At 62.6% G+C, this 54,331-nt stretch carries 51 protein-coding genes, 1 tRNA gene and 1 riboswitch; of the genes, 16 read left to right on the forward strand and 36 right to left on the reverse strand.

Features of this window, described 5'->3' with window-relative positions:
- From QM609_RS25770 to QM609_RS25780, 3 genes are all read left to right on the forward strand, one after another.
- Positions 1-818, forward strand: an 818-nt coding sequence (locus QM609_RS25770; RefSeq protein WP_502942725.1) for an aldolase/citrate lyase/malate synthase family protein, incomplete at its 5' end; no start/stop codon positions are given.
- Between the two features lie 159 nt (positions 819-977).
- Positions 978-2,672 carry a VWA domain-containing protein gene (locus QM609_RS25775; protein ID WP_007732001.1) on the forward strand — a complete coding sequence of 565 codons (1,695 nt, stop codon included), beginning with the start codon at positions 978-980 and terminating at the stop codon, positions 2,670-2,672.
- Entirely contained in the window at positions 2,672-3,820 is a 1,149-nt protein-coding gene (locus QM609_RS25780) for a metallophosphoesterase (protein ID WP_050656172.1), read from the forward strand. The genes QM609_RS25775 and QM609_RS25780 overlap by 1 nt, the downstream gene beginning before the upstream one ends.
- Positions 3,821-3,842: 22 nt before the next feature.
- Here QM609_RS25780 and gcvP read toward each other — a convergent pair whose 3' ends face one another.
- The 11 genes from gcvP to QM609_RS25835 all read right to left on the reverse strand — a co-directional run bounded on the left by gcvP (position 3,843) and on the right by QM609_RS25835 (position 13,787).
- Positions 3,843-6,701: an aminomethyl-transferring glycine dehydrogenase gene (gene gcvP / locus QM609_RS25785; RefSeq protein ID WP_050656171.1), complete on the reverse strand. Its 2,859-nt coding sequence runs from the start codon at positions 6,699-6,701 to the stop codon at positions 3,843-3,845.
- A gap of 53 nt (positions 6,702-6,754) precedes the next feature.
- A riboswitch (glycine riboswitch) is annotated at positions 6,755-6,883 on the reverse strand.
- 220 nt (positions 6,884-7,103) lie between these two features.
- Positions 7,104-7,658: a MerR family transcriptional regulator gene (locus QM609_RS25790; RefSeq protein ID WP_021344354.1), complete on the reverse strand. Its 555-nt coding sequence runs from the start codon at positions 7,656-7,658 to the stop codon at positions 7,104-7,106.
- A 332-nt stretch (positions 7,659-7,990) separates the two neighbouring features.
- Positions 7,991-8,464, reverse strand: a complete 474-nt coding sequence (locus QM609_RS25795) for a bifunctional nuclease family protein (RefSeq protein WP_003946194.1) — start codon at positions 8,462-8,464, stop codon at positions 7,991-7,993.
- 93 nt (positions 8,465-8,557) lie between these two features.
- Positions 8,558-9,295 (reverse strand): transcriptional regulator FtsR, encoded by a 738-nt coding sequence (gene ftsR, locus QM609_RS25800; protein ID WP_003946161.1) that lies wholly within the window; start codon positions 9,293-9,295, stop codon positions 8,558-8,560.
- A complete protein-coding gene (gene garA, locus QM609_RS25805) occupies positions 9,295-9,789 on the reverse strand; it encodes a glycogen accumulation regulator GarA (protein WP_003946166.1) in 495 nt (164 codons plus the stop codon). The genes ftsR and garA overlap by 1 nt, the downstream gene beginning before the upstream one ends.
- 211 nt (positions 9,790-10,000) lie before the next feature.
- Positions 10,001-10,405: a glycine cleavage system protein GcvH gene (gene gcvH / locus QM609_RS25810; protein ID WP_003946160.1), complete on the reverse strand. Its 405-nt coding sequence runs from the start codon at positions 10,403-10,405 to the stop codon at positions 10,001-10,003.
- 45 nt (positions 10,406-10,450) lie between these two features.
- Positions 10,451-11,233, reverse strand: coding sequence for a DUF881 domain-containing protein (locus QM609_RS25815; RefSeq protein ID WP_007731994.1), 783 nt, complete (start codon positions 11,231-11,233; stop codon positions 10,451-10,453).
- 3 nt (positions 11,234-11,236) lie between these two features.
- Entirely contained in the window at positions 11,237-11,587 is a 351-nt protein-coding gene (locus QM609_RS25820) for a small basic family protein (RefSeq protein ID WP_003946178.1), read from the reverse strand.
- Positions 11,588-11,600: 13 nt separating this feature from the next.
- A complete protein-coding gene (locus QM609_RS25825) occupies positions 11,601-12,467 on the reverse strand; it encodes a DUF881 domain-containing protein (protein WP_003946177.1) in 867 nt (288 codons plus the stop codon).
- Positions 12,464-13,063: a CDP-alcohol phosphatidyltransferase family protein gene (locus QM609_RS25830; RefSeq protein WP_050656170.1), complete on the reverse strand. Its 600-nt coding sequence runs from the start codon at positions 13,061-13,063 to the stop codon at positions 12,464-12,466. Before QM609_RS25830 ends, QM609_RS25825 begins: the two co-directional genes overlap by 4 nt.
- 109 nt (positions 13,064-13,172) lie before the next feature.
- A complete protein-coding gene (locus QM609_RS25835; protein ID WP_003946186.1) occupies positions 13,173-13,787 on the reverse strand; it encodes an NUDIX hydrolase in 615 nt (204 codons plus the stop codon).
- Positions 13,788-13,926: 139 nt separating this feature from the next.
- Here QM609_RS25835 and QM609_RS25840 point away from each other — a divergent pair, with 139 nt between their 5' ends.
- Together QM609_RS25840 and QM609_RS25845 are read left to right on the forward strand one after the other, a co-directional pair.
- Complete coding sequence (locus QM609_RS25840; protein ID WP_030537517.1) at positions 13,927-16,062, forward strand: bifunctional lysylphosphatidylglycerol flippase/synthetase MprF; 2,136 nt, start codon at positions 13,927-13,929, stop codon at positions 16,060-16,062.
- 4 nt (positions 16,063-16,066) lie between these two features.
- Complete coding sequence (locus tag QM609_RS25845) at positions 16,067-18,334, forward strand: DUF2254 family protein (protein ID WP_050656168.1); 2,268 nt, start codon at positions 16,067-16,069, stop codon at positions 18,332-18,334.
- Here the strand turns inward: QM609_RS25845 and QM609_RS25850 are convergent.
- From QM609_RS25850 to QM609_RS25870, 5 genes are all read right to left on the reverse strand, one after another.
- Positions 18,296-19,585 (reverse strand): alpha/beta hydrolase, encoded by a 1,290-nt coding sequence (locus QM609_RS25850; protein ID WP_050656167.1) that lies wholly within the window; start codon positions 19,583-19,585, stop codon positions 18,296-18,298. The two genes, QM609_RS25845 and QM609_RS25850, sit on opposite strands and share 39 nt — an antisense overlap.
- Before the next feature lie 65 nt (positions 19,586-19,650).
- Complete coding sequence (gene pepN / locus QM609_RS25855; protein ID WP_050656166.1) at positions 19,651-22,134, reverse strand: aminopeptidase N; 2,484 nt, start codon at positions 22,132-22,134, stop codon at positions 19,651-19,653.
- A gap of 48 nt (positions 22,135-22,182) precedes the next feature.
- Positions 22,183-22,983 (reverse strand): bifunctional hydroxymethylpyrimidine kinase/phosphomethylpyrimidine kinase, encoded by an 801-nt coding sequence (thiD, locus tag QM609_RS25860; protein ID WP_003946192.1) that lies wholly within the window; start codon positions 22,981-22,983, stop codon positions 22,183-22,185.
- 93 nt (positions 22,984-23,076) lie between these two features.
- Entirely contained in the window at positions 23,077-23,691 is a 615-nt protein-coding gene (locus tag QM609_RS25865; protein ID WP_228232696.1) for a class F sortase, read from the reverse strand.
- A complete protein-coding gene (locus tag QM609_RS25870) occupies positions 23,688-24,416 on the reverse strand; it encodes a hypothetical protein (protein WP_050656165.1) in 729 nt (242 codons plus the stop codon). Before QM609_RS25870 ends, QM609_RS25865 begins: the two co-directional genes overlap by 4 nt.
- A 343-nt stretch (positions 24,417-24,759) precedes the next feature.
- Between QM609_RS25870 and QM609_RS25875 the strand changes: the two genes are divergently transcribed.
- On the forward strand, positions 24,760-25,203 hold the full coding sequence (locus QM609_RS25875; protein ID WP_042451026.1) for a DUF7144 family membrane protein: 444 nt from the start codon (positions 24,760-24,762) through the stop codon (positions 25,201-25,203).
- Between the two features lie 21 nt (positions 25,204-25,224).
- Positions 25,225-26,046 (forward strand): class II glutamine amidotransferase, encoded by an 822-nt coding sequence (locus QM609_RS25880; protein WP_050656164.1) that lies wholly within the window; start codon positions 25,225-25,227, stop codon positions 26,044-26,046.
- A gap of 85 nt (positions 26,047-26,131) precedes the next feature.
- Here the strand turns inward: QM609_RS25880 and QM609_RS25885 are convergent, their stop codons facing one another.
- Complete coding sequence (locus QM609_RS25885) at positions 26,132-26,689, reverse strand: QsdR family transcriptional regulator (RefSeq protein WP_021333511.1); 558 nt, start codon at positions 26,687-26,689, stop codon at positions 26,132-26,134.
- Between the two features lie 275 nt (positions 26,690-26,964).
- Between QM609_RS25885 and QM609_RS25890 the strand changes: the two genes are divergently transcribed.
- From QM609_RS25890 to QM609_RS25925, 8 genes are all read left to right on the forward strand, one after another.
- The gene (locus QM609_RS25890) at positions 26,965-27,876 is read left to right on the forward strand and encodes an ABC transporter ATP-binding protein (RefSeq protein ID WP_054828049.1); all 912 of its coding nucleotides are present in this window, start codon (positions 26,965-26,967) and stop codon (positions 27,874-27,876) included.
- A complete protein-coding gene (locus tag QM609_RS25895) occupies positions 27,876-28,850 on the forward strand; it encodes an oligopeptide/dipeptide ABC transporter ATP-binding protein (RefSeq protein ID WP_021333513.1) in 975 nt (324 codons plus the stop codon). Before QM609_RS25890 ends, QM609_RS25895 begins: the two co-directional genes overlap by 1 nt.
- A 130-nt stretch (positions 28,851-28,980) precedes the next feature.
- Positions 28,981-30,513 (forward strand): ABC transporter substrate-binding protein, encoded by a 1,533-nt coding sequence (locus tag QM609_RS25900; RefSeq protein WP_064074346.1) that lies wholly within the window; start codon positions 28,981-28,983, stop codon positions 30,511-30,513.
- An 80-nt stretch (positions 30,514-30,593) separates the two neighbouring features.
- Entirely contained in the window at positions 30,594-31,556 is a 963-nt protein-coding gene (locus QM609_RS25905; protein WP_158656594.1) for an ABC transporter permease, read from the forward strand.
- A complete protein-coding gene (locus QM609_RS25910; protein WP_020969703.1) occupies positions 31,553-32,413 on the forward strand; it encodes an ABC transporter permease in 861 nt (286 codons plus the stop codon). The genes QM609_RS25905 and QM609_RS25910 overlap by 4 nt, the downstream gene beginning before the upstream one ends.
- Before the next feature lie 64 nt (positions 32,414-32,477).
- Entirely contained in the window at positions 32,478-33,362 is an 885-nt protein-coding gene (locus QM609_RS25915) for an SCO6745 family protein (RefSeq protein WP_063316365.1), read from the forward strand.
- Between the two features lie 175 nt (positions 33,363-33,537).
- Positions 33,538-34,218, forward strand: a complete 681-nt coding sequence (locus QM609_RS25920; protein WP_050656160.1) for a hypothetical protein — start codon at positions 33,538-33,540, stop codon at positions 34,216-34,218.
- Positions 34,219-34,253: 35 nt separating this feature from the next.
- A complete protein-coding gene (locus QM609_RS25925) occupies positions 34,254-34,595 on the forward strand; it encodes a hypothetical protein (RefSeq protein ID WP_042451032.1) in 342 nt (113 codons plus the stop codon).
- On the opposite strand, the gene QM609_RS25930 is transcribed toward QM609_RS25925, so the two are convergent.
- Entirely contained in the window at positions 34,596-35,051 is a 456-nt protein-coding gene (locus tag QM609_RS25930) for a hypothetical protein (protein ID WP_050656159.1), read from the reverse strand.
- Positions 35,052-35,518: 467 nt separating this feature from the next.
- On the opposite strand from QM609_RS25930, the gene QM609_RS25935 reads away from it, so the two are divergent.
- Positions 35,519-35,944, forward strand: coding sequence for a hypothetical protein (locus QM609_RS25935; protein WP_030537502.1), 426 nt, complete (start codon positions 35,519-35,521; stop codon positions 35,942-35,944).
- Positions 35,945-36,211: 267 nt separating this feature from the next.
- Here the strand turns inward: QM609_RS25935 and QM609_RS25940 are convergent.
- The 18 genes from QM609_RS25940 to QM609_RS26025 all read right to left on the reverse strand — a co-directional run bounded on the left by QM609_RS25940 (position 36,212) and on the right by QM609_RS26025 (position 54,217).
- Positions 36,212-36,285, reverse strand: a tRNA-Pro gene (locus tag QM609_RS25940).
- Between the two features lie 102 nt (positions 36,286-36,387).
- Positions 36,388-37,815 (reverse strand): ribosome biogenesis GTPase Der, encoded by a 1,428-nt coding sequence (der, locus tag QM609_RS25945; RefSeq protein WP_003946199.1) that lies wholly within the window; start codon positions 37,813-37,815, stop codon positions 36,388-36,390.
- A complete protein-coding gene (gene cmk / locus QM609_RS25950; RefSeq protein WP_179090808.1) occupies positions 37,812-38,492 on the reverse strand; it encodes a (d)CMP kinase in 681 nt (226 codons plus the stop codon). The genes der and cmk overlap by 4 nt, the downstream gene beginning before the upstream one ends.
- 11 nt (positions 38,493-38,503) lie before the next feature.
- The gene (locus tag QM609_RS25955) at positions 38,504-39,877 is read right to left on the reverse strand and encodes a pseudouridine synthase (protein WP_076949020.1); all 1,374 of its coding nucleotides are present in this window, start codon (positions 39,875-39,877) and stop codon (positions 38,504-38,506) included.
- A gap of 77 nt (positions 39,878-39,954) precedes the next feature.
- The gene (scpB, locus tag QM609_RS25960) at positions 39,955-40,638 is read right to left on the reverse strand and encodes an SMC-Scp complex subunit ScpB (RefSeq protein ID WP_037127047.1); all 684 of its coding nucleotides are present in this window, start codon (positions 40,636-40,638) and stop codon (positions 39,955-39,957) included.
- A 41-nt stretch (positions 40,639-40,679) separates the two neighbouring features.
- Positions 40,680-41,501, reverse strand: a complete 822-nt coding sequence (locus QM609_RS25965; protein ID WP_046379919.1) for a segregation and condensation protein A — start codon at positions 41,499-41,501, stop codon at positions 40,680-40,682.
- 50 nt (positions 41,502-41,551) lie between these two features.
- A complete protein-coding gene (locus tag QM609_RS25970; protein WP_003946138.1) occupies positions 41,552-42,565 on the reverse strand; it encodes a ParA family protein in 1,014 nt (337 codons plus the stop codon).
- A 143-nt stretch (positions 42,566-42,708) separates the two neighbouring features.
- A complete protein-coding gene (xerD, locus tag QM609_RS25975) occupies positions 42,709-43,632 on the reverse strand; it encodes a site-specific tyrosine recombinase XerD (RefSeq protein ID WP_050656157.1) in 924 nt (307 codons plus the stop codon).
- A 1-nt stretch (position 43,633) separates the two neighbouring features.
- Positions 43,634-44,266, reverse strand: a complete 633-nt coding sequence (locus tag QM609_RS25980; RefSeq protein ID WP_042924674.1) for an NUDIX domain-containing protein — start codon at positions 44,264-44,266, stop codon at positions 43,634-43,636.
- Between the two features lie 6 nt (positions 44,267-44,272).
- Positions 44,273-46,033, reverse strand: a complete 1,761-nt coding sequence (pyrG, locus tag QM609_RS25985; protein ID WP_003946139.1) for a CTP synthase — start codon at positions 46,031-46,033, stop codon at positions 44,273-44,275.
- Positions 46,034-46,189: 156 nt separating this feature from the next.
- Complete coding sequence (locus tag QM609_RS25990) at positions 46,190-47,143, reverse strand: copper transporter (RefSeq protein ID WP_019748590.1); 954 nt, start codon at positions 47,141-47,143, stop codon at positions 46,190-46,192.
- Complete coding sequence (gene steA, locus QM609_RS25995) at positions 47,140-48,324, reverse strand: putative cytokinetic ring protein SteA (RefSeq protein ID WP_007731902.1); 1,185 nt, start codon at positions 48,322-48,324, stop codon at positions 47,140-47,142. The genes QM609_RS25990 and steA overlap by 4 nt, the downstream gene beginning before the upstream one ends.
- Positions 48,325-48,410: 86 nt before the next feature.
- A complete protein-coding gene (recN, locus tag QM609_RS26000) occupies positions 48,411-50,189 on the reverse strand; it encodes a DNA repair protein RecN (protein WP_003946143.1) in 1,779 nt (592 codons plus the stop codon).
- Between the two features lie 2 nt (positions 50,190-50,191).
- A complete protein-coding gene (locus tag QM609_RS26005; protein ID WP_003946132.1) occupies positions 50,192-51,139 on the reverse strand; it encodes an NAD kinase in 948 nt (315 codons plus the stop codon).
- The gene (locus QM609_RS26010) at positions 51,136-51,975 is read right to left on the reverse strand and encodes a TlyA family RNA methyltransferase (protein ID WP_003946142.1); all 840 of its coding nucleotides are present in this window, start codon (positions 51,973-51,975) and stop codon (positions 51,136-51,138) included. The genes QM609_RS26005 and QM609_RS26010 overlap by 4 nt, the downstream gene beginning before the upstream one ends.
- Position 51,976: 1 nt before the next feature.
- Positions 51,977-52,219, reverse strand: a complete 243-nt coding sequence (locus QM609_RS26015) for a hypothetical protein (protein ID WP_050656156.1) — start codon at positions 52,217-52,219, stop codon at positions 51,977-51,979.
- Positions 52,220-52,295: 76 nt separating this feature from the next.
- On the reverse strand, positions 52,296-53,279 hold the full coding sequence (locus QM609_RS26020; protein WP_007731903.1) for an HAD-IIA family hydrolase: 984 nt from the start codon (positions 53,277-53,279) through the stop codon (positions 52,296-52,298).
- Positions 53,276-54,217 (reverse strand): tetratricopeptide repeat protein, encoded by a 942-nt coding sequence (locus QM609_RS26025; protein WP_073513327.1) that lies wholly within the window; start codon positions 54,215-54,217, stop codon positions 53,276-53,278. The genes QM609_RS26020 and QM609_RS26025 overlap by 4 nt, the downstream gene beginning before the upstream one ends.
- Between the last annotated feature and the right edge of the window lie 114 nt (positions 54,218-54,331).

A 54,331-nucleotide genomic window follows, 5' to 3' on the forward strand; every position in this document is an offset into this window, starting at 1 on the left:
TCATCAACACCGGCTTCCTCGACCGCACCGGCGACGAGATCCACACCTCCATGGAAGCCGGCGCGATGGTGCGCAAGGCCGAGATGAAGAAGCAGAAGTGGATCGGCGCCTACGAGGACTGGAACGTCGACACCGGTCTGGCCTGCGGTCTGCAGGGCAAGGCTCAGATCGGCAAGGGCATGTGGGCCATGACCGAGTTGATGGCGGACATGCTCGAGCAGAAGATCGGTCACCCCAAGGCCGGCGCCAACACCGCGTGGGTACCTTCGCCGACCGGCGCAACGCTGCACGCGACGCACTACCACCGCGTCGACGTGTTCGCTGTTCAGGACAGCCTGAAGGGAAAGCCGCGTGCGAGCGTCGACGACATCCTGACCATCCCGCTCGCTCCCAGCACCGACTGGACGGACGCGGAGAAGAAGGAAGAGCTCGACAACAACTGCCAGTCCATCCTCGGCTACGTGGTCCGTTGGATCGACGCGGGCGTCGGCTGCTCCAAGGTTCCCGACATCCACGATGTCGCGCTCATGGAGGATCGCGCCACGCTGCGCATCTCGAGCCAGCTACTCGCCAACTGGCTGCGTCACGGCATCGTCAGCGAGAGCGACGTTGTCAGTGCACTCGAGCGCATGGCCCCGGTTGTCGACCGTCAGAACGAGGGCGACGCCGAGTACCGCAACATGGCACCTGATTTCGATTCCAACATCGCGTTCCAGGCTGCCAAGGAACTCATCCTCGAAGGCGCGAAGCAGCCCAGCGGATACACGGAGCCGATCCTGCATCGCCGCCGCCGCGAGTACAAGGCCGCCAACGCCTGATTTCACCTTCTTCGAACTCGAAGCTGAACCCGAACAGCCTCGGCACCGCTCCCGGTGTCGAGGCTGTTCGCGTAGGCCCCGAAGTTTCGTCACTAGACTGGCCGAGGACACAGTCCGTTCAACAGACATTCTTCGAGTGACCAAGGTAGGGCAAGGTACGTGGGCGAACATCGCGGCGGGTCAGGCGCCAGAGGTATCAGTAAGGGGCCGATTCTCGTCGTCGTGCTGATCGTCTTGATCGTGGCAGGCTTCTTCGGATGGAAGGCCCTCAGCAACCGGATCGACGATCAGGGACAGCAGGCAGCCGGTACGTGCGTCGAGGGCAACAAGACACTCGACGTCACCGCGGATCCGTCCATAGCCCCACAGGTCGAGGAACTGGCGAAGCGGTACACCCAGACCTCGCCGGTGGTGCGTGATCACTGCATCGCCGTCGTGGTGCACGGTGCGCCGTCCGCGTCGGTCTCGACGGCACTCGAAGCCGGTCCGGCGGCCCCCTGGGACGACGCAGCATTGGGACCGCGTCCCTCCCTGTGGATCCCGACGAGTTCGTTCGAACTCGCGCCACTGTCGGGCAAGGCCGTGATCAACGGTGATCCTCGCTCGCTCGCGAGTTCCCCGATCGTTCTGGCAGCCGGTCCCGAGACCGCGGCAGCATTGGCCGGCGCAGCATCGAGTTGGAAGTCTTTGCCTTCCGATCTGACGGTCGCCCTGCCGGTCGGAAGTACCGAAACCTCGATGGCTGCACAGGCGATCGCTGCCGACGTCGCCGATGCGGGTGCCGGTCCGGTCACGACGGATCAGGCGAAGTCCGCTCAGGTCAACGCTGCGCTCAGTGCACGGGCGTTGCAGTTCCAATCCTTGCCGACTCCCCCCTCGTCCACCGCCGAAGCCCTCGGAGCACTGAGCGCCGGAACACCGGATTCGGTGAAAGCCGTTCCGGCCACGGAACAGTCGATAGCGCAGAGCGCGAACGCGGCGATGACGACGTACTCCCCCGCCGGCGCAACGCCAGTCGCGGACTATCCGGCGGTCATCGTCTCGGGCAGCGGGATCGACGAAACCGCGTCGCGCGCAGCGGCACAGTTTGCCGATTTCATGCGTGAGCCGAATCAGTCACAGTTGTTCGTCGGCGCCGGTTTCCGGGTCGAGGGCCAAGACCTTCCCGATCTCGGGGCGGTGTCCCCGGCCAAGATCTCGTCCACGTTGAAACCGGCTTCGGCGGAGACCGCAGCGGCGCTCGGTGACATAGTCGCCAACCCGGTCTCGCCGCGTAGTGCCACCATCCTGATGGACACGTCGGCGTCGATGGGTACCGACGACGGTGGCACTACCCGCTTGGCGAACGTTGCCTCGGCGGTGAATACCCAATTGGGTCGCAGCCCTGACGCTTCGGACATCGGCCTTCGCGAGTTCAGCACGGGCACCGACGGAAAACCGTCCGAGCGCATCCTGGTTCCGGGCGGTTCACTGTCCGAGCCGAATCGGCGTGCCACGATCACCGATTTCCTCAACGGGCTTCGGGCCGGCGGAAAGACCTCCAAATACCCGGCGCTTGCCAGCTCCTACAAAGCCGCCGTGGACGGTTTCGACGCGGGGCGAGTCAACTCGGTGCTGCTGATCACCTCGAGTACGCCTGACGAATCCACCACGACGCGAGCCGAACTGCTCAGCGCGATCGCCGCTGCGGGCAATCCGTCGCGTCCGGTACAGGTCGACGTGATCGTCGTCGGTGCGGGCGACGACGTCTCCACACTCCAAGACGTCTCGGATCGGACGGGCGGCACATTGGTTCGGGTCGATTCGACGTCCGACCCCGCTCTCGCGGCCGCAGTGACCAAGATGCTGTCCTGATGGGGCGCGTCGCGGTTTTTGCAGTCCTTCTCGCCCTTCTGACCTGGTTCCTGCATCGCCGACTCGTTCGCGCCACCGGCATCCCGAGGCGATGGGCTCGTCTCGCCGACACTGCGCTTGTCGTCTTGGCGGTCTCGACGCTCATCGGGGTCGGCAGCGGCGAAGTCTTTCCGACATCGTGGGCGCGACCGATCGGATTTGTCGGATGGGTCTGGCTGGCTTCGTGGCTGTATCTGATTCCCGGACTGCTCGTGATCGGCCTGTTCGCCGGGATCGGTCGACTACGTGCACGCCACACGGATACCACGACCGAAGTCGACCCAGCCAAGCGTCGTACGTTGCAGTTGGCTACGGCAGCAGTCACTCTCGCGGCGATCGGCACCGCCGGCTACGGCGTCTACGAGGCGTCGGGCCCCAAGATTTCCCGCGTCCGCGTGCCGCTCGCTCGCCTACCTGAGGGCTTCAACGGATACCGGATCGCCTTCATCACCGACCTGCACGTGGGACCGGCCCGCGGGGTCGACTTCACCCGCAAGGTGGTCGATATCGTGAACTCGCAGAATGTCGATCTGATCGCGATCGGCGGCGACCTCGTGGACGGAACCGTCGCGAAAGTTGCTCCCGATCTTGCTCCGCTCGCCGATCTTCGGGCGCCCGACGGAATCTTCGGAGTCAGCGGAAACCACGAGTTCTACGCCGACGACGGCGGCAAATGGCTCGACGTGTGGGAGACATTGGGGATCACCACACTTCGCAACAGCCGCACCTCGATCCAGCATGGCGGCGATACCATCGACATCGTGGGCATCCACGACTACACGTCGCCGGACCCGTACGAGCCGAACCTGACTGCCGCGCTCGCAGGTCGCGATCCGAATACTTTCGCCTTGCTTCTCGCGCACGAACCGCGTCAAGCGATCGAGGCATCCGAGATGGGTATCGATCTGCAACTGTCCGGGCACACTCACGGCGGTCAGATGTGGCCGCTGCGGTATCTCGTTCCGCTGCAGCAGCCTTCGGTGCAAGGCTTGGACAGGGTCGGAAACACAGTGCTGTACACGACGCGTGGCGCCGGGGCTTGGGGTCCGCCGGTACGCGTCGGCGCCCCGCCGGAGATCACTGTTCTCGAACTCGTACGCGAGAGGTGATGATCTCCGGCGGGCACACGCCTTAGTTGCCTGCGAACGCTTCGATCGGCGGGCAGGAGCAGACCAGGTTGCGGTCGCCATGTGCACCGTCGATACGACGCACGGACGGCCACACCTTCGGGCGAGCCTTGCCACGCGGGAAGACGGCGATCTCACGCGAGTACGGGTGATCCCACTGCGCTGCAATGCTTCCCGCAGTGTGGGGAGCACCGCGTAGCGGGTTGTCCTCCACCGTCCACTCGCCCGCTCCGACGCGATCGATTTCGCCGCGAATGGCGATCATCGCCTCGCAGAACTCGTCGATCTCTTCGAGGTTCTCGCTCTCGGTGGGCTCGACCATCAGTGTGCCGACCACGGGGAAGCTCATGGTCGGAGCATGGAAACCGTAGTCGGCCAGACGCTTTGCGACGTCGTCGACGGTGACGCCGGTGTCCTTGGTCAACCCCCGGAGGTCGAGGATGCACTCGTGCGCGACCATGCCGTTCTCGCCGGTGTAGAGAACCGGGAAGTACTCGTCGAGTCGACGCGCGATGTAGTTGGCCGACGCGATGGCGGTCAGGCTGGCGCGGCGCAGGCCCGCAGCACCCATCATCCGGATGTAGGTCCAGGTGATGGGCAGAATGGACGCACTGCCGTACGGCGCCGCCGAGATCGTTCCTCCACCACCGAGTTCGGGGGCCATCGGGTGTCCGGGCAAAAACGGCGTCAAGTGTGAGCGCACACCGATCGGGCCGACGCCGGGTCCGCCGCCGCCGTGCGGGATGCAGAAGGTCTTGTGCAGATTCAGGTGGCTGACGTCGCCGCCGAATCGGCCCGGACGGGCAAGGCCGACAAGCGCATTGAGGTTGGCGCCGTCGACGTACACCTGGCCACCGGCGTCGTGTACCGCTGCACAGATGTCGGAGATCTCGTGCTCGTAGACACCGTGTGTTGAAGGGTAGGTGATCATGATCGCGGCGAGACGCTCGGCGTGATCGGTGATCTTCGCGCGCAGATCGTCGACGTCGACGTCACCGTTGGGACGGCAGGCGACAACCTCGACGCGCATCCCGGCCATGACGGCAGAAGCCGCGTTGGTGCCGTGAGCACTCGACGGAATGAGGCAGGTGTCGCGGTGGTCGTCGCCCCGGCTGAGGTGGTAGTTGCGGATCGCGAGCAGGCCCGCGTATTCCCCCTGGCTGCCGGCGTTGGGTTGCAGGCTGACGTTGTCGTAGCCGGTGACCGCGACCAGCCAGTCTTCGAGATCCTTGATGATCTTCAGCAGACCGGGCGCATCCGATGTCGGCGCGAACGGATGGATCGCGTTGAACGCGGGCCAGGTGATGGATTCCATCTCGGCGGTCGCATTGAGCTTCATGGTGCACGAACCCAGCGGGATCATGCTGCGATCGAGGGCGATGTCCTTGTCGGACAGCGCGCGCAGGTAGCGAAGCATTGCCGTTTCCGTACGGTAACGGGTGAAGGCTTCGTGCTGCAGGTAGTCGGAGGTGCGCTCCTGAGCAGCCGGAACCGAATTGCCCTCGGCTTCGATGGCGACAACAGCATCCTCGATCCCGAACGCGTCGAGCACGGCAAGGACGTGGTCGGCGGTCGTGGCCTCGTCGCAGGAGATACCGACATGATCGGCATCGACCAGACGCAGGTTGATCCCGGATTCCTTGGCCGCAGCGACGACGTCGGCCGCCTTGCCCGGAACCTGAGCGAGCACGGTGTCGAAGAACGAATCGTGGACGACGGTCACGCCGCCTTCGCGCAGGCCGTTTGCCAACGCGTGTGCGCGGGCAGCGACGCGCAACGCAATCGCCTTGAGTCCCTCGGCGCCGTGGTAGCTCGCGTACATCGCAGCGAGGATGGCGAGGAGCACCTGAGCGGTACAGATGTTGGACGTCGCCTTCTCGCGGCGAATGTGCTGCTCACGTGTCTGCAGCGCCAGGCGGTACGCCTTGTCTCCGTCTGCGTCGATGGAGACGCCGACCAAGCGGCCGGGCAGCTGACGCGCATGCTTGGAGTGCACGGCCAGGTAACCGGCGTGCGGTCCGCCGTATCCCATGGGAACACCGAAACGCTGGGTGGTTCCGAAGCACGCATCCGCGCCGAGCTCACCGGGTGAGGTGATGAGCGTCATCGCGAGGAGGTCGGCGCCGACGGCAACCAGTGCGCCGCGCTCGTGAGCTTCCGCGATGATCGAGGTGTAATCGACGACTCGTCCCGAGGCACCTGGGATCTGGGCGATGACGCCGAAGAAGTCACCTTCCGGAAGACCAGCGGTGAGGTCCGCGGAGACGATCTCGATGCCGAGCGGCTCGGCGCGAGTCTCGATGACGGCGAGGGTCTGCGGGTAGAGATCGGCGTCGACGACAAATCGTGGGGACTTGCTGCGGTTCGCGCGGCGCAGGAGCGTCATGGCTTCGGCAGCGGCGGTGGCCTCGTCGAGCATCGACGAGTTTGCCAGTTCCATGCCGGAGAGATCGGCGACCATGGTCTGGAAGTTGAGGAGGGCTTCGAGACGGCCCTGGCTGATCTCCGGCTGATACGGGGTGTACGCGGTGTACCAGGCCGGGTTCTCGATGATGTTGCGCAACAACACCGGCGGCGTCAACGTGTCGAAGTAGCCGAGGCCGATCATCGACGTCGCGACGGTGTTCTGGGCTGCGAGTGCAGTCAGTTCGGCAAGTGCCTCGTGCTCTCCGACCGGAAGCGGCAGAGCGTCGAGTCCGGCAGCGATGCCGTTCGGGGCAGCGTCGAGGATGACGGAGGGAACGGCCTTGGTTGCCAGTTCGTCGAGTGAATCGACCCCGACGAGTTCGAGGATGCGCGCGAGTTCCGCGGCGTTCGGACCGACATGGCGGTCGGCAAATATACGGCTTGCAGCGTCGATCACGACAACTCCCAGACAGATCGGAGGATCAGGACACACACCGAACTGCGGTGTGTTCCTCCCCCTCTGTCGCATGCTCGATTCCCGAGCGCCTGAGAGATTCGGTAGTGATCCGCCGAAGGCGGAAGCCACAGCCTTTCCCCGTCGGCGGGTGGGTTGTCCCACCGCTTTCCAGAGGCGTCGGAGCCCGTACGGTCCTTGGTGCCTGAGAGATTGACGGGGAGGTATTGCTCCTTCGGCGCCCTGATCCCGCTCACGACTGACCTTTGAGACAAAGACTGAAACAAAGACAAGTTCGGTGAATCGGTATCCGAGGCTCTCCCGTACGCCGGCGACGCAGGCTCAGTCTAGTTGACCGAAACGCCTACCTGCACCGTGGCATCCTCCAAAGAGATGTGACGTACGTTATCCGGTTTTGCGGCTGGCGCGATTCTTGCGTCGCGAAGCCAACTCGTCTTCCGGGTTGGGATCACTTTCGCCGCCGTCGGCCCGCTCGGCGGGGAAGTCGGCGATCGTTCCGGTGAGTTCACGCATCGCGCCACTGACTGCGATGCCGAATACGCCCTGCCCACCCTGGAGGAGGTCGACGACCTCTTCGGGGGACGTGCATTCGTACACGGTGGTGCCGTCGGAGAACAGAGTGATGTTGGCAAGATCGCGGACGCCACGCTTACGGAGGTGATCGACGGCAACGCGGATGTTCTGCAGTGAGATGCCGGTATCGAGCAGACGCTTCACGATCTTCAGAACGAGAATGTCCTTGAAGGAGTACAGACGTTGGCTTCCGGATCCGGCAGCGCCACGGATCGACGGAACAACCAACGACGTCCGTGCCCAGTAGTCGAGTTGGCGGTACGTGATCCCGGCGATCTGGCACGCACTGGGTACTCGATATCCGACGAGGTCGTCGGGGATGGAATCGTCCGGGAACAAGCCCGGCTGCAGCTCTTCGGAAGACATTTCTGCAGTCGCGGCACTACCGGCTATGCCCGTCCCGCGCTCATTCGACTGTTCTTCCACTGCCGTCTCCCTCTCGCTTCGCCATCATGTAACCAACCTGTGCTATCAGCAGTCACGAGAATCCCGTGCCGACCGAACTTTCAGATGTGAATCCAAGGCAGGTAATTCCATGAGTGGACTTACCCAGAGTACGCCTCGATCGACAAGGCGAGAAGATCTCCACCGCACGCAACGGTAAGTCCAGGAGGGTGCATGGTCAACGCAACACGCCGACCGAGACTCAACCTCTACTTGAGAGTTGAAGACTAAAGTCCGCAACCAGTCAATTCAGGCTAACCATCAGTGGCTTTGAAATCGTCCGGCGAGATGGTGTCGAGGAATTCCTTGAACTTCTCGACCTCGTCTTCGCGCTCGTCGGGAATGACCAGACCGGCCTCGGCGAGAACAGCCTCCGACGCGAAGATCGGAACGCCGATGCGCAGGGCCAATGCAATCGAGTCCGACGGACGTGCCGAGACAGTGGTCTGCTCGTCGAAGACGAGATCCGCGTAGAAAGTGCCCTCTTGCAGGTCCACGATCCGAACTTCCTTGAGGCTCCGACCGAAAGATTCGATCAAGATCTTGATCAGGTCGTGAGTCAGCGGCCGCGCCGGCTCGACTCCCTGTTGTTCGAGAACAATCGCGGTAGCTTCGGTTTGCCCGATCCAGATCGGCAGGTACCGATCGCCGTCGGACTCTCGCAGCAACAGGACCGGCTGATTCTGAGGCTGCTCGACACGAACTCCGATCACACGCATTTCGCCCATCGAGCTTGCCTCCAACCTGACGTGATCCAGCCGACCGACTCCGATGCGGTCGTACTGAAATTCTATTCGAGTGTGCCCCGCTGATCGAGGAACTCAGCGATCGAGACTTCCCCGAACTGCCGATTTGACCAGACACGTGTGCAAAGTCAGTGACAGAGCGGCCAGCTCCCGCACCATTTCCTCGGCACGATCACGTGCTCCGGCGTCACGACCCTTGGCAACCGGTCCGGCGATCTGAGTCACCAGTCCCGCTTCGCGATCAGCAGCCAACTTGAACGCGCGCAGATGGCGAACCTCCAAGCCGTACTCGGACATCGCCTTAGCGGTGCGCGCCAACGTCACGGCATCCTCGTCGAAGAAGCCCGCCGCGCCGGGAACGACCAAACCGGTGCGGATCAGATCGGTCAGAAACCGATCGTCGATGTCAGCGCGCGCGAGAAGATCCTGACGACCGACTCGAACTTCGCGATCGACCCGGAACGCCTCGGGTGAGACATCGCCCGTAGCGATCGACAGGACGCGAGCACGACGAGGCGCAGGAACTTCTGCACTCACCGTCGCTGCGCCACTGTCGATCGCTTCGAGTTGTTCTTTGATCACTTTGAGCGGCAGGTACTGATCGCGTTGAGCGGTCAGCACGAAGCGAAGACGCTCGCAGTCCTCGACAGAGAATCTGCGGTATCCCGACGGTGTCCGTTGCGGGCTGATCAAGCCCTCGGACTCGAGGAAACGGATCTTCGAAATCGTCACGTCGGGAAAATCTGGACGCAACCGATCCAGCACGGAACCAATCGACATTCCGGGCTGGCTCTGCTGCCGCACTGCCGTCATTAGCTACCCGCACCTGCTGACGACTCGCCGACCTGCGAACCGCCGGCACGAGGGCCGGTGAGGAACACCAGACGGAACTTGCCGATCTGAACCTCGTCACCATTCGCGAGAACTGCCGAATCGACAGGCTCACGGTTGACGTAGGTGCCGTTGAGGCTTCCGACGTCGACGACGTGGAAATCTGCATCTTCCTGACGGAACTCGGCGTGACGACGGCTGACGGTCACGTCGTCCAGGAAGATGTCGCTGTCCGGGTGCCGACCTGCCGACGTCGTCGGCTGATCGAGCAAGAAGCGGGATCCTGCATTCGGTCCCCGCTTGACCACCAGAAGTGCGGCTCCGGCGGGAAGGCCTTCCACGCCCGAAACCGGCTGCTCGGCGGCCGGTGCTGCAGAGGAGGTGTTGTCGAGCTCATTGAGGAAGTCCGCGCGGAAAACCGAAGTGGTCTCCGCCGGCGACTCCCCATAGCCCGCGTCGTTACCGTTCTCGCTCACTGTTTCTCCTCCTGGGTCAATCATCCAGATCATGAATCACTGGACTACGCAGTGCACTTTCTTCACGAGCATCTTTCACAGTCACGTTCGATACGGCCCTGCGCCCCGACTCGGCACATGCGTACCTAACGACCGTACCCTGCGCAGACCGCCGTGTGCAGCGAGACAGGCCGCGACACAACACGAGTTGGCCGGTCCACGCGCAGGTTTTCTACTCGGACGTGAGTCCCTTGTATGCCTCCGCGTCCAGAGTTGCCGCGAGTGCGGCGTCGAGTGTGGCCTCGTCGGCAACCTCGAGTTCGACCAACCAACCCGTGTCGTACGGGTCGGTGTTGACGAGGTCGGGCTGTCCGTCCAATTCACCGTTCGCTGCAAGAACTTTCGCAGTGAACGGAGCAAAGATGTCGGAGACGCTCTTGGTCGACTCGACCTCACCGAGCGATTCACCGGCGGTCACGTCTTCGTCGACAGCGGGAAGCTGGACGAACACGACGTCACCGAGCTGCGACTGAGCAAAGTCGGTGATACCGACTCGAACTGAGGTCGGGCCGGTTCGCTTCACCCACTCGTGCTCCGCGGTGTAGCGCAGATCGGTAGGTGTATCGAGCTCACTCACAGTGGCTTCCTTTCACAGGCCGTCCGAAAGTCGGACGCAAAAAGATCAATTTCCGGGTTGAGCGTATTGGCGCGGATTCAATTGTCGCAAGACGGAGATCGTGACCTGCTGCGATTGCTCGACGGACGACGTTCCGCCATTGCGTGCGACATTGTCGAAGACGCCTCCGGGAATGTTCAACGCTGCCGCCAATGTCGGCGGATCTCCGATCGCGGTCACAGTGTACGGCTGCTCGATCCGGGTTCCGTCCAATTCGATCTCGCCGCCGCGCCCACTCACCCACGAGTTCACGCCGATACGAATGGGTTCGCCGTTCGCACCTGCGATCGAGATGGCTTCGGCACCGGCAGCACGCAGTTCCTGGATGAGATCGAGAATCACTTCCGATCCGACGCCGCCCGCCGGATCTGTCAGGGTCATCGTCACACCCGGTCCAGTGGCCGGAGCGGTCCCCACTTGAATGGAGAGTGAGGTCAGCCGCGCCCGCGCCTCGTCCAGCGCTGCTCCCGTGTTGCCACCGGCTTCCAAAGTGGCAAGCGATTCCTGAAGATTCGCGACTTCCTGCCTCAGCGCGGCTTCGCGCCGATTCAAATTGTCGAGAACCACCAGGAGGTCGGCAGGGCGCGCGGCGTCGAGTGAATCTCCGGCCACTGTGCTGCGTACCTGTGTGGCAATCGCAACGCCGAGCACGCCCAACAGCACAGCAGCGAGGATTGCGAAGACGACGTTGGTGCGGTGTTTGGACGGTGAACGCAACTCGTGACGACCTTCACCCGCAGTGGTGACGGGAGGTTCTTCTTCCGGTTCGGTCGTGGAATGTTCCGCCATGACTCACGCTCCGAACAGTCGGCGTCGCAATGCCGCTGCGTTGCCGAAGATCCGGATACCCAACACGACGACGATCGCCGTCGAGAGTTGAGTACCGACACCCAACTGATCACCGAGCCAGACGATCAACGACGCGACAAGCACGTTGAAGACGAAGGAAACCACGAACACCTTCGCGTCGAAGATTTCGTCCAGATACGCGCGTAGTCCACCGAAGACGGCGTCGAGCGCCGCAACGACAGCGATCGGAAGATAGGGCTGGATCACGTCGGGCACCTGCGGGCTGAAAACTACGCCCAGGACGATGCCGACGACCAGTGCTGCGAGTCCGTACAGGGCGGAACCGGCCTTCATCGAACTCCTTCTGTCACTTGGGTTCTGTGGGTTCTGTTGCCACTCGGACGGCGCGAGGCGCCGCAGGCGGCAGAGTCAACGAATCGTCTTCGGCCACCGCGAAACCGACTCCGTACAGTTGCGAGACGCTAGACATTCTCACGTAGGCGTCGCTGACGACGAATTTCCGCTGCAGTGCTCGCGTGTCTCCGATCGCCTCGACGAGGTACGGGGAGAAAACAGGTTGGTTGTCGACGAGCATCGCGCCGCCCGCCTGACGAATGGTCACCGTCGGCCCGATTCGCACGCCGCCGACGGCGATCGCCTCCGCTCCCCCAGCCCACAGGGCGTTTACGACGGTCTGCAGATCGCGATCGAGGACAACTGTCTTACCGCCGACACTCCGTTGCGACGCATCCGAGAGGTTCGGGCGTCCGGCCGGGTCGGTCAACGTCACCACCAGTCCCTCTCCGTGAACAGCTTCGGCTCCTGCGCCGGATTCGACCGCTCGCAGTTGGTCGAGGACGGCGCTGCCGCGTGCATCGCCTTCGAGCGCCACGCCGCGCGCGGCGTCGACGGCGCCGCCGAGTGAATCGCGGGACGCGGCCAGTGAATCGATTCGATCCTCCGCATCACGGACCTTCGCCACCAACTCGCTTCGAACCTCTTCGGTGCCGGTCACCTGCTTCGTCGCCTGAACAGCCGAGACCGTGACGATGAACCCGATCAACAGTGCGCCGAGGGCCAGCCACGGCCCCGTCTTCGAGGATCTGTTCTTGGTGTGCTCGTGCTGGCGTTCGAATGCAGTTGCCTCGTAGCCCGGGTCGAGATGTTCGGTCATGAGTGACCGAAGCAGCGACGGTACCGGGTTACGACGGACGTCCTCCCCGGTCGACTTCATCGGGGCACGACCTCGTGGGTTCGCGCAACGTCAACGGCCTTGAGCACGTAGATCGCGGCAGTCCACACGTACAGGACGGTTCCCCAGATCAGGAAAGCGAAACCGAAGGCATGGGTGAACGGTCCGATGGCCCAGTCTCCGTGCCCGGCAAGAATCAACGGCAGCGCGAACATCAGTAGGAAGGTCGCAGCCTTGCCGAGATAAACCACCTCGGGCGGTGGCAGGCCACGCCTGCGGTAGATCGGCAGCGTCAACGCAAGCAGAAGATCACGGCCGATGAGTATCCCTGCGACCCACCAGGGAATGAAATCGCGGGCGACGAAGGTGACCAGTGTCGTCACGACGTACAGACGATCGACCAGCGGGTCGAGAAGCGCTCCCAGACGCGAGGTCTGTCCGAGCACTCTGGCCAGCTTGCCGTCGAGCCAGTCGGTGAACCCGCTGAGCATCAGCAGCGCCAATGCCCAGCCGTCCGAGTGCGTGACGAGCAGCAGGTAGGCGAACAGTGGCAGAGCGAGTAGACGCACGATACTGAGCACGTTGGGAACAGTGAGAATCCGATCCGTGGGGATCGGTTCTTGTTCGCCAGAGTTCACTGCACACACCTCGCGTCGTTCGATTGCCGTGCGGCCAGCTTTCCACAGCACGACGGACTATTCGCCGAGGCGCCGTAGCCTGAACTGTCCCGAGCGTGTCGAGCTGCCCCTATCTCCAGGCGAACACCGGCTGCTCGAGCTTGTCGATGCGCGTGTGCCGTCCGTTCAGCACTTCGCGGAACTGATAGATGACGGCTCCGGTCGGCGCATGGATCAGGCTCGTTCGGAACGGCCATTGGATCACCGGGTTCGGTGACTCCTCGATGGTGACGAAGCGCGAGTCCACGTCGAGCTCCTCCGACGTGACGGCATACACCTGGGCCACCTCGTCGGGATTGGGTACCAGTCCCCCGATGTCCTCGCCCGACCACATGACGAACGGCCGGATCACGAATCCCGAACGAGTGACGTAGTCGTCGAGCCGGCCGATGATCTTCGACTCGGGAACGTCGACACCCAGCTCCTCGGAAAGTTCCCGAACCGCTGCCTGTTCGGACGACTCGCCCGGGTCGACGCTTCCGCCCGGCAACGCGAATTGACCGGGGTGGGCGCGCATCTTGCTTGGCCGCTTCGTCACCGGGAACACTGGTGTTCCGTCCGCAGTCCGCATGACGACGATGACCACCGACGCCGAGCGCCTTCCGTCCAATTCGACCGACCGAGGTTCGAAAGCGGCAAGTGAGGCGACCACGTGGTCCCGATTCAGTAAATCTCCGTTCACCATGGCTCGACAGTAGCGCCACGAGACTGAGACCCTCAGCCAGTCTGGTCCATTTTGGCCGCTTCGCCTGATTATCGGTCTGTATTCCTGTCATGCTGAACAGGCAGAATCCACCGTGCGGCATGGCGAGAAGAGAACCTCGATGGCTGAGCAGTCCCAGACCCCCACCCCGCAGACCGACCAGAGCGCGCCGGGCGCGTCGAATCGGGCCTCTCGCTTTGCCTCCGACACGCTGAGCGTCCTGCGGCGTGTGCCGTTCACCGCGAGCGTCGTGCTCACCATCACCGTCGTCGGGATCGCGACCGGCGCCCTGTGGAATCACGTCCGTACCTACTCGTGGTTCAACGACATCGCCTACGGAGTTCCTGCCTTGCAGGAAGGCAAGTGGTGGACTCTCGTCACGGGGTGGTTCTTCGGATTGACGCCGGGTCAGTATGTTTCGATCATCGTCGTTTTTGCCTTCGCGGTCGGCTGGTGCGAATGGCGCCTGGGAACCAAGAACGCGGCCATCGTCACGATCAGCGGTCAGTTGGCGGGCGAACTCGGTGCATCGCTCCTCCTCTGGGCGGGCAGCCACACCGACTGGGATTGGGCTCGCAACCTCGCCACCCACCGCGACGTCGGCGTGACCACCGCAATCATCGCCGCACTCGCCGCGACCACAGCAACACTCCGCTCGCCCTGGCGAATGCGAGTCCGCGCCATTCTGTGTGCGTACATTGCGATCGCGTTCCTCTTCGAAGGCCGCCTCGCCGACGTGCAGCACCTCATCGCGGTCGCGATATTCCTGCCGGTGGGCGAGAAGTTCTTCGGCGACGGAGAGCGCGGGTTCATCCCCCGAACGCGACGCGAGATCCGCCTGCTCGGATTCATCGGCCTGCTCCTGATCGGCGTGGTCGAGATCGCCGTCTGGCTGTTCCCCGGAAGCGGACCGTTCGGGCCGACGGAAGCCGAAACCGGTTCGGGCTGGACGGCATTGATCGACGTGGTCATCGTTGCCCTCATCGCGGACCAGTTGCGACGAGGTCGCCGCTGGGCCTGGTGGGTTGCCGTGGTGTTCGGTTCACTGACGGTCTTGGCCACCGCCCTCGTCCTCGTTTCGGTCATCTTCTTCGACTACGAGAGCGCCGGCGCCGTCACGGTCGGTACCGCGCTGCTCTGGCTTCTCGAACTCATCTTGTTGATCAAGGGCCGCCACGCTTTTCACGTACCGATGCGGCGCAAGATTCGAGGCGGGCCGTTGTCCGGGAACGATCCGCGCGCCGCCGCTCGGGAACTGCTCAAACGGCACGGCGGCGGAACCATGTCGTGGATGACGACGTGGGACGGCAACAGTTACTACTTCGGCGAGTCGGGTGAGAGCGTCGTTGCATTCCAACGGCATGTCGGTGTCGTCGTGGTCCTGGCCGATCCGATAGCGAGCCCCGACCGACTTGCCGCAGCGGTGGACGAATTCACGACGATGTCCGAAGCCAACGGCCTCACTCCCTGCTTGTTCTCCGTGGGAAAGGAGACAGCCGATGCCGCCGCCCGGCGTGGCTGGCGCACCGTTCAGGTCGCCGAAGACACGATCGTCGACCTACCAGAACTGCAGTTCACCGGTAAATCCTGGCAGGACATCCGCTCGGCCCTCAACAAGGCCAAGAAGGACGACATCACCTTCCGGATGACAACATTGGCCGACGAGCCGTTCTCCGTATTGGCTCAGGTGCGCGCCATCTCCGAGGAATGGGTGGGCGACAAGGGGCTACCCGAGATGGGGTTCACCCTCGGAAGCGTCGAGGAGGCGCTCGACCGCGACGTCCGGGTCGGCTTGGCCGTCGACCCGACCGGAAGCATTCACGGCGTCACCTCGTGGTTGCCGGTGTACGGCGAAGGCGGCGTGGTTCAGGGTTGGACACTCGATGTCATGCGTCGACGTCCCGACGGGTTCCGTCCGGTGGTCGAGTTCCTCATCGCATCGTCGGCCCTCGAGTTCAAAGAACAAGGTGCCCAATTCGTCTCACTGTCCGGAGCACCGCTCGCACGCAGCGACGACGGCGCCGACGCCGCATCGATGGACCGCCTGCTGGACATGCTCGGAGCCGCGATGGAACCGCTGTACGGCTTCCGGTCTCTTCACGCGTTCAAGAAGAAGTTCAAGCCGAGGTACGAACCCGTTTTCCTGTGTTTCCGCGACGAGGCCGACCTGCCTCGGATCGGAATCGCACTGACGCGTGCATACCTGCCCGACGCAACGGCTCCTCAGCTGATCAAGCTCGCCACCAGCAAGAGTTGACGCCGTGCGGTCCTGGTTCGAGCACACGGTCGTCGACACCGGCAGGCTCCCGCTGTTCTTCCTCCTACTCGCCTTTGTCCTGACGTTCCTGTTCATCCGCTTCAGCGTCCGGATGATCCGGGCCGAGGTCTCGTGGTGGCCAGGCAATGTCACGCCCGGTGGAATGCACATCCACCACATGGTTTTCGGTTTGATGATGATGCTCGTGTCCGGCTTCGCCTTCATCGCTCTGGCCGACTATCACACCCCGATCGCCAATTGTGTTCTCGCGTCGGTGTTCGGTATCGGCAGCGCGTTGGTCCTCGACGAGTACGCACTCGTGTTGCATCTGCGCGATGTCTACTGGGCCGAGGAAGGTCGCTCGTCCATCGACGCAGTGTTCGTTGCCATCGCGATCTCGTTCCTTTTCCTTCTCGGGGTCCACCCGATCGGGTTCGCGGGAGAGTTCGACCCGTACGAGGAGGACCGTAGCCTGGCGACGTTGATCGGCGTTGTCGTCGCGATCGTGATCCAACTCGGACTCGCCGTGATCACGTTGATGAAGGGCAAACTCTGGACCGGCTTGATCGGGCTGTTCTTCACCCCACTTCTGTTGATCGGAGCAATTCGGTTGAGTCGCCCGGGTGCGCCGTGGGCGCGCTCGCGTTACCGCGACAAGCCGGCGAAGATGAGCCGGGCAGTGGCCCGTGAACAGCGTTATCGCGAGCCGATGATCCACGCGAAGATCTACGTGCAGGAAACGGTGTCGGGAAGTTTCGGTTCCGCTCCCCCGCCCCCACCACCGCTCCCCGTCGTCGACACCACAACCCCCACGTCGAAGGTCGGATTGTCGCGGCGGCTCTCGGACAGAATTCGCTGGCGTCGAACTCGCCGACGACTACGAACAGTCCCCGTCTGGCGTCTCCCCGTGATCCTCGTCGTCCTGTCCGTCGTCACCGCGAACATCCTCGTCGGGATCGACGGAGACCTGGTCAGCGACGGCGACGTCGGTACCATTTCCGAGGGCGTCGACGCCGGGGCCACCGCGACGCTGCTCAGCGTCATCGCCGGCGGGATGATCACTCTCACCGGTCTGGTGTTCACCGCCATCACCCTCGCAATGCAGTTCGGCGCCTCGCAGATTTCGGTGCGGGTGGTCCCGATGCTTGCGCAACAGCGAGTGATGCGGTGGTCGATCGGCATGTTTCTGGCCACGTTCGTCTTCTCCTTGATCATTGCGCTCGATCTGGCGCTCGATTCGGAGAATTCCTCACCGACCATCTCCACGGCGATCGCACTGCTTCTGGCATTGGCCAGTGCGATCCTGTTCATCGCGTTGGTGGCGAAGGTCGGGTCGATTCTCAATTCCAGTCGGTTGCTGCGTTGGATAGCGGCCCAGGGCCGGAGCGCGACGATTCGTGCCTATCCGCTGTACGAGGACCTGCCCTCTGGCGCACCGAAACCCAGTCAGCCGCTCCCCCTACCCCAACCGCGCGAGTCCGAGAACTCCGAGAGCGCCGACGCACTGGTGATTCGCCTGCGCCACCTCTCACCCGACGGCCGGATTCTGCTGGCGATCGACCTCGCACGACTGCAGCGGTTGGCCGGCCGCTGGGACGTCTCGGTCGAAGTCGTCCCCAGCATCGGCGAGTTCGTCGCCCAGAACGCGCCCCTCTTCGAGGTACGCGGACCCTCGCTGAAGGTACGCCCGGACACTTTGATGTCGTGCTTGATCTTCGGTGACACGCACAGCCCGGTCGTCAGCCCCGGTGCAGCGCTTCAGTCGATCGTGGACATCGCGCTCAAGGCACTGTCACCCGCCATCAACGACCCGGGCCGAGCCGTCCAGGCTCTCGACCACATCGAAGATCTTCTGGTACTTCTCGCCCCGCGGGTCCGCTTCGACACGTCAACCTCGGATCTCACGCTGATCCGAGGGCAGCAACGCACCTGGACCGATTACGTGTCCGTCGCCACCGACGAGATCCGGCACTTCAGTACCAATTCCGCGCAGGTCCAGCGTCGTCTGCGCGCGGTATTCGCGACCTTGCTCGAAGCCTGCCCGCCGGACCAGCACCCTCCGCTACTCGAGCGCGTCGACGCACTCGATGCGCAATTGACCCGAGAATGGACCGGCGCACTCGACCTTCGGCTCGCGAGTGTGGCGGATCCGCAGGGATTGGGCTCCGAAGCCGGGGCGACCGGAAGAATTCACCCGCTGATCATCGGGTCTTCGGAACTTCCGGACGATCGTTCATCCGGGCAGACCGAGTCGCGTTCCCAGCCAACCTAATTGACTCGCCAATCCAGCCGACCACACCTGGAAGCTGTGCCCTCCGTCGACCTCGGCGTACTGGACGTCCATCCCTGCGGCCTTTGCGGCTTCGTAGAGCGTTTGAAGACCTGGGCGGTAGTCGTTGTCCTGTTTGCCGACCACGAACACCCCGGCGCTGTCGGGGAACTTCTTCTCCCGGAGCAGATCCTGCGGATTCACTGCCACGAACGCGGCGTCAATGCCGCCGAACGCTGCATCGACCGTCTGCTTGCGATCGCCGAGTGTGGGTTCGATCTGACCGGACAGATCCAGGAACGTCGGATATACCGCGGGGAAGTTCGTCGCCATCTGGAACGCGCAGGTGCCGCCGTAGGAAAGTCCCCCGATCGCCCACTTCCTCGGGTCGGGATCCACCTGGAGGTTCCCGCGCACCCAGTCGGGAACATCGCGCGAAAGGTACGTCGCGACGTTCCCGAGTTGGGAATCGACGCAGAGCGGATTCGCCAGTTCCGACCCGGTCCCGTCAGCAACGACGACAACGGGAGCCAAGCCCGAATGCGCAGCGGCGTAGGTGTCCATGGTCTGGACGAGACGTCCGCCCTGTAGCCAGTCCTCGGGCGCGCCTGGTTGGCCGGCTAGCAGGACCAACACGGGCAACTCCGGTCGTGGGTTGGTGAAATACGCGGGCGGTAGGTAGATCTCGGCGTCGCGGGCGCTGAATCCGGAGACCGTCCCCGCAATCGTGACCGTGCTGACCTTGCCCGCCGACGGCATGTCCGTGGGAGCCTTCCATTGCGAAACCGGTACCGCCCCGTCCTTGCCGTCGTCCAGGTCTGCGAGTGAAACCTTCTCCGCGTCCGAGAGTCCCAGCGCTGTTCCCAACGTCGGATACGACTGGAACTGCAGATTCACGTGAGCCGCGCTCGACACGACCACCAGGAGCACGGAGACCACGGTGAGCACGCGACCGTCGATCCGCGTCGCCGCAAATACCCGCGAAACACCCAGCAGCACGCCGAGAATGCCCAACCCGATCCACACGTAGACCGGACGGGCAATCGGATCGGGGAACGGGTGCCACACCTTCTCGATCAGCCAGTACAGCACGAGAGTGATCGCGATTGCCGCGACGATGCAGACCGGAATCGAGATCAGGACGTGACGCCTCGATCTCGAGAAGATCAGCCACAGAAGTGCCAGAATTCCGAGCACCGTCACCACGGGCGGAACCGGGCCCGTGACCAGCGACAGATCCGTGATCGTGTGCACGTCGTCTCCCGTCGCAGCCCTGTTTAGACAATATCCAAGAACAGGACATTTCGGAGCTGATGGCGTCAGATCACCGCGTTCGACGCCTGGGCACGTAGGTCTCGGGCCAGGTGATCCCGACGCTCGAGAACAAGCCTCCGCAGCGACGCGGGCGCCTCCGCATTGGCCTGGATCCAGGAATCGACAGCAGAGGTGTCTTCAGCTGCCGGGAAGAGTCCGTTCACCAACCGTCGGGCGATCTCGATGCTGCGTTCGGACCACCACTTCCCCAGGGACGAGAAGTACTCTGCCGCATATCCCTCGATCAACGACGGGTCCGTGCCCGAACGGAATCCGGCGATCGTCGCATCCAGGCGGTCGTTCGAGAGTGAGCCGTCAGTGGTCGCCGACGCCCAGGCAGCCGCCTTGGTCTCGGCATCGGGAATCGACGCCGCGGCGCGGACGTACGCCGTTCGACCCGCTGACGTGCTGTCCTTGCTCAGCTCACCGTCGAAGTCGCTCACACTCGCATGGCCGGTCGCCGACAGGGCGATCCACAATGCCCACCGCAGATCAGGATCGAGAGCCAGTCCGACCGGCCCCGGGCAGGTGCCGTCGAGTATCGACCGCACCTCGTCGGCGCGAGCATCGTTGACCGCTGCAGCGGCCGACAGAGCCCGTGCCCATGCCAGCTGTCTTCCGGACTCCGGTTCGGCTTCGAACACCGCCTTCCAGGTCGTTTCCAACCAGCCTGCACTTACATTGGGCCGCAAGCTTTTCGGAACGTAGTGAAGAACCGCGTATTGGGCATCGGTCAGGATCGAGCTGAGAATCGCAAGATCTGTCTCCGCGGGAGCGAATCGTTCCACCATGTCGAGGTACCGGAACACCGAGAGCTGCGCATCACGCACCGAGTTCCACAGCGACGACCAGATCACCCCGCGCGCAAGCGGATCGCTCACGCGGTCCAGGGATGCCTCGACAGTGGACAGAGATTCCGCGTCCAATCGCACCTTGGCGTAGGTGAGGTCTTCGTCGTTGAGCAGTGTGAGTGCTCCGGGCGGAAGGTCGACCGACGTGCGTGATTCGGTGATGTCGAGTTCGACGCGTTCGGTGCGAACAAGGTCTCCGGACTCGTTGTAGTCGTAGATTCCGACTGCGAGCCGATGCGGCCTCGGGTCCGTCTGGACCAGGTCTGTTCCGTCGAGCGACAGCGTGGACACTCCGGTGGTCTGCAACCAGATTCGGGCCCATTCGCGCACATCACGTCCGGAAGTCTCCGCGAGCACGTCGAGCAGATCAACAAGCGTGGTGTTTCCGTACGCGTGAGCCTTGAAGTACCGGCGTGCCGCTTCGAAGAACGCGTCACGCCCGACGAACGCCACAAGTTGTTTGAGGACACTGGCGCCCTTGGCATAGGTGATTCCGTCGAAGTTCAGCTTCGCAGCTTCGAGATCGACGATGTCGGCGACGATGGGATGCGTGGTCGGCAGCTGATCTTGGAGGTACGCCCACGCCTTCCGCTTGATGGCAAATGCTACCCAGGCATCGGTGAAGCGAGTAGCTTCGGCGCTGACCAGCGATCCCATGAAGTCGGCGAAGGATTCCTTGAGCCACAAGTCGTCCCACCAGACCATGGTCACGAGATCGCCGAACCACATGTGCGCCATTTCGTGCAGGATCGTGTTGGCGCGGCGCTGATGCTGCTCGTCGGTTGCGGAGCCGCGGAACACGTATGCCTCGGTGAAGGTCACCAGTCCCGGGTTCTCCATGGCGCCGAGGTTGTACTCGGGGACAAAGATCTGGTCGTACTTGCCGAACGGATACGGATAGTCGAAGTACTCGGCGTAGAAGTCCAGCCCCTGACGGGTGATGTCGAAAACGTTGTCTGCATCAAGGTGTGGAGCCAACGACGCCCGGCACAGCGCACCCAACTCGACAGTGAGTTCGCCGCGACTCCACGACGACGCCACGCGGTGATACGGCCCGGCCGCGATCGCGGTGATGTAGGTCGAGATCGGCAGCGTCGGGGCGAAAGTGACGCGTTGTGCACCGTCCACGGAGAGAGTCTGGGTCGCGGGCTGATTCGACAGGACTTCCCAGCCGTCAGGTGCTGTCACCTCGAATGTGAAGGGCGCCTTGAGGTCCGGCTGCTCGAAGCAGGCGAAAACACGCCTGGCATCGGCAGGCTCGTATTGCGTGTACAGATACGTCTGATCGTCAGCGTCGTCGACAAATCGGTGCAGCCCTTCGCCCGAACGGCTGTAGTGGCCGTGAGCTGCCACCCGAACGACGTTCGATCCGCCGAGTCCGCGCAGCCCGATCCGGGATCCGTCGTACTCCACCGGAATCGACGCACCGTCGACGTCCACGGAATCGACTGCAGCACCGATGAAATCGAGCCACGTGGACTCCACCGAGGACGTCAGATCAATTGTCGTGACCGTCGAAAAGGTCTTCACGGCGGAGTCGACCGCCGATCGCAGATCCAACTCCACCCGGTAACCGGCGACGGAGATGGCTCGAGATCGTTCGGCGACTTCGCTTCGATTCAGGTTCGCAGTACTCACGCACTCGATCCTGCCAGGCCGCGCGCGGCGATGTGAGCCGCCGTGCGCCTATCCCTTGAACGCGCCCTGCCAGACGGTGTCGAACGGCGTGTGTGCCGAGACGCGGCCTTCGATGCCCGCCGTGACGAACTTCTTGGCCAGAGCGACGGCTTCTCCCACGTCGGCGCCCTTTGCCAGTTCGGCGGTCACTGCGGCGGCCAGCGTGCAACCGGCACCCGAGACGCGCTCTTCGCCGACCTTGGGGGCGGAGAGAACCGTCACGTCGGTCCCGTCGAACAACACGTCGACGGCGTCGCCACCGGCGAGTTCGACACCGCCCTTTGCGAGCACGTACTTAGGTCCGAGGTCATGGATACGACGTGCGGCCTCGATGAGGTCGTCGACGCTTTCGATGCTGTCCATTCCGGCGAGGGTGCGTGCCTCGAACAGGTTGGGTGTGACGACGGTGGCGAGCGGGAGGATCGAATCACGAAGTGCTGTATCGGTATCGAGAGCCGCGCCGGGCTCCTGGCCCTTGCAGATCAGGACCGGGTCGAGGACGACGTGGCGCCAGGACTGCCGACGCAGGCCCTCTGCCACAACCTCGATGGTGGCGGGCGTGCCCAACATGCCGATCTTGACGACGTCCAGATCGTGAGCCGCAGTGGCAGCCTCGATCTGATCAGCGATCACGTCAGGAGCGATCGGCACGAAGCGATGACCCCAGTTGTTCTTGGGATCGAACGAGACGATACATGTGGTGGTCGCTACGCCGTAGACGTCCAATGCCTGGAACGTCTTCAGGTCGACCTGCAGGCCGGCACCGCCAGTCGCTTCGGACCCAGCGATGACATAGGCGAGGTCAACCACAGCACAATCTCCTTCTTCGGACTTTCGAAACGTGCGTGGATGGCCACGAACGCGGGACCCAGTTTATCAACCGTTCCGACGTCTGGTTTTCGGCTATGCGGGCACCGGAGTTCCCCACGCGACGTCGTTGTCCTCGTATCCGAACGGCGGACCGACGAACTCGCCGCCGCAGGTGATCAGCGCGAGGGTTTCGGGTCCGTCGAGGCTGTTCAATCGCTCGACCGGCAGCTCTCCGTCCTTGCCGTAGTGATCGACCGCATCGATACGGTAGTTCCAGGTCTGTCCCCCGGCGCCCGCCACGGTCACGACCGAGCCGATTTCCAGTGTCGAGAACTTCTTTCCGAAACCGTCACCCTGATAGATGTCGTTGATGTGTCCGGTGATCACCACGGTGCCCGCGCCGGAGCCGGGAAATGCCGAATCTGCCCACCATCCGATCTCACTGACATCCTCGGGCGGAATGAGCGAGCCGTCCGTCGTCGTCTTGATCGGCAGGATGTCAGCGGTGCTGTTGCCTGTGCGCAGCGTGGTCGGGACATCCGGACCGTCGACCACCGCGCGAATCTCTGGCGGCAAATCTTGTTGGCCGGTCGCGAGGACGCGGGTCGGCGAGTCACCGTCGTCGGAACATCCGCCGATCAAGAGCATCGTCGCCACTACTGCAGCGGCCCACGTTCGGCTGGCCGTGGATCCAGGTGCCGCTGTCACGGACGAGAAGTCGGGCCGGACGGAATCTGGGAAATTGGTACTCGGTTTCCTACGTCACGACCGGGAAGTGCGTCACCGGAATCCCCACCGTTCCCACCGGAACCGTCACCACCGCTGCCGTTTCCGCCACCGCTTCCATTCCCCCCGCCGCCGGGGCCGGGGCCGGGGCACTCACCTCCCGGATCGGTGGTGTCGCCTGCCAAGACAATCTTGACTGCCGAGAGGTTGACCGTCTGGTTCTGCGCGACTTGTCCAGGAGTTGTGACGTCGAATGCGAGCTTGGCACGTACGGGGATGACCGAACCGTCGTCAGCGTCGGTGACCGTTGACCCTGACCGGCCGAGATCTTGGGTCAACGTCATTCTGGAGATCAAATCCTGATCTCCGGTCAAGCCGGCGCCGTCGATCCGAAGGGTCCCTCGGACGGGACTTCCGTGGGCTCTGATCGTCACCGATGCGCGAAACTCGAGGATGTCTCCCGGCACTGTCCGCCACGCCTCGATCGAGTTGATTTTCGTTCCAGGCGATCCAGTCGAGATGTCGTACCAACCGTCGATCACGGCCGGATCGAGTGACATCGAATTTTCGTTGATTTCCGAGTTGCACGCGCGGGTGAGCGAAACGGGGGCAGCCGATCCCACTGCGGGGAGTGCTGTCGACACAACGGTCGCCAAGACGAAGGCCGTCGCGGTGATGCCCGCGGTACGCCTGCCGAAGATCGTCATTCTCTCGCTACCTTTTTCCGCGGACCGTAGCTTCCGGTCAATTCAGTCAAAATACCAGTACAGCTGGACAAATAGGTCGAATTCCGTGCCGAATTCCTCTTGTTTTCTGTGAACTTCGGTTACGAGCAATTTCTCCGCACACGCGTTCCGGCAAGGGGTACATCGGATCAACAGGGGTCAGAAGTTACATTTCGCCCGCACATCGGAGCAGATCGCACTGATTTCTCACCGCATTGGACAGGTATTTCCGTTTCATAGCGGTCAGCCGGTGGAACAACGATCACTACAACGAGCGTGCCGGGCACGTGTCCGGTCGCCCCCCACCGAATCAAGGGAAACCGTCATGTCGGATACAACATCAGTCAAGCAGGGTTTCGCGGTAGGAACATCGATCGGGGCAGCCGTCATCTTGGTGACGGTCGGCATCGTGCAGTTCTTCCAAGGACTCGCTGCCGTCGCCGAAAACGAAGTGTTCGTAGTCGGGATCGACTACGTCTATCAGTTCGACCTGACGACGTGGGGTTGGATCCATCTCGTGTTGGGCGCGCTCGTCGCTCTCGTCGGGCTTGCACTGTTCACCGGAGCGGCCTGGGCGCGGGTGTCGGCAGTGGTGATCTGCGCGATCTCGATCATCGCGAACTTCTTGTGGCTGCCGTACTACCCCTGGTGGTCGACTCTCATCATCGCGCTGAACATCGTCGTGATCTGGGCTGTGTCGACATGGAAGCCCACCCAGACGACGCACGCCGCTACGCATGCACCGTCAACGCCGACTCGATCTGCTTGAGTTGAAAGTATGTGTAGGTGGATGGCGTATTCCGGAGAGCCGATACTGGCCCATGACTTGCTGTTCAGGCCACAGCACTCGCTGATCGACCAGAGCCTGCATTCTCAACTCGGGGCCACGACGACAAATGGCGACGGCTTCGGAATCGGCTGGTACGGGGAAGGCCCCCAACCGGCAGTTTTCAAGAGCATCGAACCCGCGTGGAACGACTCGAACCTGCGCGAAGTCACCTCCCAATTGCGCACCCCTCTGCTGTTCGCTCACATCCGCGCCTCGACGGGAACTCCAGTGCAGCGCAGCAACTGTCACCCGTTCCGGCACCGGCAATGGTTGTGGATGCACAACGGTTCACTACACGGATTCCACGACATGAAACGGGAATTGGTGACTGCCATTGATCCGTCGCTCTTTCCGGATCTCGAAGGATCGACGGACTCGGAAACCTTGTTCTTCCTCGCGCTGACGTTCGGCCTGACCGACGATCCGTTCGAAGGTGTCGCGAGGGCCGTCGGATTCGTCGAGCACACGGCCCGCTCGCAGGGAATCGACAATCCGGTTCAGATGACCGTCGCCACGTCGGATGGCATCTCCACCTGGATCTTTCGCTATTCCAGCGAGCACCAGTCGAGGTCGTTGTTCTTCTCCACCGAGATTTCCACGTTGCGCAAGCTCCATCCTGAGGTGGATGCCCTGCACCATCTGAGTGAGGAGACCCGAATCGTCGTCTCCGAGCCTCTACGTGACCTTCCCGGCGCCTGGAACAAGGTTCCCGAATCCGTCGCAGGCGTCATCCGGCCCGGACGGGACGAGATGCGGAGCTTTGTGCCGATCCCACCAGCCTGATTGGGTCATACAACCAGGCATAGCTATGAAATAGCTTGCATTCGAAGCGCTTTCACGAAAACTGAGACAACGGAAACTCGGCACACTAGTCACGCGAGAGGATGAGCCGGAACGCCAAGCGAGCCTTCTCCGTATCCGGAGTGCCACCAGTGAGCAAATCGTTGTAGATGAACGACTCACCCACGCGAACCAGCAGATATGCCATGTCCTCGACGGGCAGGTCTGGCCGAATCTGCTCCGGTATTTCAGCTTCGATCAGCCTTCGCACGGATTCGACCATCGTGCCCTGAATCGGCCCCAGTCCAGTTGTGAGTATGCACAACGCCTTTTGCGGTTCCCGAGTCAAATACGTCCGGAAGAATTCGGTCTCGATTGTCGCCCGTGCATGGTAAGTGAGGACGTCGACAACCCTTGACGCTCCGCTTCCACCGCACTCCTCGAGGCCCATTCGCCACGTTCGGCGCGCCAGCGAATCGAGCACGTCACCGGTAATTGTGTCGCGATTCCCTGCACGCCGGAACAAGGTGGTCCGATCCACCCCCAACTCGGTGGCCAAAGCGTTCACATCGAGCGGTTTTCCGGCTGCGAACTGTCGTCGGGCGGCACTCAACGCTTCCGCGCGGATGTCACGTGTCTCGGCCATGGAGTGAATGTATCGCTGACGACGTGCTGGTCGGTAGCCGGAGGCGATCAGACGGCGCCATCGACGGCAATCGTTGCAACATTCATTGACTTTGTTGCAGGTGAGTGTTTATTGTTCCCCGGTACGTGATTCCAGTCACAACAGTTCAGTTGTTTACGGAGGAATGCGATGAACGATCACACGTGGACGACCCGACGATGAGCCCACTTCTGCAAGTACGAGACCTCACGGTTGACATTGGGACAGAATCGATTTCGAACAGACTCCTCGACCGCGTGAGCTTCGAGTTGGGGTCGGGCGAAATCACCGGCCTCGTAGGAGAGAGCGGGAGCGGAAAGACACTGACCGGACTCGCTCTGCTCGGTCTCTTGCCCCGTACGGCAACAACCAGCGGAAGCATCCGTTTGGAAGGACAGGAACTTGTGGGTCTGCCCGCCGCCGAGTTGAGGAAAATACGCGGTCGCGACGTCAGTATGGTCTTCCAGGACCCGAGTTCGGCTCTCAACCCCTCCGTCAGCATCGGTCGCCAGATCGTCGATGTGTTGAAGGCCCACCGCGACATCACGAAAGTCGATGCGGAGGACGTGGCTACAGATCTTCTCCACCAGGTCGGTCTGGCCGACCCGAGCAGAACCTTGAAGTCGTTCGGGTACGAGCTTTCCGGCGGGATGTGTCAGCGGGTGATGATCGCGATGGCCCTGGCATGCGGTCCGAAGTTGCTGATCGCGGACGAACCGACAACAGCGCTCGACGTCACCATCCAAGCTCAGATTGTCGATCTCCTTCGAGAACTGGCCGAACAGCGCGATCTTGCCGTGTTGTTGATCAGTCACGACCTCGCGGTTGTCGCCGAGGTCGCGGATCGAGTCATCACCATGTTTCGCGGCGAGATCGTCGACGTCGCGCCACGAGACGTGCTGCTTCGGCGGCCCGCGCATCCCTACACGTTCAGCCTTCTCGAGGCGGCACGCTCGACATTCGAAGAAGTCTCCTCCCAATCGCCCAAGGCGCGAGGCGATTTCACCACCAAAGCCCCTGCTGACGGCGTGGGTTGCCGATACGTCGCCCGGTGCAACTACTCCGAGGAGCTCTGCATATCCGATCATCCACTTCTGATCGGATCACCGGAATCGGCAACAAGATGTCACCGCAGCGACGAACTCGAGTTGCTCGGACTGGTGAGCTGATGAGCAACACCGACGTCATCGTCGACGTTAGGAATCTGGCAGTCGAGTACGGACGCGGACGCAAAGCTCTTCGCGCGGTCGACGACGTCAGCTTCTCCGTACAGAGGGGCGAAACCCTTGCGATAATCGGTGAATCAGGATCGGGAAAATCCTCGACGGCTCACGCTCTCGCGGGTCTGGTGGCTACGGCCGCAGGCTCCATCACTATGAATCTCGACGACCCGGCGTTCGGCAAGGGTGGATCTTCCCATCTCATTTTTCAAAACCCTACGTCGGCCTTGAACAATCGGATGGCCTCATGGGCTTGCGTAGCCGAGCCGATGGCGCCAGGGCGTCTGCGCATCCCACAGTCCTTGCGGCCGAAAGCCGTCGAGCTGTTGCGTCGGGTCGGTCTCGGCGCTGAGCTTGCCGACCGCCTCCCGACCCAGCTCTCCGGTGGCCAACGCCAACGCGTGACCATCGCTCGTGCACTTGCCTCCAAGGCGCCACTGATTCTCTGCGACGAACCTGTTGCCTCCCTGGATGTTTCGCTTCAGGAAGAGGTGTTGCAACTTCTTGCCGATCTCCGAGAAGAACATGACCTCACGTACATCTTCATTTCGCACGATTTGGGTTCGGTGGCACGGATCGCCGATCGCGTCGCGGTGATGTACCTCGGCCGAATCGTCGAGATCGGACCGGTTGCCACGGTCCTGAGGACTCCATCGCACCCCTACACGCAGGCGCTTCTCGCCGCGGCCCCGCACATCGAACTCGAGCGGCGCAGTCGTCGGAAAGCATTGGTGCGGGGCGAGTTACCCGACCCACGGAATCCACCCTCGGGTTGTCGATTCCGCACCCGCTGCCCGTTTGCGATGGATCGCTGTGCGTCGGAAGCGCCGTCACTTCGCGCGGCCTCGAATTCCGCACACAGCTCCGCCTGCCATCTATCGTCCCCGGCCACATCGACCGGAATCTCCAACCCGCCGCAGTAAATGCGTGCCGCGTCAGTCTCCCCCTTCCGAGAAGACCAAAGCGAAAGTCCACCATATGAATCCGCGTCTGTCTTTGCGATCCCGATATCCGATCACACGCTTCCAGAATCATGGGAAAAGTGGCCCACGTGTGCTGGTAGCTGCGTTTGCACTTTCTGCTCTTGTGCTCAGCGGCTGTTCGAGCAGCGCCACCGGTACCGCCGGCGATACCGGACCTGCCGATCCGAACGCCGAACTCAAGGTCGCGACATCGCACGTGCCCGCCTCGCTCGACCCGTGTGCGGGAAACATCGGATACGACATCGACTACTTACAGTTGATGTATGCACCACTGATCGATGCGGAACCTGCCACCCAGAAGTTGCGGCCCGGAATCGCCAGCGAGTGGGGCTTCTCCGGACCGGACAACCTGACGTTCGAGATGACGTTGCAGAACGGCTTGACCTTCCACGACGGTACAGCTGTCGATGCAGCAGCCGTCAAGGCAAGCATGGAACACTGCTTGAGTCTCGGAATCGTTTCCGTCCCGACGATCAAGAGCATCGAAGCAACGTCCCCAGATCACGTCACGATCTCGTTGAGTTCACCTACCTCCGGTTTACCAGGCTGGCTCAACGGCAGATTGGGAATGGTGGTCTCCCCCACTGCGCTGGCAGCAGCAGGGGCAGACTTCGCCAACAAGCCTGTAGGCGCAGGGCCGTACACATTCACCAGCGCAGTCCCGAACAGTTCATACACATTCAGTCGATTCGACGATTACAAACCGGCAGGTCCACCCAGCCCCCAGCTCGCCAAGATCCAGATCCAGGTGATCTCCAATCCCACAGCGCTGACAAATGCCCTGACATCGAACGCTGCGGATTTTGCATACGGGCTCACACCGTCGAGTGCTCCGATCCTCGAACGGAATCCCAACCTGAACGTCAGTCACGACCCGAGACTCGGAGTTGCGCTCGTCGTGATCAACAACAAGAACCCTGTGGTTAACGACGTCCGGGTTCGTCTGGCGATGCAGTATGCGCTCGACCGCAAGGCAATTGCGCGAGCCGCGCTGGACAGCTCGGAAGGAACTGCGGCGTTCGGTCAATATCCTCCCGGTTCGCAGTTCTACGACGAGGAAACCGAAGATGCATGGCCGTACGACCCGGAGAAGGCCAAATCGCTGCTAGCGGAGGCGGGGTATCCGAATGGGGTCACCGTGCGCGGACTAGCAGGCAACCTACCGCCGTACTCGACCAACGCGGTCCTTGTCGGAGAACAATGGGAGAAAGTCGGCATCAAGGTCGACTTCGTCGAAATGAGTGGACCTCAGGCGATTACGGAGTTCGTCGCACACAACAGCGCGGACGTCTTCAGCGTGGGATGGCCCACGCGAGCATCCGCACCGCTCAATTTCGAAGCCTCTCTGGGTTCGCGATCGTACTTCCGGCAGAATTCCGTCCCCAACGAGGAGTTGGAGAAGCTGATCGCACTGCTGAACAACACGTATGACGAAACCGCTCAGCTCGACATCGTCAAACAGATCAATCAAGTCGTGATCAAGTCCGCTGAGTACGTACCGTTGTACTTCACTCCCGACGTGGTCGCCTACACGAAGAACGTCCACGGGGCCGTTCCCGCACTGAACGGCTCCCCCAATCTGACGTACCTCTCGAAGTCATGACGACGACCGTTGTATCGCAAGAGAATTCGTTGGCCCCCGAGCCTGAGAGCGTTCCGACCCGAAACACTCACCGATCGCCGGTGAATCCTTACATACGGATGATCGGCGTCCGGTTCGCACAGATAATTCCTACCGCGATTATCGCTAGTTTCATAACCTTTGCCCTTATCCGGATAATCCCCGGTGGACCAGCCGAGGCACTTCTCGGTCCGAACGGCAGCGATGAAGCCATCGCGGCACTCAACGAGCGCCTCGGATTGAATCAACCTCTGCTGGTCCAGTACTGGAACTGGGTGGTGTCGGCTCTGCACGGAGATCTGGGAACGTCGCTACAGAACAGCGCCCCCGTCGGCCCACAGATCCTTGCGCGCCTGCCGGCGAGCGCCGAGCTCGTTGTACTCGCACTGTTACTGTCCGCCGTCGTCGCCATACCGCTCGGTGTGTGGACCGCGACGCGGCAGGGACGACGCAGCGATGGTCTGACCCGCACGGTTTCGGGGATCGGACTCGCGGTACCGGACTTCTTCCTCGCTATCGTGCTGGTCGATGTCTTCGCCCTCGGTTTGGGAGTTCTACCGGTGCTCGGCTGGGTTCCTCTCGAGAACAGTGTGATCGACAACCTGAGCCATTTGGTCCTACCAGCAACGGCGCTCGCTGCCGGCGCAGCATCGATTGCGGTTCGGCAGACCAGGGCTGCGATGATCGAGACACTGTCAAGTGACTACGTACGAACTGCGCGTGCGATGGGTATCGACGAGCGGAAGATCGTGTGGCGCTACGCGCTACGAAACATCGTTCCCACGATTGTCACTGTCTATGGATTGCTCGCCGTGGCGATGCTGGGTGCGACGGTCATTCTCGAGCAGATCTTCGTGCTGCCGGGCCTCGGGAGCGCTCTCGTCATTGCGATCGACACGCGAGATTATCCGATGCTTCAAGGCATTGTGTTGCTGTTCGTCGTGATCGTGCTTCTCGTGAACATCCTGGTCGACGTCGTCAACAACATGATCAGCCCACAATTGAGGAATGGAACGATCTCGTGAGCCAACTCGCGCTGACCACCGCAGGCGAGACCCGCTCCAAGTGGGCTCTCCCTCGACTGCACCCCGGATTATGGCTCAGCTACTGCTTTCTCGGAACGCTGATAGCGGCGTCCGTCTTGGCCTCGTTCGTGGCTCCGCACAGTCCGACCGATCAGAACCTGACCAACACGTTCGCCGGTCCGAGTGCACAGCACCTGCTTGGCACTGACGGCTTCGGTCGTGACGTGCTCAGTCGATTGATCTGGGGAGGACGCTCCGCCTTCTTCGGCGTCGCGATCGCTGTCGCTGTCAGTCTGCTGTTGGGAATTCCGTGGGGGTTGATCGCCGGATATTGGCCACGCTGGATCGGCGCGTCACTCCTCCGGGTGGCGGACGCATTGCTGGCATTCCCAGGTTTGGTTCTCGCAGTGGCTATTACCGGTGTTCTGGGGCCGAGCCTGATCACGTCGATGTCAGCGCTCGGAGTCGTCTATGCACCCACAATTGCAAGAATTCTGGCTGCCGGGGTCAGCGAAACGAGGAACCGAGACTTCGTTCTGAGCGCGCGACTCTCAGGATGCCCGCCGCACGTAGTGCTCCTGCGTCATCTTCTTCCGCACGCAATCGGGCCGGTTGTCGTTCAGGTGACCGTGCTCACCGGCCTGACTTTTCTCGCGCAGGCGGCACTCTCATTCCTGGGGTTGGGAATACAGCCCCCCACTCCGAGTTGGGGCGGTGACTTATCCGATGCGTACCTGCACATCTTGAGTGCACCACAACAGATTCTCCCCTCCGGCATTCTGATTTCATTGGTCGTCCTGGCCGTCTACCGAGTGGGTGATGCCGTCCGGGACCGCATGTATGTCAGAGGGAGATAGCCGCGTAGAACAACCATCCGACTCGACTGTTCGAAGACCACACCACCAGCATGAAGGACTATCGATGACCTCGATCGCACCAGAAACCGCGCGCCGCGTCTTCCGTGGAGCCGAACCAATACACGGCATGATCTACTTCACCCCTTTCGGCGCGGAAGCATATGCCGCACTGGGCTTTACACACCCTCGAATGGGCTACTTCGCTTCGCGGTCTGCGCCCATGGGCGCAGTAGCGGCTGAAGTCACCATCGCTACGTTCTTCAACTTCAACCCCGAACTGGTACACGCGGTGCTGCCGGAAGCCTGGACAATCGCCACCCCCGAACAGATCCTCACCGCTCGACTCGACGCTGTCGACCGTTCGCTGCGCAAGGCCTGGGGAGAACATGTCGACGGCACCGAAGTTCGCGAAGCTGCCGAACTCGCACGTCGAGCCGCGGAACGCGCCTGCAACAGACCACAAGGGCGACCCCTGTTCGGTGGGCACGCATCATTGCCGTGGCCTGAGGAGCCTCATCTCGTGTTGTGGCATGCCCAATCCTTGCTCCGGGAGTTTCGCGGAGATTCTCATGTCGCACTTCTTCACGCCGAGGGACTCAACGGTGTCGAAGCGTTGGTAGTCCACGCCGCAACCGGTGATGTTCCTGCTGCTGCTCTGCAAATGAGCCGGGCATGGGACAACGATCAGTGGGCGGAAGGCGTCGAAGGTGTGCGGGCGCGTGGATGGCTCGAAGACGGCCCCGAGCTTCACCTGAACGAGGTGGGTCGCGATCGCCGGAAGCGGGTTGAGCATCAGACCGATGTGCTGGGGTCGTACCCGTACGAGGCGATCGGAGAGACCGGATGCAGTCGACTGATCGAAATCTCGGAACGTCTCTCCGGTGAAGTGATCGATGCAGATCTCGGATTTCCGGCAGCACTGGCAGCACGTCGCCGATTGCGTGCGTGACAGCAGGTCGTGAGTGTCGAACGTGGCTGGTGGTGATACGACGAGGGTGTCACCACCAGCCCCTTCACACAATTATCGCCGAAGTCGGCTGCGCCCCAATCTGCACAGTGAGAAGGCATCCGGATGAGACTGCCGTTGTGCCGAATTCTCCCGCGGGATGGGTCAAGATGGCTAGATGTGGAAACAGGCACTCGGGTTTGCTTTGTTCGGTGCGACCGTTGCCATCGTCACGGCGGCGCTGACACAGGGATCGGCACAGGCGTCCGCCACGATCACCCTCTTTTCGGGTGGCACCACAATCTCGGGCTTCGCGGGTGAATCGCAATGGACCTGGCCCATCGAGGCTGCGGTGATCGGCGCCCTTCTGGGCGCGCTGACCGGGTTCGTGCTCCGCCTCGCGGGCGTGCGAATCTCCGGAGGCCAGGACAATCGAATGGTTCCAACTGTGGTGGCAGGCCTCGCAGGCGTCACGCTTGGGTTGACGCCCCTGTTGGTCTTGATCGGCATGGCATTCACCGGGTCGGTTGATATCGGATGGTCCCCGCTCCTGGTCTATGCCGTAAGCGGTCTCCTGGCGTATGGCATTTCGGTCGCCGCCGTGTTCGGAGTCCTCCGCGCTGCCGGGGATCGACTTACCGTTCGCACGACGCGAGCGGTCGCGGCGATGCTTCCGGTCGGGGCGTTGGCGGCGACGACTGTAGGTGTCGGTACTGCGTGGAAGCTGGGCTTTTCCACCGCCGCTCCCACCTGGATTGCAGTCGTACTGCTGGTGGTGCTCGTATTGGCCGTGACGTTCGTTGCGGCCCGGGCGTGGGCACTACGGATGCAGGCTCGTGACTTTCCAGAAGTGGCATAGGCGGTGGAACGATTGATTCCGACGGGCGCATCGAGATGAGGGGCGAGCGAATCTTCGCGGGACTCGTCGTCGGCCTTCTGCTCGGGCTGTTCGGCTATCTGCCGTTGGTACTCCTGTGGCAACATTTCGCAGATGTCCCGCAGCCGCAGCTTTATCCGAACCGTTCGTTCACGTCGTTCGGCCCCAACCCGCCACCGCTCACCTACTGGATAAGTTGGGCGGCGCCTGCCGCCGTGTTCGTCATTCTCGGACTTATGACTATTCCCAGCCGCACCGGCAGGCAATTCGCGTTGCCATTGGTGCTCGCGTTCCTTTCTGTGGCAGCAATGGTGGCGTGGTTCTGGATCTCGATGGAACTGTTCTTCAGCCCCGACTGATCACTCACTCGGCTGCGTATCGCGAACCCCACTGCGCGCACGCGCAATGGCGCCCTTGTTGCGCAATGCGATCCCCTGATGCACCGCAGCAAGTACCAATGCCAGCACTGCAGCAGGGAGGCTCCCCACCATCGACAGCAGAGAAGGCATATCAGAGCTGAAAGCGGTAAAGAAACCCAGTACTGCAGCGCAAAGCATTGTCGCCGAGACGATCCAGGAAACTAATGGTCGTGGGATCACGGCTGGAATAACGCACAGAGCCACCGGCAACGCCAGCACCAAGAAGAGCTCCCGCCCGAAGTAGTCGTGAATCGAGCGGTAACAATCGGCAGAACTGAGCGGGCCGAGGACTATTTCGCAATCGGTGATCTCGTACAGCGGCCACTGTGCCGTCGCGGATCCCAGAATCCCGGTGGCGACCGCCAGTACAACCCACGCGATCCGAATCCCAATCATACGAAGAGATCATGCCAGTAGGCGAAATTGCGCTCCGGAGAAGAAAGCAATTACGACTCGAACTGCGTGGAAGGTCGATACCGTCAACGCTAATCAAAGAATGGATCAAACTATGTTGATCGCATGGGGAGCACTGGCGCTTGCCACTGGTGCCCATATCTATGGCGCTCGCCTCGCAACTCACGGCGACTACGGGCGGAGATTACCTCTCTCGGTAGGACCGACCTCCTCGCGAGCGGCACAACATGTCCGACGTGCTCAACTCACGGGCTGGGTATCGAGCTTGATCGGAGCATCTGCCATCGTCGACAACTATTGGGAGACAGCACCTCTCTTGAGTGCGGGTATCGCAGTCGCTGTACTCGGAGTAGTTAACGGCCTACCGAGTTTGATTGTCACCATGATGCACAATCGACGGCCGCAACAGGGTTGAAGTTTTCGATTATGTTTTGTGGAAGGGTGCTTGCATGGCAACACAACCGCATGGCCAGTCCATAACCCCGGCGTGGAAAGTATTCACGGCCATCGGTTTTGCAGGTGTTGTGGGCGTTGCCGTGACGTACTTCCGAGACGGGTGCACTTTGGCGATCATTGGCGGGATGGTCATCCTCGCGATTGGTCTGCCGCTTACTGTCTGGTCCATCCTGCGAATGCTGCGTGAGAATCGAGGACATCGCCTTCATTGGTGGAGAACACCGCCGGTCAATCCGAGGAACGTCGACCTGTCTCGTGCTGTCGGCATTCCGACTACAATTTTCGGTGCACTGACCATCTGGCTGAATACAGCAGGTTCGGCGCCGTGGTGGTTGGCAGCAATCTTTACCGCCATTCTGATCGCGCTCTTCGGAGTAACCGTTGCCGTTCACAATATTCGCCTCAGTCAGCGAACCTGAGCTAGCCTTCCGCGCATGCCGGTTTCCGCGAGTGTCCGTGCGCGCCTTCGCTCCCACTTGCATCCAGACGACGAGATCCACTACGCGTTTCCAGCAGACGTTCTCATGAGCGCGAAACCGACGAAGAATATGTTGCAGTCGTGAACGCTGCCGACGCGGAGATCACGTCACCGCAGGACTTCCCGCGCGATCCGTTGCCGAACCTCTGAAGGCACAAAAAAGGCAGTTTCTCATTTCTGAGAAACTGCCTTTTTGATCTAACTTCGGTCGGGCTGACAGGATTTGAACCTGCGACCACTTGACCCCCAGTCAAGTGCGCTACCAAGCTGCGCCACAGCCCGTCCCACGCCCTTGTTTCGGGCGCTTGGAAAGATTACATCAGGGACGGGCCGAAGTACCAATCGGCTGGTCAGAGCCGTTTCAGTACCGAATTGGACGCAGAATCAGCGGCCCTTACGATCACGCTTCTCGCGCACTCGGACGGATACGCGGATCGGGCTGCCGTCGAAGTTGAACTCTTCACGCAGACGCCGCTCGATGAAGCGGCGGTAGCCGGCCTCGAGGAAGCCCGTGGTGAAGAGAACGAATGTCGGCGGGCGTGTGCTTGCCTGCGTCGCGAACATGATGCGAGGAAGGCGACCACCACGCATCGGAGGCGGCGTTGCTGCCACAACTTCCTTGAGCCAGGTGTTCAGGCGACCCGTGGGGATGCGCTTGTCCCAGGACTCCAGAGCCGTGTCGAGAGCCGGCACGAGCTTCGCCACGGCGCGACCGGTGTGGGCGGAGATGTTGACTCGCTGAGCCCACGGAACGCGGACCAGATCGCGGTCCACTTCCTTGTCCAGCATGAGTCGACGGTCCTCGTCCACGAGGTCCCACTTGTTGAATGCGATCACCAGTGCACGACCCGTGTCGGCCACCATGCTCAGAACACGCAGGTCCTGCTCGGTGATCGGCTCGTGTGCGTCGATCAGCAGGATCGCAACCTCAGCGGCCTCGATCGCGCTCTTCGTACGCAGCGACGCATAGAACTCGGCACCGCTGGCATGGCTGACACGCTTGCGCAGACCAGCCGTGTCGACGAAACGCCAAGGGCGCCCGCCGAGTTCGACGATGGAGTCGACGGGGTCGACGGTGGTGCCGGCAACATTGTGCACGACGGACCGCTCGTCACCGGACAGCTTGTTGAGCAAGCTGGACTTTCCGACATTCGGCTTTCCGACGAGAGCAACACGACGCGGACCGCCGCCGGGGATACCTTCACGCGGGGTTTCCGGCAGCTTCTCGAGAACCTCGTCGAGCAGGTCGCCGGTGCCGCGGCCGTGGGTCGCACTCACGGAGTACGGCTGACCGAGGCCCAACGACCACAGCGCTGCAACCTCGGACTCGGTGCGTCCGTCGTCCACCTTGTTGGCAACGAGGATGACCGGAGTCTTCGAGCGGCGAAGCACGCGAGCCACAGCTTCGTCCGTCGCCGTAGCGCCGACAACAGCGTCGACGACCAGGAGAATGGCATCAGCCGTTCCCATGGCCAACTCGGCCTGCCGGGCAACGGCCTGCTGAAGACCCTTTGCGTCGGGCTCCCATCCGCCGGTGTCCTGGACGAGGAAGCGTCGTCCGGCCCAGTTCGCCTCGTAGGAGACGCGGTCACGGGTAACGCCGGGGATGTCCTCGACTACCGCTTCACGACGGCCGATGATGCGGTTGACGAGCGTCGACTTGCCGACGTTCGGTCGACCGACAACAGCCAAGGTCGGGACGGCAATGTGCGCTTCGCCTTCGCCGTCCGCTTCGAGATCGGCGTAATCCCACTCCGATTCCTCGGACCAAGTTCCGTCACCGGCATATTCGGTTACCAGATCGTCGCTCACTGCACTGCTCCAGTTCTGTCGCTGACCACCAACAGCAACTTGGCGATCACATCTTCAATTCCCAATTCGCTCGTATCCACCAGAATGGAGTCGTCGGCAGGGCGCAACGGCGACACTGCCCGAGTCGAATCGAGATGGTCACGGCGCTGCACATCAGCCAGCACCGCTTCGTAATTGTTTTCACGGCCTTGGCCGATGTTCTGCGTATTGCGCCGTGCCGCACGGGTTTCCGCCGATGCGGTCAAGAAGATCTTGACGTCTGCATCGGGGAGTACGACGGTTCCGATGTCGCGACCTTCCACGACGATCCGGTCCGCACCCGCCGCCAACTCACGCTGAGTGGCGACCAGCAGGTCGCGAACTTCGGGTACGGCCGACACCGCGGAGACAGCCTTGGTTACCGCGTCGCCGCGGATCTCCTCGCTGACGTCCGCGCCGTCGAGATGCACCTGCTCGCTGCTCGGATCGGTACCGATGGACCATGGCAACGCCGCAACGGCGGCCGTGATCGCGGCGGAATCCGCCAGATCGATTCCCTGACGCAGCACGTGCAGGGTCGCGATCCGGTAGGTGGCTCCGGTGTCGAGGTAGCGAGCGCCCAAACGCTGCGCCAACGCGCGAGAGACGCTGGACTTGCCGGTTCCGGACGGTCCGTCCATAGCGACTACCAGCGGCATGGACGAATCGGTCACAGGCCGACCGCCTCGTACAGTCCACCGACCTCGCTACGTCCGAGGACGCGCTGCGTTCCCGGACGCTGATCGCCGAGGGCGACAACTCCGACGTTGGTGCGAACCAGACGGACAACGGGGTGACCGACGGCATCGAGGAGGCGACGCACGATGTGCTTACGACCCTCGTGCAGAACCAGCTTGACGAGCGTCTTGCCCTCGTTGATCTCGAGCACGGTGAACGCGTCCACCTTGGCCGGACCGTCGTCGAGGGTGACACCGTCGCGCAACTGCTTGCCGGTGCTGCGCTCGACAACGCCGTGAACCGTGGCGAGGTACGTCTTCGGAACCTCGAACGACGGGTGCATCAGGCGGTGAGCCAGATCGCCGTCGTTGGTGAAGAGGAGCAAGCCTTCGGTGTCGGCGTCGAGGCGGCCGACGTGGAAGAGTCGCTGACCCGACTGAACGCGCTCGGAGACGATGTCGCCGACGCACGGACGACCGAGATCGTCGGACATGGTGCACTGCCAGCCACGCGGCTTGTTCATCGCGAGGTAGACGAGGTCCTTCTGCACGACGACGCGGACGCCGTCGACACGAACCACTGCGTTCTCGGGGTCGACACGCAGACCCTGTTCGACCACGATGCGGCCGTCGACCTCGACGCGACCCTGGTCGATCAGCTCTTCAGCTGCACGGCGTGATGCGACGCCGGCCTGAGCCAGCACCTTCTGCAAGCGGACGCCGTCGCCCTTCGGCGGGCCGTCGTGCTTGGTGATCTCGGCATGCTGGTGACGCGCCGGCTTGGCGTTGGAGACCAACGGGTTCTGAGAGACGACACGCTGCGGCTTCTCGGTCTTCGGCTTGCCACGCTTGTTGGTCGCCGGCGGTGTGGGAGCTGCCGGGCGCTTGCGCGGAGGTCCGTCGAACTTGGATCCACGAGGTGCGTTCGACCATGCGCCGCCACGAGGAGCGTCGGGGCGTGCGCCGCGCTGATCGTCACTACGACGGTCAGCGCCGCCACGCGGTGCGCGACGGGCGTCGACGTGGGGGGTACGGCGGTCATCGCTGCGGGGTCCGCGGCGATCGTCCGTGCGCGGGCCGCGCCGATCGTCGTTGTAGCCACTACGACGGTCGTCCGTACGTGCGGGGCGACGGTCATCACTGCGCGGCGGGCGACGGTCATCACTGCGCGGCGGGCGACGGTCATCATTGAATCCACCGCGACGGTCGTCCGTGCGGGGACGGTCGGATCCGGCGTTGCGGTCGTATCCGGAGGTACTGCGGGAAGTGTTGCTGCGTCCACCACGGGGTGCATCGCTGCGTGCGCCGCGGTTGTCGCGGGAGTTGTTACGGTCCGGTGTGCCATCTCGGCGAGCGGGATTGTTCACTTTTTTCCTGTCAGTTTTCTACTGTTTCCCGAGCGTGGTCGGGTCTTTCTCGGTGCTGACGAGCGCCGGGATTCCGGTCAGTCGTCGACTTCGGTGTCCACTACGTCAGCGGGCACGTCTGCCTTGTTCATTCTCGCAAATCGCGGATCGGATTCCAGGCTTTCGCTGATGTCGTCGATGAGATCGACATCAGGCAAGAGCGGGGCCAACTCCGGGAGCTCGCTCAGCGAGGCCAGGCCGAGCCGTTCGAGGAACAGTTCGGTCGTGGAGTACCGTGTCGCGTTGGTGTCCGGGTCAGGCCCGGCTTCCGCGATCAGTCCGCGGGCAAGGAGGGTGCGTACCACCCCGTCCACGTTGACGCCTCGTACCGCACTGATCCGCGCACGAGTCAACGGTTGACGGTATGCGACTACGGCCAAAGTTTCCAATGCCGCCCTGGTCAATTTGGTGCGTGCGCCGTCCAATAGCAGCTTTTCCACGTACGGGGCAAACTCTTGTCGCGTGTACAGACGCCATCCGTCGCCCGCGTAGCGAAGGTCCATTCCGCTGCCGCGAGCGGTCAATGCGGCCGACATCGACGTCAGGCGTTCTTCGACTCGTTCCGGCGCGGTTCCGGTGACAGATGCGAGTTGGTTCACTTCGGCCGGCGAATCCACGACAAGCAGAAGCGACTCCAGCACTGCGTCGAGTTGATCGTCGTCGAGTTCGAAATCGGGGGCGGAATCTTCGGACTCCGAGGCGTGTTCGGTAGGCTCGATCATCTCGTCTAGCTGCGAAGACTCTGATTCCGTCGGCTCGGCGTTCATCCGTAGTCCTCCTCTGTGACCGGCGCGGCCGGGTCGTCTCCGGTCCAACTCACCATCAGCGGTCCGAGTGCTTCGGGTTGCTCGAACACAATGACCTGCCTGCGATACAACTCGAGCAACGCGAGAAATCTTGCGACTATCTCGACGGTGATCTCACACTCGGCAACGAGGTCCCCGAAGGGTGTCCACTCCCCTATGCCTCGCTCGCGCAGCAACTCGAGAATTCGCTCAGCCTGCTCGGGTATCGAGATATTGGACACATGGAGGTGATCGAGGCCCACCGTCGGCACCGGACGCGGTGTGAACACCGTCGCCGCGATCTCCGCAAAACGCTGAGGATCGACGCCCAACAACACCTCGGGCAGGAGTTCGGTGAACTGATCCTCGACGGCAACCGAGCGCGGATAGCGCCGCAGCGCTGCTTCCTCCAACTCACCGAACAGCGCCGCAACTTGTTTGTACGCCCGGTACTGCAGCAGTCGCGCGAAGAGAAGGTCGCGGGCTTCGAGAAGCGCCAGATCCTCCGCGTCCTCGACCTGCCCGGCGGGCAACAGCCTGGCCGCTTTCAGGTCCAGAAGCGTAGCTGCGACGACCAGAAACTCTGTTGTCTGATCGAGGCCCATCGCACTGCCAAGTTCCTTGGTGTATGCGATGAAATCGTCAGTGACGGTGTGCAGGGCGACTTCGGTGACATCGAGCTGTCGTTGATTGATCAGGTTCAACAGCAGATCGAACGGGCCTTCGAAGTTCCGGAGAGTGACTCGGAAACCGGCAGCCTTGGCTGCGGTCTGAGCGTCGGTCGGCACGTTCGGGTCGATCGAATCCGGCTCGACTTCGACCGAATCTTCTTGCGATGCAATCAGTTCCACTAACGACCAGACCGGTGAATGACCTCGCGGGCCAATGCTCGATATGCCTCGGCCCCAGCCGATTTCGGCGCCCACGTCGTGATCGGCTCACCGGCGACGCTGGTTTCGGGGAATCGGACGGTGCGGTTGATCACCGTGTCGTAGACGACGTCGCCGAACACCTCGACGACTCGCGCCATCACCTCACGAGCGTGCAGAGTCCGGGCGTCGAACATCGTGACGACGATACCGGCCAACTCGAGCTTGGGATTGAGACGATCGTGCACCTTTTCGACGGTGTCGTTGAGGAGTGCCAGGCCGCGCAGGCTGAAGTACTCGCATTCCATCGGAATGATGACCGAATCGGCGCAGGCCAGTGCATTCACCGTGAGCAGGCCAAGCGACGGCTGGCAGTCGATGAGCACGTAGTCGTACCGATCGAGAACAGGGTGCAACACGCGTCCCAAGGTCTGCTCACGTCCGACCTCGGTGACCAATTGGATCTCGGCGGCCGAAAGGTCGATGTTGCTGGGCAGCAGGTCGAGGCCGTCGACCCGAGTTCGCATCAACACATCGTCGATGGACACACGCGGTTCGACCAGAAGGTTATGGACGGTCAGTTCCAGGTCGTGATGCTGGACGCCCAGTCCAGCAGACAACGCGCCTTGGGGATCGAGATCCACTAGGAGCACTCGGCGACCGTATTCGGCCAACGACGCACCCAGGTTGATGGTCGACGTCGTCTTGCCGACGCCGCCCTTCTGGTTGCACATCGCGATGATCATCGCGGGTCCGTGGTGCGCCAACGGTGTCGGTTGGGGTACCTCGCGGACCGGTCGACCTGTCGGGCCGAGTTCTTCCGCGGAAACGGTGAGGGTTTCCGCAGGTGGAGAGGCTACTGGCGTCGTATCTATTTCGAACATCGCCTCTGGTTCGGAGGGTACAGCTGGTGCTGATTCGTTCACGCGCTCGAAGAGTTGGGCATTGACATGCGGCGGCGCGGACTCCGCCGCTGGTGGCTGCGATGTCGACACGGTCCGATGCTCCCCTACTCTTTCGGCGGTTGCTCTCGGCGCCGGCAAACCCCCGAAACTGCGGTGGAGGCCGCTCGCGCTCCTTGAACGCTACCGCTTACATCACCGAATGGTCTCGCAGACACGCATGAGCCAACCAACCCCTAACGGGCACGCGGGTGTGCCTGAGCCCACACTTCGCGCAGCGCGGTGACGGTGACCAGCGTGTAGATCTGCGTCGTGGTTACCGAAGCGTGACCGAGAAGTTCCTGCACGACGCGTACGTCCGCGCCGCCGTCGAGCAGGTGTGTGGCAAACGAGTGCCTGAGCGTGTGGGGTGAGACGTCCGCCTTGATCCCGGCCGACGCCGCCGCATCCTGAAGTATCTGCCACGCGCTTTGACGCGAGAGGCGTCCACCGCGCGCGTTGAGAAAGAGGGCAGGAACACCGCGCGTCGCCAGGCTGGGGCGCCCGCGGACGAGATACGCGTCGACGGCGGCGATCGCCGGCCTGCCGACGGGGACGATCCGCTGCTTGCCGCCCTTGCCCTTGAGCAGCACGGAACGAGTTTCGGTATCGATGTCGTCGACGTCCAGATCGATCGCCTCGGTGATTCGCGCTCCGGTCGAGTACAGGAGCTCAAGCAGAGCGCGATCCCGCAGGTCGCGGGGCCCGTCACCGGCCGCACCGCCACCCGAAGCGTCGAGCAGGGCGATCACGTCGTCGAGAGGCAGGGCCTTGGGCAGCTTGCGTCCGGGCGTCGGCGGCTTGACCGTTCGGGCCACGTCGACACCGACCAGGCCCTCGGCGGCGGAGAACTTGTGGAATCCGCGGACCGCGATCAGGGTGCGTGCTGCCGAACTGGCCGCCAATGGTACGACGCCGGCATCTTTGTCACCCAGGCGCAGATGTGTCACGAATTCGGTGACGTCGTTCTCCGTCACGCCCGCGACGTCGTCGATGCCGCGTCCGTGCAGGTACTCCGCGTACCGATTCAGGTCGCGGCGATAGGAAAGTAGAGTATTGCGCGCAGATCCTCGCTCGACCGCTAGATGGTCGAGATACGAGTCCACCTGTCGGGCAAGCACTTCAGGCTCGCGACTTGCGTTCTCCGAATGCGCGAGGACGATCGGACCACGGTGCGTCGGCGGGGCGCAGCGGCTTGCCCGTCGCGCGTGCGGTGGCGATCGCGAGTATGCCCGATACCGCTGTGGCATTGACGATGTCGCCACGTAGCGCCATGTCGACGGCGTCGGCGAGCGGAACCCGCGAAATCTCGAGATCGGCTTCTTCGTGTTCGGGATCGTCGCGCTCCACCTCGTGCAGCCCCTCGGCGAGGAAGACGCGAACTGCCTCGTCCGTGAACCCGGGTGAGAGAGCGACATCGACCAGCACCGACCACCGATCGGCGCCGAGTCCGGTTTCTTCGCCCAGCTCGCGCGCTGCCGCCTCGACCGGGCTCTCCCCCGGAGCGTCGAGCAAACCGGCAGGGATTTCCCACAACCGGTGCCCGAGCGGGTGACGGTACTGGTGAATCAGCACCAGGTTGTCGTGCTCGTCCAGTGCCACGACGGCAACGGCGCCGTGGTGTTCGACGACTTCCCGATCGGCACGCTGACCACCAGGCATCGCAACGGTGTCGACGCGCAACGCGATGATCGCGCCGGTGTAGACAGTCTTGGAGCCGAGGGTGTCGAATTCGTGCCGACCGGGATCGCTCATCTGTGGCTAGACCTTTTCCACGTTCTCGACTGCAGCGTCGAGCGCCGTCTCGGTGGCAGCGGTGTCGATCTTCTCGTCACCGTGGACGTCGACGGGCAGGCGCTCTTCGAGCTTGTACGTCAACGCTGCTTCGACGAAGGCGGCGAACAGCGGATGCGGGCGAGTCGGGCGGCTCTTGAGCTCCGGGTGTGCCTGGGTGGCAACGAAGAACGGATGCTGCTCACGCGGGTACTCGACGAACTCGACCAGATGACCGTCCGGTGAGGTTCCGCTGAACTGCAAGCCGGACTTGGCAATCCGATCGCGGTAGGTGTTGTTGACCTCGTAGCGGTGACGGTGACGCTCGGAAACGTCCTCGGTTCCGTAGGCCTGAGCGACGACGGAACCCTTGGTCAGCACGGCCGGGTAAGCACCCAGACGCATGGTGCCACCGAGGTCGGCGTCACCGGCGATGACGTCTTCCTGATCAGCCATCGTCGAGATGACCGGATGCTTGGTGTCCGGCTCGAACTCGGCCGAGTTGGCATCGTCGAGGCCGACGCTACGAGCAGCTTCGATGACGACGCACTGCAGACCCAGGCACAGACCCAGCAGCGGCAGCTTGCGCGAACGTGCGAAACGGATCGCGCCGAGCTTGCCTTCGATGCCGCGGATGCCGAAGCCGCCGGGGATCAGAACACCGTCGACGTCACCGAGAGCAGCCTGCGCTCCGGCTTCGGTCTCACAGGCGTCCGACGGGACCCAGGAGATCTCGACCTTGGACCGGTTCGCGAATCCACCGGCGCGCAGTGCCTCGGTGACGGAGAGGTATGCGTCGGGCAGGTCGACGTACTTGCCGACCAATGCGACGCGCACCGTCTCACGCGGCTGGTGAACACGATCGAGGAGGTTGCCCCACACGGTCCAGTCGACGTCGCGGAACGGGAGTCCGAGCTGGCGAACGACGTAAGCGTCGAGGCCCTCACGGTGCAGAACCTTCGGGATGTCGTAGATCGAGGGAGCGTCGGGCGTCGAGATGCAGGCGTCGACGTCCACGTCGCACATCAGGGCGATCTTGTTCTTGAGGCCCTGCGGAACGTCACGATCGCAACGAAGGATCAGCGCGTCGGGCTGAATGCCGATGCTGCGCAACGACGCAACCGAGTGCTGCGTGGGCTTGGTCTTGAGCTCTCCGGAGGGGCCGAGGTACGGCACGAGGGAGACGTGCAGGAAGAAGACGTTGTCGCGGCCGACGTCGTGGCGGACCTGGCGAGCGGCTTCGAGGAAGGGCTGCGATTCGATGTCGCCGACGGTGCCACCGATTTCGGTGATCACGACGTCCGGGCGGTGTCCCTGCAGATCCGGACCGCTCATCTCGAGGATGCGACGCTTGATCTCGTCGGTGATGTGCGGGATGACCTGAACGGTGTCGCCGAGGTACTCGCCGCGGCGTTCCTTGGCGATGACCGTCGAGTAAACCTGGCCGGTGGTGACGTTCGCCTGGCCGGAGAGGTCACGGTCGAGGAACCGCTCGTAGTGTCCGACGTCGAGGTCGGTCTCGGCACCGTCTTCGGTAACGAAGACCTCGCCGTGCTGGAAGGGGTTCATGGTGCCCGGATCCACATTGAGATAGGGATCGAGCTTCTGCATGGTCACGCGCATTCCCCGCGCGGTCAACAACTGTCCCAGGCTCGAGGCGGTCAAACCTTTGCCGAGCGAGGAAGCTACACCTCCGCTGACGAAGATGTGCTTGGTGGCGGTACGCGTGTTAGTGCGTGACTGTGGCAAAGGGGCTCCCGTGACGACTGTGCAGGGCTTGGTCTGATGAAGCATGCTGGGGCCTGCCGACCCACGGGATTTCACGGTAACACCTATCGGGGGTCGGTGCCTACAACGCGCCGACTTTCCGCCCCCGATGTGACCGGCGTATCAATACCGGGGTGTTCAGTTGGTGGGTGCGCCGACGGTGACCGCCGCCGCTCCCGGTCCCGTGCCGTAGCGGCCGGCGCCGCCGTTCAACTGTTCCTGCAGCGCCAACGGCGTGGTGATCTTGCCCGACTCCCGATCGATGTTGTCGATGGTCGTCAAGCCCGCTGAGAGCGCCGCGTCCGCACGAGCGACGGCAACCGGACCACTGCCCTCGGCCGAGCCAGGCCGGCCCGCAAGAATCGTTCCTGCGCCGCGTCCGTCGAGAGCACCGGCGAACCGGGCGATGACGGCGCCGCGGTTACCCGTGGCTGCGTCGGATTCACTCTTGTTGTCGCCGGTGAGAACCACGGCGAGTTGAGCCGGCTTGACCGCTCCGTCGTCGTAGCTGATGAAACCGGCGCTACGCAGCGAGTCGAGCGCGAGATTCATCTCGTCCGGAGTGCTCTGCGGTTCGCTGTTCTGCCCGTTGAGAAGCAGAACCGAACCGAGCAGATCACCCGCGAGACTGCCCTGATCGACCGCACCGGTCTTGAGGGTGATCCCCGCAGGGATGACATTGGTGACGACGGTCCGCAAGCGGTCACCGCCCGTGGCGTCGACAAACGAATCGGTGAGCGAGACGCGTCCGGTCACGGCACCGCCGGCGGCAGTGACGAGTCGGTTGACACCGTCGAGATCACTGGGATCCGCGTCCGGTGCCGTGATGACGACGACGGTGCGACCAGCGAGACTGTCACGCACGACGCGACCGCCGACAGCGGCATCGAAGCCGTCCGCGGAATTGAGTTGCTGCTGAAGCTGATTGGACTGTTGATTGAGGTCTTCGATCTCGTTCTGCAGGTCCGCCTTGTCGTCGCGCAGACCCGAAAGCAATCCACTGGACAGCATTCCGGAACCGAGCACCACGCCGATCGCGAGTGCCAGGAAGATTGCCGCTATGGAAATTGCATGTTGACGCATCGAAATCACTTGAAGAGCCCCTGAACCCACAGCGCGAAGCTGTTCCACGTTGCGATTGCCCAGTCGAGAACTTCACTACCGGCATTGGACACGACCAGGGCGACGATCACTGCCACCAGGGCGGCGAGCACCAGGAGCGCGATCGCGCCGCCGGACACTCGACTTCGATACAGCGTTGCCACAGCCTTGGCGTCGACCAGCTTCGGTCCCACCTTGAGCCGTGTCATGAACGCCGACGGATTGCTTTCACGACGCCCACGGTCGAAGAACTCGTCCAAGGACACCACGTTGCCGACCGTCACGATCAGTGAAGCTCCGTGGTGATCGGCGAGCAGCAACGCAAGGTCGGTCGGTGAGCAGGTCGCCGGGAACGTCATCGCCCCGATCCCGAGATCCTGGATTCGGGAAAGCCCCGCCGCATGACCGTCCTGGTCTGCGGGCAGAACAACTTCCGCGCCGGACTTGAGGGTGGAACTGGTGATCTCTTCCGGGTCGCCCACGATCAGATCGGGGCGGTATCCGGCCTTGCTCAACACGTCCGCACCTGCGCCGACACCGATCAGGATCGGCGAATACTCCTTGATGAAGGGCTTGAGGTTCTTCAGATCTGCCTCGTGTTCGGGTCCGTCGGAGACGACCACGACGTGGCGATCCTTCAGGTCGATGTCGATGTCCGGAACACCGATTCCGTCGATCAGCAAAGGACTTTCGGTGCGGATGAACTCGATGGTGTTACCCGAGAACGCTTCCAGGTGATCGACCAGGCCGGTCTTGGCCTCGATCATCCGATCGGAGATCTCGGCCTCGGTCTGCTCTTCGCCTTTGACGAGACTCTTCTCGCCGTTGAAGATCTCGCCCTCGTGCAGGCGGATCTTGCTGCCGTCCTTGACGTTCTTGAAGACGTCACCGTCTACGGCATCGATCAGAACGATGTCGTTGGCGACGATCACTTCCGGTCCGAGGTTGGGGTACCGCCCCGAAATCGACGGCGACGCGTTGACCACGGCCATGACTCCGGCTTTCACCAGAGCATCGGCGGTCCGGCGATCGATGTCGACTTCGTCGAGGATCACGATGTCTCCAGGACCGACGCGGCGTAGAAGCTTCGCCGTGTTCCGATCGGCCCTGGCGATGCCACTGATCCCAGGCAAGGATTCGGTGTTACGTGAGAGCAATCCGGGCATCTTCATGGCTTCGATGATGAACCTGAAACCGCGTTGACCGGTGGAGGCGCGCCGACAACTACCACATCAGTCACACCAACACCACAGAACCTTCAATCTGTGACGCGGGCCGCATTCGCGATCTCGAGCAGTTCTTCGGCGTGCGCACGACCGGTCTCGGTGTCGTCCAGCCCTGCCAACATACGGGCCAATTCGACCACCCGATCCGAATCCGACAAGGTCCGCACGCCACTGCTCACCACGCCGCCTTTGTCGTCGACCTTGTCCACCACGAGGTGGGTGTCGGCAAACGCAGCAACCTGCGGAAGGTGGGTGACGACGATAACCTGATGCGTACGAGCAAGTTTCGCCAATCGGCGGCCGATCTCGACAGCAGCGCGACCACCGACCCCCGCGTCCACTTCGTCGAAAACCATCGTCGCGCCGGTGTCGCTACCAGCGAGAACAACCTCGAGCGCCAGCATGACGCGTGACAGCTCGCCACCGGAAGCGCTCTTGCTGATCGGAAGTGACGGTGCCCCGCTGTGCGCAGACAGACGGAATTCCACCTCGTCGACGCCGGCAGACCCGGCATGAAGGTCTACTCCCCCGACGCTGAGCGGCGCCGAGTCCTGCGGGCCGGCAGGCTGCGAACGCACAGTCACCTCGAGACCCGCACGTCCCATCGCCAGACCGGCGAGTTCCGCGCTGACGGCTTTGGCGAGCTTTGCCGCTGCCTTGACTCGCGCGGCGCTCAGCTTTGTGGCGGCTTCCGCGGTGAGGCCAGCCGTCTCCTCGACCTGCTTGGCCAACAGCGACAACGCATCCGAGGACACGTCGAGTTTCGACAGACGAGCGCGAGCGGTATCTGCCCATTCGAGAACCCCGTCGACATCGGCGGCGTACTTGCGAGTCAGAGTCTTCAGTTCCGATTGCCGCGACAGCAAAGAGTCCAGCGCACCCGGGTCTGCGGGCAGCCCGGACAGATAGGTGTTCAGGTCACCGGCAACATCGGTGACGACGGCAATAGCGTCGGCCAACCGGGAACCGAGGCCGTCCAGATCTGCGTCGGTGACCGACTCGATACGCGCCCGCGCTTCGGACATCAGGTCTAGCGCCGGCATGACCCCGACGTCGCCGCTTGCCATGTCGTCACTACCGGCGAGCGCAGCGTGCGCCTCTTCCGCAGCCGAGCGGAGCGAATCGAGTTCACTGAGTCGTCGAACTTCGGCAACTATCGCCGTGTCCTCGCCTGGCTCGGGTGCCACGCCGTCGATTTCGTTGAGCGCGAAGGTCAACTGATCTGCTTCTTGCGCCAGTTCACGAGCCTTCGACGTGCGTTCGATCAACTCCGAACGAGCATCGAGCCATTCACGACGGTGTTTGCGGTACCTCGTCAGCAGCGTTCCGATTGCCTTGTCCCCGAAGCGGTCCAGCGCATTGCGTTGCTGGTCGGGACGAAGCAATCGCAGCTGATCGTTCTGTCCGTGGACAGTCAGAAGTGGGTCCGTGAATTCGGAGAGAACTCCCGCCGGCACGCTTCGTCCGCCGAGATGAGCCCGTGAGCGGCCGTCGCTGCCGACTGTCCGGACGGCGATGATGGTCCCGTCCTCGTCGCGCTCGGCGCCGGACGATTCCAGGATTCGGACGATCTCACGCTCGGTGGCCGGTGAGACGTCGTCGGCGATGAATCGTCCTTCGACGACGGCTCGCGACGCGCCCAACCGCACCCGCCCGGCATCGGCTCGCGCTCCGCTGAGGAGGTGCAAGCTGGTGACGACCATCGTTTTACCTGCGCCGGTTTCACCGGTCAGGACGGTCAGGCCCTCGTGGAACTGGGCGCTGGCCTCGGAGATCACACCAAGACTGTCGATACGGATCTCTGCGAGCACGATTAAGGCTTCCTTCCTCGCCATCCGGTAACCGGAAGCTCGAACTTGCGAACCATCCGATCAGCGAAGGGCGCAGAGTCCAACCGGACCCACTTGACGGGAGTGGCGCCGCGAACGATCTCGACGCGAGCGCCGGCAGGCAGTTCCAACGTACGACGACCGTCGCAGAAGACCAGGCCGTCGTGGCTACCGGCGACGGTCTCCACCGCGATGATCGAATTCGGGCTGGTGACCAACGGCCGCGCGAACAGCGCATGCGCGTTGCTGGGTACGACGAGCAAAGCTTCGAGTTCGGGCCACACGACAGGGCCGCCTGCGGAAAATGCGTAAGCGGTCGAGCCTGTAGGAGTGGACACGAGAACACCGTCGCAACCGAAGGCAGACACCGGTCGGCCGTCGACTTCGAGGACAACTTCGAGAACTCCCAGACGCGAACGATTCTCGATACTGGCCTCGTTGAGCGCCCACCCGCGATCGATGATCTCGTCGTCCACCCGAATCACGACGTCGAGTGTCATACGGGACTCGACGCGATATTCCTTGCGAACTACCTGTGCGAGCGCCTCGTCGAGATGCTCGGCCTCGGTCTCTGCCAGAAATCCGATCCGTCCGAGGTTGATGCCCAGTACCGGAATGGACGCTTCTTGAGCGAGTTCGGCGGCGCGCAGAAATGTGCCGTCACCACCGAGAACCAGAACTAACTCGCATCCGACGGCAGCATCAGGGCCGGGATGAACAACCGTGACGTCGAGACCCGGCGCAGAGAAGCCCGCGGGTTCCGTCATTGCTTCGATGCGCGAGCTGTCTGCTTCGTCGACGAGGACTCGCAGCCCGATTCCCGCCCGTTCGAAAATCTTCCCGACTCGTTTGGCGGTTTCCGTGATGTCACGTCGACCAGGGTGTGCGACAAGAAGGATCTCGCGCGACTCGCCGTTCGTGACCGCGTTCACTGGGGCCCTTCCTCTACAGCCTTGCGAATCATGTCCTCCACCGAAGGAATTCCCTCGGTGTCCGGCTCGTGATCACCGGGCGAACCTGTCTTTCGAAGCCACAGGAAATACTCGACATTTCCCGACGGACCGGGCAATGGGCTGGCCACAACACCTAACGTCCGCAGACCTACCTTTGCAGCAGCCTCCGACACGTCGAGCACAGCCGAGATTCGCAATTCCGGATCTCGTACGACGCCACCGGCACCGACGCGGTCCTTGCCCACCTCGAACTGAGGCTTGACCATCGGAACCAGGTCCGCGCCGTCAGCAGTACAGGCGACAAACGCCCCGAGTACAAGTTTGAGAGAAATGAACGACAAGTCCGCGACAACGAGATCGACAGTTCCGCCGATGGTCTCTGCATCAATTGCACGAACATTGGTTCGGTCGATGACGTGCACCCGGTCATCGGACTGCAGGCGCCACACCAGTTGTCCGTAGCCGACGTCGACTGCGACAACTTCCTTCGCACCACGCGTCAGCAGAACATCGGTGAACCCACCGGTGGATGCGCCGGCGTCGAGGCAACGGCGACCTTCGACCGTCAATCCTTCGGCACCGAAGGCGTCGAGTGCGCCGATCAGTTTGTGAGCACCTCGCGACGCCCACGAAACTTCCTGCTCCACCTCGACGACCCGAAGTGGCGTTCCGGCTTCGATCGCCGTCGCAGGCTTGGTCGCAACGGCTCCCGAGATGAGAACTCGCCCGGCGGAAATCAGTTCTTGCGCATGATCTCGTGACCGTGCGAGTCCGCGACGGACAAGTTCGGCGTCCACCCGTGCTCTACGTGCCACGTCAAGCCCTGTCCACAGAGGCGAGTGCCTGGACGAGCACCTCGTGTGCCTGTTCCAAAATATGTGCCTTCTGCGGAATCACACCTGCTCCGTGCTGATCGTTCGGATCCTGTTCGATGCCGCCCAGGTGCGCCAGCAAACCGTCGACGTCAGAACGTATGCGTTCCGGATCGACGGAAGGGCGTGGCCCGGGCAACGGAGATCCGTTACTCGTGTTTCCGGGGTGCGGTGTCGGCGTGCTCATCGGGCACAACGTTAGTGCATGACTCTCGGTTACGCATACACCCGCACCCCCGCGAGTCGAACACATTTGCGAGAGATCAGACGAGCCAGGATGCAAACAGATCCGCCACGCCGGCATCCGACGCTTCCAGGGTCCGGAACGACGGATTAGCCCATGCGACAGGCGCAACCGCGCGTAGAAGCGACATCTCGTCCCCGACAACCGGGCCGTCGACAACCAGCGCCGACCCGTTCACGGAGACAGACCACTTGGAGTCCGCACCGACCAGCGATTCGACGGCCGGCTGATTGAGCGAATCCAGAGTTGCTGCAATGTAGGTGGGGCGCTGCTCAACCGGAGCCCGCAGTACGTCACCCGGCGTGCTCACACCGGTGAGAACCAACAACGAGTCGATCGAAACAGCTTGTGCGCCTTCGATATCGGTGTCCAAACGATCACCGACCACCAGTGGACGCGAGCACCCGCTGCGAGCGAGCGCGTCCTCCATCAGCGGTGCAGCAGGCTTACCTGCCACCAACGGTTCCTGCTTGGTCGCAGCGCGTAGAGCTGCCACCATCGAGCCGTTGCCCAGCACCAAACCCCGCTCCGACGGCAGTGTTGTGTCCAGGTTTGCCGCTACCCACAGCGCACCGGCCCGGATCGCCAAGCACGCCTCGGCAAGGATCGACCAGTTGGTCTCCGTCGAATGTCCTTGAACGACAGCAACCGGAGAATCCGCGAATTCGCGCACCGGAAGCAACCCGACGCGCGTCACCTCGTCGGCCAATGCGTCGGTACCGACGACGAGCACAGCGGCACCGGGTTCGAGACGCTCCGACAGCAGACGCACTGCCGTCTGAGAACTGGTGACGACACGATCGTCTTCGGAATCGAAACCGAGTTCGGTCAGATGCGCCGACACTGCCGAAGGCGAGCGACTCGCATTGTTGGTCACGTAGTACAAGGCCTGCGTGCCCTGACCGAGAGCGGCCTGGGTGCCGGGAATCGCATGAGCTCCGGCGTACAGAGTGCCATCGAGATCGAGCAAAAGTACGTCGTACTGAGTACGAAGCACGGTCACTGATCTTCTCCGGTCAACTCGGCCACCCGTTCTTCAGCATCCGTGTCACCCTCGAGGTCAGCAGCTGCAGCGTTGAGGAACCATTTCAGTCCGTCTTCGACACGACCAGCTGCAACGAGGGCATCGGCGTAGGCGTAGAACAGCCGAGCCGCAGCTTCACCGGTACGCGCTGCGTCCAGATCCTTGGTCTGCAGTGTGACAACTGCCTGGTCGAACTGACCGAGATCCATGCGGGCGCCCGCGACGACGATCCTCAACTCAGACGCCTCGTCGCCCGAAAGCAGGGCAGCCTCGTCGCTACGGCCGAGCTCGATCGCGCGTTCGGGTCGACCCAAACCGCGTTCGCAGTCGGCCATGACAGCGATCAGACCCGGTCCGCCAGCCATTCGACGGGCAGCACGAAGCTCGGAGAGAGCTTCAGCCCATTCACCGGCGTGGTACGCGGTGATTCCGGCGGCTTCACGAACGACCGCAATTCGGCCGGCGCGCTGACGGGCAGCGCGAGCGTGGAGCAGTGCGAGTTCCGGATCTTCGTCGACGAGCTTGCCCGCCATGACGAGGTGACGCGCAACCGTGTTGGCGTTGTCCTTGTCGAGGCTGAGCAGATCCCGACGAACGGCCGGGTCCAACTCCGTGGGCTCTACGTTGTCGGGCAAATCCGGTTCGTCAGGTCGTGCTTGCTGACGGTTGCGGTCGCCATCGCGTCCACGAGGGGTGAACCCACCCTCGCCGCCGCGACGCTGTCCGCCGTTGAATCCGCCGCCGCGGTTACTGTTTCCAGCACCGCCACGGTTGTTGTCTCCGGCACCACCGCGGCGGTCTCCGCCTGCAGCGCCGCGTGATCCACGCCCGTCGTTGTCACGACGGGGGCCACCTGATCGAGGCGCTCCTCCCCCACGGAAGGACCGACGCTCGTCGCCATTCTCCGACACAGTCATTCCTCTCATACAACGCACGAAAGGGGACCCAATATGTTGGGTCCCCTTTCGGTTAACGGGTGTTCGGCGGTGTCCTACTCTCCCACACCCTGTCGAGTGCAGTACCATCGGCGC

The organism is Rhodococcus sp. IEGM 1302, from assembly GCF_030056935.1.
In the GTDB taxonomy this organism is placed as follows: Bacteria; Actinomycetota; Actinomycetes; order Mycobacteriales; family Mycobacteriaceae; genus Rhodococcus_F; species Rhodococcus_F qingshengii.

What these genes read in the sequence shown, in the direction of transcription:
- QM609_RS25840 (WP_030537517.1), top strand. Translation starts at nt 13,927, where the DNA reads ATGGCTGAGCAGTCCCAGACCCCCACCCCGCAGACCGACCAGAGCGCG.
- QM609_RS25795 (WP_003946194.1), bottom strand. Translation starts at nt 8,464, where the DNA reads ATGGGCGAAATGCGTGTGATCGGAGTTCGTGTCGAGCAGCCTCAGAAT.
- QM609_RS25815 (WP_007731994.1), bottom strand. Translation starts at nt 11,233, where the DNA reads ATGGCGGAACATTCCACGACCGAACCGGAAGAAGAACCTCCCGTCACC.
- QM609_RS25980 (WP_042924674.1), bottom strand. Translation starts at nt 44,266, where the DNA reads ATGAGCGATCCCGGTCGGCACGAATTCGACACCCTCGGCTCCAAGACT.
- QM609_RS25895 (WP_021333513.1), top strand. Translation starts at nt 27,876, where the DNA reads ATGAGCAACACCGACGTCATCGTCGACGTTAGGAATCTGGCAGTCGAG.
- QM609_RS26025 (WP_073513327.1), bottom strand. Translation starts at nt 54,217, where the DNA reads ATGACTGTGTCGGAGAATGGCGACGAGCGTCGGTCCTTCCGTGGGGGA.
- QM609_RS25930 (WP_050656159.1), bottom strand. Translation starts at nt 35,051, where the DNA reads ATGATTGGGATTCGGATCGCGTGGGTTGTACTGGCGGTCGCCACCGGG.
- QM609_RS25870 (WP_050656165.1), bottom strand. Translation starts at nt 24,416, where the DNA reads ATGACGATCTTCGGCAGGCGTACCGCGGGCATCACCGCGACGGCCTTC.
- QM609_RS25875 (WP_042451026.1), top strand. Translation starts at nt 24,760, where the DNA reads ATGTCGGATACAACATCAGTCAAGCAGGGTTTCGCGGTAGGAACATCG.
- QM609_RS25885 (WP_021333511.1), bottom strand. Translation starts at nt 26,689, where the DNA reads ATGGCCGAGACACGTGACATCCGCGCGGAAGCGTTGAGTGCCGCCCGA.
- QM609_RS25820 (WP_003946178.1), bottom strand. Translation starts at nt 11,587, where the DNA reads ATGAAGGCCGGTTCCGCCCTGTACGGACTCGCAGCACTGGTCGTCGGC.
- QM609_RS25880 (WP_050656164.1), top strand. Translation starts at nt 25,225, where the DNA reads ATGGCGTATTCCGGAGAGCCGATACTGGCCCATGACTTGCTGTTCAGG.
- scpB (WP_037127047.1), bottom strand. Translation starts at nt 40,638, where the DNA reads ATGATCGAGCCTACCGAACACGCCTCGGAGTCCGAAGATTCCGCCCCC.
- QM609_RS25915 (WP_063316365.1), top strand. Translation starts at nt 32,478, where the DNA reads ATGACCTCGATCGCACCAGAAACCGCGCGCCGCGTCTTCCGTGGAGCC.
- steA (WP_007731902.1), bottom strand. Translation starts at nt 48,324, where the DNA reads ATGAAGATGCCCGGATTGCTCTCACGTAACACCGAATCCTTGCCTGGG.
- QM609_RS25780 (WP_050656172.1), top strand. Translation starts at nt 2,672, where the DNA reads ATGGGGCGCGTCGCGGTTTTTGCAGTCCTTCTCGCCCTTCTGACCTGG.
- QM609_RS26015 (WP_050656156.1), bottom strand. Translation starts at nt 52,219, where the DNA reads ATGAGCACGCCGACACCGCACCCCGGAAACACGAGTAACGGATCTCCG.
- QM609_RS25925 (WP_042451032.1), top strand. Translation starts at nt 34,254, where the DNA reads ATGAGGGGCGAGCGAATCTTCGCGGGACTCGTCGTCGGCCTTCTGCTC.
- QM609_RS25935 (WP_030537502.1), top strand. Translation starts at nt 35,519, where the DNA reads ATGGCAACACAACCGCATGGCCAGTCCATAACCCCGGCGTGGAAAGTA.
- QM609_RS25835 (WP_003946186.1), bottom strand. Translation starts at nt 13,787, where the DNA reads ATGGTGAACGGAGATTTACTGAATCGGGACCACGTGGTCGCCTCACTT.
- QM609_RS25790 (WP_021344354.1), bottom strand. Translation starts at nt 7,658, where the DNA reads ATGTCTTCCGAAGAGCTGCAGCCGGGCTTGTTCCCGGACGATTCCATC.
- ftsR (WP_003946161.1), bottom strand. Translation starts at nt 9,295, where the DNA reads ATGACGGCAGTGCGGCAGCAGAGCCAGCCCGGAATGTCGATTGGTTCC.
- QM609_RS25825 (WP_003946177.1), bottom strand. Translation starts at nt 12,467, where the DNA reads ATGAAGTCGACCGGGGAGGACGTCCGTCGTAACCCGGTACCGTCGCTG.
- QM609_RS25920 (WP_050656160.1), top strand. Translation starts at nt 33,538, where the DNA reads ATGTGGAAACAGGCACTCGGGTTTGCTTTGTTCGGTGCGACCGTTGCC.
- cmk (WP_179090808.1), bottom strand. Translation starts at nt 38,492, where the DNA reads ATGCCGCTGGTAGTCGCTATGGACGGACCGTCCGGAACCGGCAAGTCC.